Source organism: Microbacterium hanjuni (assembly GCF_043556395.1).
Lineage (GTDB): Bacteria > Actinomycetota > Actinomycetes > Actinomycetales > Microbacteriaceae > Microbacterium.
The window spans coordinates 1-56,184 of sequence record NZ_JBIGIK010000003.1 but is presented as its reverse complement, the minus strand read 5'-3'; the positions used below and the strand labels follow the sequence as shown (position 1 = coordinate 56,184).

The following is a 56,184-nucleotide window of genomic DNA, read 5'->3' as shown; positions in this document are numbered from 1 at the left end:
ACACGGGCTTCACCGGCACGAGCATGCTCACCGTGCCGGGCGGCGAGGTGTCCTTGATAATCTTGACCAACCGTGTGCACCCGTCCAGGGCGTGGCCAGGACTCGGTGACCTGCGTCGTCGCATCGCCGACGTGGCCGCGCGAGCCTAGGAGCCCCGGATGCGCACCGATGTGTTCGTCGCCGTCACGCAGCGGTTGCCGTCGCTGAGCCCCGCCGAGCGCCGTCTCGCGGAGAAGGTGCTCGAAGAGCCTTCGATCGTGGTCTCCTCGACGATCAGCGCGCTCGCCGTGGTCTGCGACACCTCGCAGGCGACCGTCGCCCGATTCTGCAAGACCCTCGGTTTCAGCGGGTACAAGGAGTTCCGCATGGCGATCGCCTCGGCGATCAGCCGCGAAGAGACCTCTCGCGACCAGTTCCGAGTGGCCGACGCCGACATCTCACCCGACGACAGCGCCGTCGAGGTGGTGACGAAGGTGGCGTACCAGGAAGCGCGGGCCATCGAGGAAACCGCCCGCTCCCTCGATCTGGACGCCCTCGACGCCGCGGTAGCAGCTCTCCGCTCCGCGTCGCGGATAGAGATCTTCGGGGTGGCCTCGAGCGGGCTCACGGCGCAGGACCTGCATCTCAAGCTGCACCGCATCGGGCTGAGCTCGTACTGCTGGGTCGACACGCACCTCGCGCTGACCTCAGTGGCCCTCGCGCGCCCCGGCAGCGTCGCGATCGGAATCTCGCATTCCGGGCTCGCGGCGGAGACGAACGAGGTGCTGCAGATCGCGCGTCGCGCCGGCGCGATGACCATCGCGCTGACCAACTTCCCGCACTCGCCCATCGGTGAGACCGCCGAGCTGGTGCTGGCCACCAGCGTGCGCGAGAACCGCTTCCGCTCGGGTGCGATGTCTTCTCGCATCGCCCAGATGGCGCTGGTGGACTTCCTCGTGGTGCGCCTTCTGCAGGGCAGCATCGACACGGCCAACGAACCCTTGCGCGCCACCTACGACGCCGTCCAGAACCATCGTCTGGACTACTGACGCGCGCTGACCCCCGCGCGCCGCGAATCAACACCCCCGTGCTCGAATCAACACCCCGACGCTGCGCCGCAGGGTTGATTCGCGCCGGATCGCAGTGATTCGCTCAGAGCACGTGCGAGTACCAGCGGGTGGCGTTGGAGTTGTCGTTGTAGGGCTCGATCTCGACGTAGCCGGAGCGCGCGTACAGGGCGCCGGCGGCGTCCAGCGTGTGGTGCGTGTCGAGCACCACCTCGGCCGCGCCGAACTCCGCCGCACGCCGCTCGAGGTCGGTCAACAGCATCCGCCCCCACCCGCGGCCGCGGCCGGCGTCGCAGACGTAGAGATGCTTGACCTCGTAGCGCACGCCTTCCGGACCCTCGGGCACCCGGCGGATCCCGCCGCAGCCGACCGGTTCCTCGCCGTCGTACAGCACAACGAAGACACCGTCCGGTTCGGTGAAGGTCGCCGGGTCCGGGAAGGCCGTGCGGTACGTGCCGCCGGGAAAGATCGACGCGCGCAGCGCGAAGTATTCCTGCAACAACCCGTGTGCGTCGGGCTCATCGACGGCGACGGGGCGGATCTCGGTCATGCCTCGAGGCTAGCGCCGTAGGCTGGGGGGATGACGACGCGCGTGACCATCGTGGGCGGTACGGGCAAGCTCGGCAGCGTGATCCGCGACGTCGCGGACGCCGAACCCGGGTTCGAGGTCGTCGCGGTGCTGACCTCCCGCTCGGACCTCGACGAGATGGTGGGCTCCGACTTGGTGGTGGATGCTTCCACCACCGCCGTCTCGATCGACGTGGTCCGAGCCGCGATCGCGCACGGGATCAACCTGCTCGTCGGCACGTCCGGATGGTCGGATGAGCGCATCGCGCAGATCCGCCCGCTGGTGGCCAAGGCCGGCACCGGCGCCGTCTTCATCCCGAACTTCTCGCTGGGCTCGGTCATCGGCAGCGCGCTCGCCGCGGTGGCCGCACCCTTCTTCCCCTCGATCGAGATCGTCGAAGCGCACCGCGACACCAAGGTCGATTCGCCCAGCGGCACCGCGGTGCGAACGGCCGAACTGATCGCCGCCGCGCGCGACAAGGCAGGTCCGGTGGCTTCGCCCCACGCCGACCAGCGGGCCCGCGGCCAGCAGGTCGCGAGCGTGCCGGTGCATTCGCTGCGCCGCCCCGGAGTGATCGCCCGTCAAGAGGTCGTGCTGTCGGGGCCGGGGGAGTCGCTGACCATCGTGCACGACACGATCGATCCGGCCCTCGCCTACGCCCCGGGCATCCGCATCGCACTGGCAGCGGCCCGCGATGCCCGCGGCGTCGTGGTCGGACTCGACAGCTTCATCGACATCGGCGTGCGCACGCCGCGGGAGCGCGCGGTCGCCGCCGTCGAGGACGACGCGGTCACCGGACAGGTCGCCGGAGTCACCCTCCTGTGAAGGCGCGTTCGGGCGTCGCCCTGATGGCGGTGCTGCTGCTGTTGTACATCGGTCTCGCCGGCCAACGCGCCTGGGTGCTGATCACCACGGGGGATCCGGTCGCGATCGCTCTCGGGTGCGCGCTCATCGTGCTGCCCGTGATCGCCGTCTGGGCCCTCGGGCGTGAGCTCTGGTTCGGGGTGCGCGCGCAGCGCCTCGGCGAGAAGCTCGAGGCACAGGGGGAGCTGCCTGCCGACCGCGTCGCGGTGCGCCCGAGCGGACGGGTGCTGCGCGACGATGCCGACGCCGTCTTCCCCGGATACCGCGCGGCCGTCGAGCAGCATCCCGAGGACTGGCGGTCCTGGTACCGCCTGGGACTGGCGTACGACGCGGCCGGCGACCGCCGACGTGCGCGCTCGGCCATCCGCACGGCGATCTCCCGCGAAGCGGCGTCCCGCCAGGGCGGAGACCGCTCGGGCGGCGGGCCCGCCCGCGGCTGAGACCGCTCAGGCGGCGGGCACAGCCGCGGCGACCGCTTCTTCGACGGTCGACTGCTCGAAGCGGAACCCGGTGCGCTCCAGCACCTCCGGCACGACGTAGGCGTTCGTGGTGAGCAGCGCCTCGGTAGCGTCGGAGCCGAGTACGAGCTTGACCGCCCAGATCGGTGCGCGCAGCAGGAAGGGGCGGTGCATCCGCATCGCGAGGGCGAAACCGAGGTCGTTCGCCGTCGCCCGGGTGGGTCCGCTCAGATTCACCGGACCGTCGATGTCGTTGTCGATGACGTGCCGGATCGCCCGCACCTCGTCGACGAGGGAGATCCACGGCCACACCTGCGTGCCGCGACCGATCGGACCCGAGACGCCGAGCTTCGTCAGCAGCATGAGTGGCTTCAGCACGCCCTTCTCGTCCACCACGGGTGCGGTGCGCAGCATCGCGATGCGGGTGTGGGATCCGGCCGTGCGCGCCGCCGCCTCCCATTCCCCGGTGAGGTCGGCGAGGAATCCCTCGCCGCGCGGCGAGGCCTCGGTGAGGCGCACGCCCGGGGCGGAGCCGTAGTAGCCGACGGCTGATCCGCTGACGAAGGCGGGAGCCGCGTCACCCAGCTCGCGCAGGGCGGTCGCGAGAGTGCGCGTGGGAGTGATCCGCGACCACAGCAGCGTGCTCTTGTAGCTGCGCGTCCAGGGGAACCGGCCGATGCTCGCGCCGTTCAGGCACACCACCGCCGAAGCCCCCTCGAGGATGCCGGGCGCCAGGGGCGCAGCATCCGTCAGCCACTGCACCTCGTGCTCGTTCTGCGGGGGACGGCGGACGAGGGTGGTGACCTCGACGCCGTCGGCGCGCAGTGATTCCACGAGCGCCGTGCCGATGAGACCGGAGGCCCCCGCGACGACGACGCGACCGCTGTCAGGCAAGCGTGGCCTCGAGGGTGATGTCGATGCCGGCGAGGGCCTGCGACACGGGGCAGTTGGCCTTGGCGTCCTGGGCGATGCGGTCGAAGGTCTCAGCGTCGATTCCGGGGACCACGGCGTTCACGTTGAGGTGGCTGCCGGTGATTCCGGTGCCCGGCTTGAAGGTGACGGATGCTGTGGCGTCGACCGACGTCGGCGGGGTGCCGTTCTGGGACAGCGCATTGGAGAGCGCCATGCTGAAGCAGGCGGAGTGGGCGGCGGCGAGCAGTTCTTCCGGCGTCGTCACGGAGTTCGAGCCTTCGCTGCGGGCCTTCCAGTTGACGTCGAAGGTGCCGGCCCCCGAGGAGGTCAGGGCGACGGTTCCGGAGCCGTCGAGGAGGCTCCCCTTCCAAGCGGTGCGGGCTTCGCTCGTGACGGTCATGACTGCCTCCTGGGATACGGCACGCCGGTTCATGGCGCGCGGCGCCAGCCTATCCCCGCCCCCTGACGAGCGGGACGGCTCGACAGGTATCGGGGGGAGTGGTAGCGGCGCTCAGGCGGGGCGGACGCGTCCGATGACGCCGCCGCGCTGCAGCAGCAGGTAGAGCTGGCAGCCGAGGCACAGTCCGAAGGCGGCGTTGAGGAATGCCGCGACGAAGGCGAAGGCGGCTGCGATCGGGAGCGCCCAGGGCAGGCCGATCAGGTGCAGCGCGAGTCCGGCGGTGGTCACGAACAGTCCGACACCCTGGGCGAAGCGCGGCGGACGCGGATCCTCGCGTTCGACGGGCGGCGCGAGGCGCGGTTGCACGACCCGGCGGTACAGCACGCTCCACGGCGCGGTGCGCGGGGAGACCACGCCCCAGACGAAGACCAGCGCGATGACCACCAGGAGGAGGAACGCCGGATCGGTGACGCGCTGGGCGAGTGAGACGCTCGGCAGCGCCCAGGCTCCGGCCACGAAGGCGAAATCGCCGTCGGGAAGGTAGGAGCTGCTCCCGAGTCGGGCGGTGGAGAGCCCGGTCAGACCGATGATGACGTCGACCGCGAGCAGGACGGCCGTGATGGCGGCGGCGAACCGCGGTCCGCGCGGATCGATGCCGCGCGGGCGGGCGTCAGACATCGGCCGTGACTCCGCGGAGGCGGGTGAGTTCGAGCTCGACCACTTCGCGGTTGGGCACCCCGCCGATGCGGGACTGAACGGCGCCGCGCCGGTCGAGGATGAGGGTGGTCGGAGTCTGCAGCACGTGGAAGTGCTTCGCGATGTCGGGGCGGTGCGTGAGGTCGACGTCGAGGTGGCGGACGCCGTCGTGGGCCGCCGCGATCGAGGAGAGGCTCCGATGCACGCCCGGGCAGCGCGAGCACAGCTCGGTGCTGAACTGCAGCAGGGTGGCTTCCTCGCCCAGCCCTTCGGCACCGAGGCGCTCGGGCACGACGACCTCGTGGGCGGCGGTGTGGCGCACGCGTCCGGCACGGCGTCGCGCCGCGAATCCCGCACCGAGCGTCACCGCGACGAGCGCGGCGAAGACGAGGAGAGCGGAGGTGAGGGTCACAACAGCCCAGGCTAACCGGTGTATCCGGGGGGCCGCTCCGTTCACGGGAAGATGACACCGCATGACCCGCGCGGTTTCGTCCGGATAAGGTGGCAGGCGTGAGCGACGCCGAGGCCCCCGAGATCCAGTTCCGCAGCGACATGACGGTGGAGCTGGTGCGCTCCAGCGCGAGTGACTCGGACGTGCTGTTCGCCGCCAGGGTGTCGACCCAGGGTGAGCTGACGCTGGATCAGGCACAGGCCGGCACCGAGGCCACGGCGCGCGACCGCGGGCTCATCAACTACCTCATGCGCGACCGGCACGGCTCTCCCTTCGAGCACAACTCGATGACGTTCTACGTGCAGGCGCCGATCTTCGTCTTCCGCGAGTTCATGCGGCACCGCATCGCCTCGTACAACGAAGAGTCCGGTCGTTACCGCGAGCTGCTCCCGGTGTTCTACTTACCGGCCCCCGAGCGCAATCTGCTGCAGGTGGGAAAGCCCGGCGCCTACGAATTCCTCCCCGGCACTCCCGCTCAGCACGCCCTCGTCGACACCGCGACGCGGGACGCCTCGGAGTTCGCCTTCCACGCGTACCAACGGATGCTGGAGGCCGGGGTGGCGCGCGAAGTCGCACGCATCGTGCTGCCGCTCAACATCTACTCCTCGATGTACGTGACGATGAACGCGCGCTCGCTGATGAACTTCCTGTCCCTGCGCACCAAGGTCGAGGGAACGTACTTCCCCTCCTTCCCGCAGCGCGAGATCGAGATGTGCGCCGAGCAGATGGAGGCGATCTGGACCGAGCTCATGCCGCTCACCCACGCCGCCTTCAACGCCAACGGCCGCGTCTCCCCCTGATCGCCCCATGACCAGGACGGCGTTGATCACCGGGGCAAGCTCCGGCCTGGGCGCCGAGTTCGCCCGGCAGCTGGCCGCTCGCGGAATGGACCTCGTGCTGGTCGCGCGGGACCGTTCGGCGCTCGATGCGGTGGCGAACGAGGTGCGCGCGGCCCACGCCGTCGAGGTTGAGGTCCTCGCCGCCGATCTGCTCGACCCCGAGCAGCGCGACACCGTCGTGTCTCGTGCGGCCGATCCGCAGCATCCGATCGACATGCTCGTCGACAACGCCGGCTTCGGGCTGTCGCTCGCTTTCGAGGACACCCCGGTCGAGGACGAAGTGCGTCACCTGGCCCTGCACGTCGAGGTTCCGCTGCGCCTGATGCGCGCGGTGCTGCCGGGCATGCTGGCGCGGGGGAGCGGGCGCATCATCAACGTCGCCTCGGTCGCGGGCTTCGTGCCGCGCGGCACCTATGGCGCGGCGAAGGCGTGGCTGCTCAGTTTCAGCCGGTGGGCGAACGTGCGCTATCGCGGCGACGGGGTCACCGTCACCGCCGTCGCGCCGGGCTTCGTGCACACCAACTTCCACGAGCGTCTCGGGCTGCCGCCGGGCCAGGAGGGTGTTCCGCGCGGGATGTGGCTGAACGCCCCTGACGTCGTGGCGGAGGCGCTGCGTGATGCCGCCCGCGGGCGATCGGTGTCGATCCCCTCGCTGCGGTACAAGGTGCTGGTCGCCCTGTCGCGGGTGCTTCCCGACCGCATCGTGGCGGGCCTGGGCGAGCGCGGCCGCTGACCGCGAATCCATAGCCCCGTGCTTGAATCCATGCCCCAGCGCTGCGCTTCGATGTGGATCGGTGCGTCGAAGCGTTGATTCGAGACGAGCGGATGCTGCAAAAGGCCGCCCGCCGGGCGATCAGCCCGGGCAACCCCGGACCGATAACCTAGAAGTATGACGCACACGGGCAATCCTTTCGGACAGGTGCTCGTCGCGCTCGTCACGCCGATGACGGCCGACGGTGAGGTCGATTGGGCCGCCACCGAGAAGCACATCGAATCCGTCATCTCCGCCGGCGCCGACGGCATCGTGGTCACCGGGACCACCGGCGAGACCTCGACCCTCACCGACGCCGAGAAGCTCCGCCTCGTCGAGGTCGGCAAGGACGTCGCAGCGGGCCGCGCGAAGATCATCACCGGCGGCGGCTCGAACGAGACCGCCCACGCGATCGAGCTCTACCGCGCCAGCGAGAAGGCCGGCGCCGACGGCATCATGATCGTCACGCCGTACTACAACAAGCCCACCCAGGCGGGCATCCTCACGCACTTCCGCCTGGTCGCCGACGCCACCGACCTGCCGGTCATCCTGTACGACATCCCCGGCCGCACCGGTGTGCCCATCAAGTACGAGACGATCCTGCGGCTCGCGAAGCACCCCAACATCCTGGCGATCAAAGACGCCAAGGGCGACTTCAGCGAGGTCAGCCGCGTGCTGAACCAGACCGACCTGATGTACTTCTCCGGCGACGACGCGAACGTGCTGCCCCACCTCGCGATCGGGGCGTCCGGGCTCATCGGGGTGACCGCGAACATCGCGGCCGCCCCCTACCGCACCATCATCGACGCGGTGAACCGGGGCGACCTCGCCACCGCCACCGCCGAGCACCGCCGGCTCGAGCCGCTCGTGCGCGCCGTCATGACGCACGTGCCGGGCACCGTCTCGGCGAAGTACATCCTGCACGGCCTCGGCCGTATCTCCAGCCCCCGCGTGCGCCTGCCGCTCGTGGGACCGGAGGAGTGGGAGGCCGCCGCCATCGAGGACGAGCTCGCTCTGGTCCGCGGGGTCGCGGGTGCCGACTTCTCCAACTTCCGCCCGGACCGCAACGCCGCCGCCGGCGGCGCGCTGCCGAAGGTGCACGGAACCACACGCTGAGCACGACCCGCCTGTCACCGGGCGGCACCATCACGCCGCGCCCTGCGCGGCACCAAGACCGGACTCCGTCACCGCGGCTGTCCTGAGGAGGCCACACATGCCCACCACCGTTTACTCCCCGCCCGCGCTCGCGCCCGGCACACTCCGCGTCTACCCCCTGGGCGGTCTCGGCGAGATCGGGCGCAACATGACCGTGTTCGAATACGAGGGAAAGCTGCTCATCGTCGACTGCGGCGTGCTGTTCCCCGAGGAGCACCAGCCCGGGGTCGACCTGATCCTCCCCGACTTCGAACCGATCAAGGATCGCCTCGACGACATCGTCGCCGTCGTGCTCACCCACGGCCACGAAGACCACATCGGCGCGGTGCCCTACCTCCTCAAGCGCAAGGGCGACATCCCCCTCATCGGCTCGGGCCTGACCCTCGCCCTCGTCGAGGCGAAGCTCAAAGAGCACCGGATCAAGCCCTACACGCTCACGGTGCGCGAAGGCGACCGCGAGCAGGTCGGTCCGTTCAACCTCGAATTCATCGCCGTCAACCACTCCATCCCCGACGCGCTCGCCGTGGCGATCCGCACCCCCGCCGGCCTCGTGCTCGCCACGGGCGACTTCAAGATGGACCAGCTGCCGCTCGACGGCCGCATCACCGACCTCCGCTCCTTCGCGCGCCTCGGCGAGGAGGGCGTCGACCTCTTCCTCGTCGACTCCACCAACGCGGACGTGCCCGGGTTCACCCCCACCGAGCGCAGCATCGGACCGGTGCTCGACCAGGTCATCGCGAAGGCCCCTCGCCGCGTCATCGTCGCAAGCTTCTCCAGTCACGTGCACCGCGTGCAGCAGGTGTTGGATGCTGCGGCCGCCAACGGTCGTCGAGTCGCCCTGCTCGGACGCAGCATGGTGCGCAACATGACGATCGCCGAGGAACTCGGATACCTGCACGTGCCCGAGGGCATCCTCATCGATTACAAGAAGGCCCGCGACCTGCCCGACGACAAGATCGTCTACATGTCGACCGGTTCGCAGGGTGAGCCGATGGCCGTGCTCAGCCGCATGGCGAACCTCGACCACGAGATCGAGCCCGGACCCGGCGACACCGTCATCCTCGCCTCCAGCCTCATCCCCGGCAACGAGAACGCCGTCTACCGCGTCATCGACGGGCTGACCAAGCTCGGCGCGACCGTCGTGCACAAGGGCAACGCCAAGGTGCACGTCTCGGGCCACGCCGCCGCGGGTGAACTCACCTACGTCTACAACATCCTGCAGCCGCGCAACGTGCTGCCCATCCACGGCGAGTACCGCCACCTCACGGCCAACGCTCGGCTGGCCCAGGAGACCGGCGTCCCCGTCGAGCGCACGATCCTCGGCGAGAACGGCACCGTCGTCGACCTCCGCGACGGGGTGGCGACGGTCGTCGGCCAGCTCGACATCGGTTTCGTCTACGTCGACGGCTCGACCGTGGGCGAGATCACCGACGCCGACCTCAAGGACCGCCGGATCCTCGGCGAAGAGGGGTTCATCTCCGTCATCGTCGTCGTGGACTCCGCGACCGGCAAGGTCATCAGCGGTCCCGAGATCCACGCTCGCGGCTTCGCCGAGCAGGACTCGGTGTTCAACGCCGTCAAGCCGAAGATCACCGCCGCCCTCGCGGAGGCTGCGAAGTCGGGTGTCCGCGACCCGCACGCGCTGTCGCAGATCGTCCGCCGCACGATCGGCCGCTGGGTGAACCAGTCGCTGCGTCGTCGTCCGATGATCATCCCGCTCGTCATCGAGGCGTGATCCATAGAGAGGATGCCGGCGCGCCGGCATCCTCTCGTCCCCGAGCGCTCCGGCGGCCCCGTCGCTAGGATGCCGCCATGCCCGCCTTCGTGCTGCGCGCCGCCCGCCCCTCGGATGGCGCCTTCCTCGCCGACATGGTGGTGGAAGCGGCGAACTGGAGCGGCAAGACGGCGCGACCGCGGCACGAAGTGCTGTCGGCCCCGGACTACCAGCGCTACATCACCGGGTGGCAGCGCCCGGGGGATTCGGGCGTGGTCGCCGAGACCGAGGTCGGCCGTGCGGTCGGTGCCGCGTGGTATCGATTGCTCCCGCGGAGTGACCCGGGGTTCGGATACGTCGGTACGGGCGTGCCCGAACTCATCATCGGCGTGCGCCCCGTCTGGCGCGCCCACGGGCTGGGCCGGAGGCTGCTGCGCCATCTCGCCGACGATGCCCGGGAGCGCGGCTACGCCCGGTTGAGCCTCAGCGTCGAGCGCGACAACTTCGCGCGGGTGCTGTACCGCTCGGAGGGCTTCGCGGTGACCCAGAGCGGTCTCGGCCGCGACACCATGGTCAAGCGCCTGCGCTGATCCCCGCGTCGCTCAGGGCAAACGTCGCCGGGGGCGCCTACCGTGGGGGCATGCCCCGCACCACCTCCTCGACCAGCGGCCGTGCGCCCGCGAAAGGGTCCGCTCGCGCCCGGAAACCCGCGCCCGCGCCCGAGCCGAAGCGTTACGTCGGCGAGAGCGACAAGCCTCCGGTCGTCGTGCGCGCGTGGCTCGGACTCGCCCACGCGGTCGGCGGCATGTTCCGCACCTTCGGTCCGGAGACGCTGGAGAAAGACCAGCGCCGTGACGGCTTCCCGTTCCTGCTCGTGGTGCTCGCTGTCGCGGGTGCGGTCGTGGAGTGGTTCCTCATCGGCACCGACGTCGCCGCGGCGATCAGCGCCTACAGCGTCGGCGGCCTCATCGGTCGCGAGGCCTTCGTGTTCCCCGTCCTGCTGCTGCTGTTGGCCGGATGGCTGTTCCGACACCCCTCGTCCGTTCATGACAACGGGCGCATCGGCATCGGCTTCGCCCTCCTGGTCGTCGCCGTGGCCGGTTTCTGCCACGTGCTCGGCGGCCGACCGCAGCCGAGCTCGGGGCTCGCGACCCTCAGCACCGCCGGCGGGCTGTTCGGGTGGATGGTGGGCGAACCGCTCGCCCTAGTGCTCACCCCGATCGGCGCGGGCATCGTGCTCGCCCTCGTGGCGGCGCTGAGCGTGCTGATCCTCACCAAGACTCCGCCGAACCGCATCGGTGCGCGCCTCGGCGACCTGTACGCATGGATGTTCGGCACCGAGCGGGTCGTGACGGCGACGCCGGATGCCGGCGCTCCGGCCCCCGAGACCGGAGATGACGATCCACGGCCCTGGTGGCGGCGCAACAAGGCCGGCCGCGAGGACGACGCCGACGGCACGCTCGGTTCGCAGGACCTCACCGAACTCCTCACCCCCGGTAAGACGGAGGGCGCGTTCGAACAGGTCTTCACCGCTCCCGAACGGCCGCCCGTGCCTCCCCTCCCGGACGCGCTCACGGAGGTGCTCACGCCGCTCTCGCCGATGGCACAGCCCGGCCGCGGGCTGCGCGAAGACACGGCCATGGACGACACCCTCCTCGAGGAGGAGATGCCCGGCATCTCGGGCCTGGGCGGCGACAGTGCCGGCATGCCGCCGGCCGTGGACTACCGCCTCCCCGCCGTCACCGCGCTGTCCGAGGGCACGCCGCCCAAGGCGCGCTCCGCGGCCAATGACGCGGTCGTGAAGGCGCTCGAGAGCGTGCTGGAGCAGTTCTCCGTCGACGCGCGCGTCACGGGCTTCTCGCGCGGCCCGACCGTCACCCAGTACGAGATCACGCTCGGCTCCGGCGTGAAGGTCGAGCGCATCACCGCCCTCACCAACAACATCGCCTACGCCGTCGCATCGAACGAGGTGCGCATCCTCGCGCCCATTCCGGGCAAGAGCGCGATCGGCATCGAGATCCCCAACGCCGACCGCGAGATGGTCACGCTCGGCGATGTGCTGCGCTCGGGGAATGCGGCGGCCTCCACGCATCCCATGACGATCGGTGTCGGCAAGGACGTGGGTGGCGGCTTCGTCGTCGCGAACCTCGCCAAGATGCCTCACCTCCTCGTCGCCGGATCCACCGGCTCCGGTAAGTCGAGCTTCGTGAACTCGATGATCACGAGCCTGTTGATGAGGGCGAAGCCGTCCGAGGTGCGCATGGTGCTCATCGACCCCAAGCGCGTCGAACTGACGTCCTACGCCGGTGTGCCGCACCTGATCACCCCCATCATCACGAACGCCAAGAAGGCCGCCGAGGCGCTCCAGTGGGTCGTGAAGGAAATGGACATGCGCTACGACGACCTCGCGTCGTTCGGCTACCGCCACATCGACGACTTCAACCGTGCGGTGGTGTCGGGTGACGTGAAGCTCCCCGTCGGCAGTGAGCGCGTGCTCAAGCCGTATCCGTACCTCCTCGTCGTGGTCGATGAGCTCGCCGACCTCATGATGGTCGCACCGCGCGACGTCGAGGATTCGATCGTCCGCATCACCCAGCTCGCCCGAGCGAGCGGGATCCACCTCGTCCTCGCCACGCAGCGCCCCTCGGTCGACGTCGTCACCGGCCTCATCAAGGCCAACGTGCCCTCGCGACTGGCGTTCGCCGTGACGAGTGTCACCGACTCCCGCGTCATCCTCGACCAGCCGGGCGCCGACCGGCTCATCGGCCAGGGCGACGCCCTGTTCCTGCCGATGGGCGCGTCGAAGGCCGTCCGCGTGCAGGGCGCCTGGGTGAGCGAGGCCGAGATCGAGAAGGTCGTCGCCCACGTCACGAACCAGGCACGGCCCGAGTACCGCTCGGACGTGGCGGCCACCGCCGAGAAGAAGGAGATCGACGCCGACATCGGCGACGACCTGGAACTCCTCCTCGCCGCGGCGGAGCTCGTGGTGTCCACGCAGTTCGGATCGACCTCCATGCTGCAGCGCAAGCTGCGCGTCGGCTTCGCGAAGGCGGGGCGCCTGATGGACCTCATGGAATCGCGCGAGATCGTCGGGCCCTCCGAGGGGTCGAAGGCGCGCGACGTGCTCGTCACCAACGAACAGCTGCCGGCGGTCATGGCACGCCTTCGCGGCGACGACGTCCCCGACTCGGGCGACCCGGTCGAGGCGCAGTTCGCGGGTCTCGAAGTGGTCGACGCCGACGACGGCGATGAAGACATGTGGCAGCTGACGGGCCGCGAATGATGGCCGTGCCACGCCAGCTGCCGAACGCGATCACGATCGTGCGCATCCTCTGCGCACCGATCTTCCTGTGGATGCTGCTGGCCGACGACGGTGCCGACGGTGCCCTGCGCTGGTGGGCGGCCGTGCTGTTCATCGTGGCCATCGCCACCGACGGCATCGACGGCTACCTCGCGCGCCGGTACGAGATCGTCACCGACCTCGGCAAGCTCCTCGACCCGATCGCCGACAAGGCCCTCACCGGCGTCGCGTTCGTCGGTCTCAGCATCCTGGGCGAACTGCCCTGGTGGATCACGATCGTCGTGCTCATCCGTGAGATCGGCATCACGGTGTACCGCTTCATCGTCGTCAACGACCATGTCCTCGCTGCGGCGTGGATGGGCAAGCTCAAGACGGTGGCCCAGGCGGTCGCGCTCTCCCTCGCCTTGCTGCCCCTGGCGACCCTGACGGATTCCTCGATCGGGCAGAGCGTCATCTGGTGGGCGAACGTGCTGACCATGACGGCAGCCGTGGTGCTGACGATCGCCAGTGGCATCGACTACCTCGCCTCCGAGCTGCGCGCGGCTCGAGCGCGACGGCGTCCATGATCGATCACCTCCCCGACGATTTCGAGGCGACGCTCGTCCGCGATCCTCAGCAGAGCGCGGCCCGTCTCATCGACCGCTTGGCGGAGCTCGGGTGGAGCGTCGGCGTGGCCGAATCCCTCACCGGTGGACTCGTGGTCTCCGCGCTCGTGGCGGTGCCGGGGGCGTCCCGGGTCGTCCGCGGGGGAGTGGTCGCCTACGACTCCGCCATCAAGCGCTCCCTGTTGGGTGTGGATGCTGCCCTGCTCGACGCGCACGGCGCCGTCCACCCCCGGGTTGCCCGTCAGATGGCCAAGGGCGTGCGTGAGGCGCTCGCGATCGACGGCCGTATCGCCGACGTCGGGATCGCGACCACCGGCATCGCCGGACCCGCCTCCCCCGACGGGCAACCGGTCGGTACCGTGCACGTGGCGATCTCCACCCCGCTGGGCACGCGCGTCGACACTCTGGCGCTCTCGGGGGACCGCGATGCCATCCGCCGGGAGGCGGCTCGAATCGCGATCCGCCGCACTCTCGCGGCGCTGTGAAACCCGATGCGCCCCACCGGGAACAGAACGTGTTTCGCGGTCGTTACATTCGGCGATTCCCACCCATTCCCCAGCGCGCGGGATTAGATTGGCCATCGAGGGTGTTGTACCGTTGTCCACCCGGACAGTCGGTGGAATCAGCGTAAGGAGGGCCCTGAGATGATCCTGGTACGTCAAGAGATCGGCGAAGTCCTCCGTGATCTCCGTCAGCAGAAGGGCCGCACCCTCCGTCAGGTGGCAAGCCGCGCGAGTGTCGCGCTGGGCTACCTGAGCGAGGTCGAGCGCGGTCAGAAGGAAGCATCGAGCGAGATCCTCGCGTCGGTCGCCGAGGCGCTCGACGTTCCCATCTCGACCATCATGCGCGAGGTGGGTGACCGGCTCTCCGTTCTGGAGGGTCTGCAGACCTTCCCCGACGTGGTTCCCGACGACCTGGTCGCCTCCATCGAACCCGAGCTCTCGCTGCGCTGAGTCCGAGATCCTCGGACCTCCGTTCCATGCGTCGAAGCGAGTTCGATCGTGCCGTGGCCGACGAGTTCGGCCCCTCCGGTAGTGCGCTGGTCGTCGATCTCGTCTTGAGCCCGCTCGGTCTCACTGCCGCGCAAGCGCTCGCGGCCGGTGTCGCACCGCGCGAAGTATGGCTCGCGCTCTGCGCGGAGATGGACGTCCCGGACTCCCGCCGCTACGGGGTGGGGCGCCTCGAACCGCGAGGGCGCTGAGATGACGCCGCGCTCGGCGGACCCCGAGCGGGGTGCGTCGAATCGCGGCGTGTCGTCGAAGAAGTGTTCGAGTGCCGCGTAGTCTCCTGCACAGCGGGTGTCGAGGAAGCGTCTTTCCTCCTACGAGGACTTCTCCAGAGCAATGTCGGAGGCCCTCCGTAGCGTGGACAGCGTCGAATGACACCCACGCCTTGTCGGGCATCGCCACCGTCGGTGGAGAGCGCGACAGCCTACAGGCGACGGAACGCGAGCATTAGGAGCACGTCATGCCATCACCCGCAGACCGCGAGAAGGCCCTCGAAACGGCACTCGCCCAGATCGACCGGCAGTTCGGAAAGGGCTCGGTCATGCGACTGGGCAGCGACGACCGCGCGCCCGTCGAGGTCATCCCGACCGGCTCCATCGCTCTCGACGTCGCCCTCGGCGTGGGAGGACTCCCGCGCGGCCGTGTCATCGAGATCTACGGCCCGGAATCCTCGGGTAAGACCACGCTCACCCTCCACGCCATCGCGAACGTGCAGCGCGCGGGCGGCATCGCGGCGTTCATCGATGCCGAGCACGCGCTCGACCCCGACTACGCGAAGAAGCTGGGCGTCGACATCGACGCGATGCTCGTGTCGCAGCCCGACACGGGGGAGCAGGCTCTCGAGATCGCCGACATGCTGGTGCGTTCCGGTGCCGTCGACCTCGTCGTGATCGACTCGGTGGCAGCTCTCGTGCCCCGGGCCGAGATCGAGGGTGAGATGGGCGACTCGCACGTCGGCCTGCAAGCACGTCTGATGTCCCAGGCGCTGCGCAAGCTCACCGGTGGTCTCAACACCACCAACACCACGATGATCTTCATCAACCAGCTGCGCGAGAAGATCGGCGTATTCTTCGGCTCGCCCGAGACGACGGCGGGCGGCAAGGCGCTGAAGTTCTACGCCTCGGTGCGCCTCGACATCCGTCGGATCGAGACCCTGAAAGACGGCACGGAGGCGGTCGGAAACCGCACCCGCGTCAAGGTGGTCAAGAACAAGATGGCGCCGCCGTTCAAGCAGGCCGAGTTCGACATCCTCTACGGGATCGGCATCTCGCGCGAGGGCAGCCTGATCGACTTCGGTGTCGAGCACGGCATCGTGAAGAAGTCCGGTGCCTGGTACACCTACGACGGCGAGCAGCTGGGCCAGGGTAAAGAGAATGCCCGCAACTTCCTGCTGAAGAACGTCGACGTCGCGGCTGACATCGAGACCAAGATCAAGAACAAGCTCGGCATCGGTGTGCCTCGTCAGACGGATGCCGCCGTCTCCGACGAGCTCGCTGCGCGTCGCCCCGCCTGACATGGCGGTCACCTTCGACGGGGGCGAGGACGAGCCTCTCGCCCCCGTGATCCCCCTGTTCGACGCCCGCGGGGCGGTGGCGGAGAAGAATCCGCTTCCGCCGCCGCGTGCGCGCACGACCGTGGGCATCGGCCGCGGACTGCCCTCGCACAGCGCGCCGTCTGCTGCTGACGACGAGGGTGGCCATGAGGTCGCCGACGTCGCCGCGGCTGCGGAGAGCACGCTGCTGCGCCGCCTCCGCACCCGCCAGCTCTCGGTCTCCGAGGCGCGTGCCGTGGTGACCGAGGCCGGCCTCGATTCCGGCGCGGCCGAGGCGATGCTCGAGGACTTCGCTCGGCTGGGCTACCTCGACGATGCCGGACTCGCCGATCAGCTGGTCTACGCGGCCGTCACCCGAAAAGGCCAGGGGCGTCAAGTGATCGCGCCGCTGCTCACGAAGCGAGGGATCCCTCGCGACGTGGCTGACGCCGCGTTGGGGGCGCTTCCCGACGACGAGGCTGAGCGCGCGCTCGACTTCGCGCGCACCAAGGCGCGGTCGCTCGGGGCACGCGACCGGGAGACGTCGATGCGCCGGTTGACCGGTCAGCTCGCGCGTCGGGGATACCCGTCGTCGATCTCCCTCGCCGCCGCCCGCCAGGCACTCGACGAGCTCTGATCGACCGGGCGGCACGTCGCCCGGTCGATCACCGAGCCGGCGGTTCCGTTGCCGGTTGGACGTGACGCAGAACCACACGCCCGAGCTCCGAGCGCGATCGCGCCACGAGTTTCGCGCGCGCTTGGTACACGTGGGATTCCACCGTGCGCACCGAGAGGAAGAGCTGGTGCGCGATCTGCCGGTTGCTGAGTCCCTCGGCGACCAGCAGCGCGATCTCGAGCTCCCGGCGGGTGAGGTCGGGGTCAGCGGCCGTGGTCTCCGCGACGCGCGCGTCGGAGGATTCAGGAGGCTCGGCGGTGTTGCTGTGCACACCCCATCCGGTGCTCTGCAGCAGGGCTACCATCCCCTGCTCGCCGCCCACCTCTTCGGTCCCGACGAGCGACGCGGCCATCGCCGTGAGCACGCGGGTCGACGGCACCTCTGACCGCGCAGCGAGGTGCTCCATCTCCGCCAGCACCCCCGTCGAGTCCCCGAGGGCGATGAGCCGGAAAAGGTCCTGGGCGTGCATGGTCGGGGTCCCTGTCGACGCCTCGGAGGCCGACTTGGCGGCGCGGAGCGCCTCCTCCGAGCGCCCGAGCGCGGCCGCGACATAGGTCTCCGCCACCATTCGTGCGTGAGCGAGGGCCGGCATCCCTTCGAGGAGCGCGGGCTCGGTCTCATCGAGCAGCTTCCGCGCCGCCTCGGCTTCATTCGACAGTGCGAGGGAGCGGGTGACGGCGATGCGTGCGAAGGGCACCCAGTCTGCGGCAGCGGGCGGTCGCGCTCGCCGGACGGCGGCGCGGAGTTCGCGGGCGGCTCGGGGAGTGTCCCCCTGCGCGGAGTACGCGGTCGCAAGGATCAATCCGGCCATCGCGCGGGTTTCCAGGTCGCCCTGGCGGGCAGCCGCGTCGATCTCGCCGGGGAGACGTCGGAGCGCCGGGGACAGGTCCGTGCCGGTCATCACGACCGCGATGGTCTCCATGCTGATGGCCCACAGTCGCTCGCCGGTCGTCACCGGGGAGATTCCGCCGCGCTCTCCCGACTGGCGGTGCGCTCGACGGAACCATTCCTGGCCGTCCTCCCAGGCCCCCAGGCACGTCTGACCGAGGCCGGCGAGAACCGCCGCTCTGGTGCGCAGCGGAGCCTCCGAACTCGGGTCGTCGAAGATGGCGCGGGCGAGGGTGACGACGGAGGTCCACCTCATCGCGAGCAGGAGGAACTCGACCCGCAGCAGGGCCATGGTGCCCGCGGCCTCCGGGTCGGCCGCCAGGTCGCCCAGGCGCTGGGTCGTACGAGCGAGCTGATCGGCGTCGGCTGTGCCCGAGAGTGCCGCGATGCGCACGCAGCGCAGCAGCGTCGCGGTATCGAGGGGTCCGGGGGTCAGTTTGTCGATCAACGCGCTCACGTCCACCGCTCGCCCCTGCACCGCTTCGGCGAAGATCTGTTCCACGCGGAGCGGGGTGTTCTCGCCGTCCTGGAGTCCGAGGCGCACGTAGGCCTGCGCCAGCGCCCCATCGCCCTCGTCATCCGCCTGGCGAGCAGCATCCAGGGCGACGCGCACCCGCACGGGCGCGTCGACGTCGGCATAGGCGAGTCCGATCGTGGCGCCCAGCAACCACGCCTCCGCCACGACGACGGCGAGGCACGGACACCACCACTGGCTCGAAGACGCCAGCATCCGCGCTGCCGCCCGCCCGATCGCGCCGTCGATGACAGCGCCGCCGACTTGACGCGCGGCTTCCCGGGCGAGGGCCGCGTTCGCGGTGAGCCGTCGAACGGGGGTGTTGTCGTCGTACACGAGCCGCGCGGCGATGAGCGCGTCCACCTCGGTGGGCGGCAGGAAGCGCACGGCGTCGGCGCGGCCGATACGTGCCACGCGTCCGAGCACGGCGAGGGTCATGCGCTCGCCGGCGGGCAGCTGAGCCACGTGGGCGGCAAGTGCGTGTGAGAGGCGACTGTGCGGCGGGGTGTCGCGGAGGGCATCCAGCGGGTCGACACCCTCGCGGTGCGCCCGGGAGGCTTCCTTCGCCATTTCGCGCAGCAGCATGCGCGAACCGTCGGCGAGCGCCACGATCCCCGCCCGTGTGACGTCGTCCAGCTCGGCCGAGGCGTAGAGGTCGAGCAGGCGGTTCGCGTCCCCGGGGGTGAGTACCAAGAGGTCGACCCGGTCGGCCAGACCACGCAGCCAGAGGTCGATCGCCATCTGCGCCGCATCCGGATCCAGTCCCACGGGACGAGTCGAGCCCTCCCGAGTCACGGTCAAGGCGAACAAGGCCGTGGCTTGACCCGCGTAGACGGCGCGGACGACCGCGGCCACCGACGGCGCGTCGAGCGCCTGAGCGTCGTCGATCAGCACGATCGGCCGTTCGCCCTCGACGGGCCGGCCGGCGAGCAGTTGGGCGGCTCGAGGGTCGGGGCATTCGTCGAGGGCGCCGCCGGAAGCATCGATTGGACCGCCGGGTCGCAGCAGCACGGCCGCCCGGCCGCGTGCGGCGAGGCGGTCGGTGAGTTCGCGCAAGAAGTGCGTCTTTCCGCTGCCGAGAGGGCCAGAGAGCACGATGTTCGTGCCCGCCAGCAGGGCCTCCACCACCTTGCGGAGATCGCGGTCTGCCCCGATGATCACGTCCGATTGCTCGGAATCCATCACGCTCGCCTCCTCCGTCGAACTTCTACCTGGCGAGTAGCGACCAATACCCGCGGTCAGACTACCCAGCGGGTCCTGACGATCCGGGGACATTCAGGCCGCGTGATTACTGGGATTTCGTCACGCTGTCCTGATAGTTACTGACTTCCTATGAGTCAGGCACTGGGGTTGCGCTTCGGTGTACACCGCTCTACTGGTCTTGCACGGGGATGTCCCGATGGACGCGGACCGGAGCCTCCAAGGGGCCTATCGTCCGGAGAGAACCCCGAGGGCGAACCCCAACGTTCACGGGGCGCGTGCCGCCGCCGCATCCCCAAGCGCGCGGCGGCACGCACACTCGGGGGGCGCATCCGAGGAGCGCTCGTAGAATGGGCATCACCATGACGATGCTCTCCAGCGCTCCGACGGCGATCGATGCCTCGCCGGCCGCCCTCGGCGATGACGGTCGGCCGCGCACATACGAGGTGCGCACGTTCGGCTGCCAGATGAATGTCCACGATTCCGAGCGATTGTCGGGATCCCTCGAGAGTGCGGGCTACGTTCCCGCTGAGCTCGGTGTGGACGCCGACGTCATCGTCATCAATACGTGCGCGGTGCGCGACAATGCGGCGGGAAAGCTCTATGGCACCCTCGGGCACCTCAAGTCCCGCAAGGACGTCCACGCGGGCATGCAGATCGCGGTGGGCGGGTGCATGGCTCAGATGGACAAGCAGGCGGTGCTCGACCGCGCGCCGTGGGTCGACGTCGTCTTCGGCACGCACAATATGGGCGCGCTGCCGCGCATGCTCGAGCGGGCCCGCCACAACGGTGACGCCGAACTCGAGATCCTCGAGGCGCTCGAGGTGTTCCCCTCGACCCTGCCCACCAAGCGCGACAGCGTGTCGACCGGCTGGGTGTCGATCTCGGTCGGCTGCAACAACACCTGCACGTTCTGCATCGTGCCGAGCCTGCGCGGCAAAGAGAAAGACCGTCGTCCCGGCGACATCCTGAATGAGATCCGGATGCTGGTCGACGACGGCGCGATCGAGGTCACCCTCCTCGGCCAGAACGTGAACTCGTACGGCGTGGAGTTCGGTGACCGGGAGGCCTTCTCCAAGCTGCTGCGCGCGGCGGGGGAGATCCCGGGGCTCGAGCGCATCCGCTTCACCAGCCCGCATCCGGCCGCTTTCACCGACGACGTCATCGCCGCGATGGCCGAAACCCCCTCCGTGATGCCTCAGCTGCACATGCCGCTGCAATCGGGCAGCGATCGCATCCTCAAGGCCATGCGTCGTTCCTACCGCAGCGAACGGTTCCTCGGCATCCTCGACCGGGTGCGCGAGCGTATGCCGCTGGCCTCGATCACGACCGACATCATCGTGGGTTTCCCCGGCGAGACCGAGGAGGACTTCGAAGAAACCCTGCGCGTGGTCGCGGCCTCCCGGTTCTCGAGCGCGTTCACCTTCCAGTACTCCATCCGTGAGGGCACCCCGGCCGCCACGATGGCCGACCAGGTGCCGAAGGCGGTCGTGCAGGAGCGGTACGAGCGCCTCACCGCCCTGCAGGATCAGATCTCGCTCGAGGAGAGCGAGCTGCAGGTCGGTCGGGAACTGCACGTGCTCGTCGCGGCCGGTGAAGGCAAGAAGGATGCCGCGACCCACCGCCTCACCGGGCGAGCCGAGGACAACCGCCTCGTGCACTTCGAGGTGCCGCCGCACTCGCAGCTGCCGCGCCCCGGTGATGTGGTCTCCGTCGTCGTGACCCGCGCCGCGCCGTACTATCTCGTCGCCGATGCGAAGGACGGGGTGCCGCTGCGCATTCGCCGCACCCGCGCCGGCGACGCCTGGGATCGCGCGCAGGCCGAGTCGTGCGCCGTGCCGACGGCCGATGCGGGCGCCCCGCGTGCCGTGGCGCTCGGACTGCCCACCCTCCGCGTCGGGGTGTGAGCCCGCGCGTCTGGGCTGTCGTCGGGGCGACCGGCACGGGCAAGACGGCGTTCTCGCTGGATCTCGCCCGGGCACTGGCCACGACCGGTCGACCGGCCGAGATCGTCAACGCCGACGCCATGCAGCTGTATCGCGGCATGGACATCGGTACCGCGAAACTCGCTCCCGATGAGCGGCGGGGCATCGCTCATCATCTCTTCGACGTCCTCGACGTCCGTGACGAGGCCGCCGTGTCGTGGTATCAGGATGCTGCGCGTCGGGCGATCAGCGAGATCCACGCGCGCGGAGCTGACGCGATCCTGGTGGGAGGGTCGGGGCTCTACGTGTCGAGCGTCCTGTTCGACTTCCGCTTCCCGCCCCGAGACGATGCGCTGCGTGCCCGTCTCGAGGATGAGCTGACAGCGGTCGGGCCCGGCGTGCTGTTCGCCCGGCTTCGTGAGCTCGACCCCGCGACCGCCGCGCGCGTCGACCCGCACAACGGTCGTCGGATCGTGCGCGCGCTCGAGGTGCTCGGCCAGGGGGAAGCGACGCACGGCGCCGCACTGCCCGACGCGCCGGTGCTCTGGCATCCCGAGACGCACCTCCTCGGAACCCGCATCGAGCGCGGTGAGCTGGTGCCCCTGCTCGACGCGCGGGTGCAGCAGATGTGGCGGGATGGCCTGCTCGGCGAGGTCGCCCGACTGCGGGACGCCGGTCTCGAGCAGGGCGTCACTGCCGCTCGCGCCATCGGCTACGCCCAGGGCCTCGCCCAGGTGCGGGGCGAGATGAGCGAGGCCGAAGCGATCGCCGAGACCCAGGCGCTCACGCGTCGGTATGCGCGGCGGCAGGTGTCCTGGTTCCGCCGGTACGCCGACGTCACGTGGCTCGATGCGCGCCACACCGACGCGGGCGACTTGCTACAGTCCCTCGGATGACGTTCGAGATCCGCCCTTTCGCCCCTGATGACACCACGGCCGTGGTCGAGCTCTGGGAGACGTCGGGCCTCACGCGACCGTGGAACGATCCGCTGAAGGACATCGAACGCAAACGCGCCGTCCAGCCCGAACTCTTCCTCGTCGCGGTCGACGACGCGCGGGTCGTGGGATCGGTGATGGCCGGTTACGACGGACACCGCGGCTGGTTGTACTACCTGGCGAGCGTGCCCGATCGTCGCGGCGAGGGGATCGCCCAAGCACTGGTGTCGGCGGCGGAGACCCGCCTTCTCGCGATGGGGTGCCCGAAAGTGCAGCTCATGGTGCGCCCCGACAACACCGGCGCACGCGGGTTCTACGACGCCATCGGGTACGAACCCTTCGACACCTGGGCCACCGGCAAGCGCCTGATCGCGGACTGATGGCCCGGGACGCTGCGCGGGTGGGCCTCCTAGACTGGACAGCATGTCGCGCACCCTCCCCTTCACGAAGGGCCACGGCACCGGAAACGACTTCGTCGTGGTCGCCGATCCCGACGGCGTCGTCGATCTCAGCGCCGAGCAGGTCGCCGCGCTGTGCGACCGCCACGTCGGCATCGGCGCCGACGGCCTCTTGCGCGTGGTTCGTTCCGCCGCGATCGACGAGGGCGCCGAGGCGGCAGCATCCGGCGTCGAATGGTTCATGGACTACCGCAACGCCGACGGCTCGCCCGCGGAGATGTGCGGCAACGGCACGCGTGTCTTCGCCCGCTACCTCGTCGAGAGCGGCCTCGCCTCGATCGACGATGGCCTGCGGATCGGCACCCGCGCCGGTGTGAAGACGCTGACGCGCAGCGAGCGCGGTTACGAGGTCGATCTGGGCACGTGGCGGATCGAGGAGGGGGAGACGCTCGTTCGCGCACGGGGACTCGACGTCTCGCGCCCGGGGGTCGGCATCGACGTCGGCAACCCGCACGTCGTGGTGGCACTGTCCTCGCACACCGAGCTCGACGCGCTCGACCTCGCGTACCGGCCGATCCTCGACCCCGAACCGCGTGGCGGTGCGAACGTCGAGTTCGTGGTGCCGAGCGACCCGCTGGTGCGTGACGGGGTGGGCGCGCTGCGCATGCGCGTGTTCGAACGCGGCGTGGGCGAGACCCTGTCGTGCGGCACAGGGGTCGCGGCGGCGGCGCTCGCCGTGCGGCACTGGGCAGGGCCGGCAGCCCCGGACCGCTGGCAGGTGGACGTCCCCGGTGGAACGCTCGGTGTGCGCATCACGACCGAGGCCGACGGCGAGCACGTGCTGCTGTCGGGTCCGGCGGTGCTGGTCTACTCCGGCGAGGTCGCCCTGGCCTGACGTCAGACGACGACGTCGATCGCCTCGGTCTGCGGGCTGCCGTGGCGGCGCACTTTCAGCACGCGGTATCCGCGGCCCGTGGCGGCGCGCTGCACCGAGTACCCCCGAGGGAAGGTCGCGGCCAACCACCGCTGCAACGAGTCGGATCCCAGGTTGCGCTGCACGACGAACCAGCCGTCCGAGCGCACGTCGAGGCGGGGGATCCAGTGTTCCAGCATGCCGTGCAGCTCGTTCTTGCCGACCCGGATGGGCGGGTTCGAGCGGATGGTGCGGAACGAGACGTCATCGGGAACATCTTCGGGGTGCACCGCGTTGATGTTGGTCAGGCCCAATGCCTCCGCATTGCGTCTGACCAGGTCAAGTGCTCGATCGTTGACGTCGACCGCCCAGATCGTGGCGCGGGGCGCTTCGATGGCGAGGGACAACGAGATCGGTCCCCAGCCGCACCCCAGGTCGAGGAAGTTGCCACCGGATGGCGGCGGCGGCGTACTCGACAACAGCACAGCCGTACCGGCATCGACGCGGTCGGGACTGAAGACCCCACCGGCGGTCTGCACCTCGACAACACGGCCCGCGAGGGTCACCGGGATACGGCGCAGGTTCTCCGGGCTCGTGGGAGTTCCGGTGAAGTAGTGGTCGCTCCCCATGCCGAGAGCGTAGCGGAGAGCATCCTTCCGAGGGGAGGATGAGAGTTCACGGAAGCCTCGAGCGGCCCCGCCGGGTCGGGCGACAGCATCCCGAAAGGAAAATATGACAGACACCACCATCCCCCACAGCGCGAACGAGTCATCGGTGGACCCGATCGACCGCGTGCTCTCGCGCGCAGAAGCGCGCTCCGGGGTGCGTGTGTTCGGCGCCGCACAGGCGCTCCAGGATGCGACGACCGTGTCCTACGGCGATTCCGACGGCGACCAGTGGGAACGCGAGGATCGAGCGGCGCTACGGCGCGTCGTCGGTCTCTCCACCGAGCTGCAGGACGTCACCGAGGTCGAGTACCGGCAGTTGCGCCTCGAGAACGTCGTGCTCGTCGGTGTGCACGCGCAGGGCGAACAGGAAGATGCCGAGAACTCGCTGCGCGAACTCGCAGCGCTCGCGGAGACAGCGGGCGCGGTCGTGCTCGACGGCATGCTCCAGCGCCGCCCCCACCCCGACCCCGCCACGTACATCGGTAGCGGCAAGGCGCAGGAGCTGCGCGACATCGTCGCCTCGGTCGGCGCCGACACCGTCATCGTCGACACCGAGCTCGCGCCCAGCCAGCGACGCGCCCTGGAAGACGTCGTCAAGGTCAAGGTGATCGACCGCACCACCGTCATCCTCGACATCTTCAGCCAGCACGCGAAGAGCCGCGAGGGCAAGGCGCAGGTCGAACTGGCACAACTCGAGTACCTTCTCCCGCGCCTGCGCGGCTGGGGTGACTCGATGAGCCGCCAGGCCGGTGGCCAGGTCGGTGCCGGCGGCGCCGGTATGGGCTCGCGTGGTCCGGGTGAGACGAAGATCGAACTCGACCGTCGTCGTATCCGCACCAAGATGGCGCAGCTGCGCCGTCAGATTCGCGATTTCGCGCCCGCGCGCGACGCGAAGCGGGCCGAGCGCAAACGCAACACCGTGCCCGCCGTGGCGATCACCGGTTACACCAACGCCGGCAAGTCGAGCCTGCTCAACCGCCTCACGCACGCCGGGGTGCTCGTGGAGAACGCGCTGTTCGCGACGCTCGACACCTCGGTGCGCCGCGCGGAGACGAGCGACGGACGCGGATACACGCTCACCGACACCGTCGGGTTCGTGCGCAACCTGCCGCACCAGCTGGTCGAGGCGTTCCGCTCCACGCTCGAGGAGGTCGGCGAGGCCGACGTCATCGTGCACGTGGTGGACGGTTCGCACCCCGACCCGGCCGCCCAGCTCGCCACCGTGCGCGACGTGATGGGCGATGTCGGGGCTCGCTCGACCCGCGAGATCGTCGTGTTCAACAAGGCCGATCTGCTCGATGACGACACGCGGCTCGTGCTGCGCGGACTCGAATCGACGGCGTTGTTCGTCTCCTCGCGTACCGGCGAGGGCGTCGACGAGCTGCGCTCGATCATCGAGGAGGCGCTCCCGCTGCCGGCCGTCGAGGTGCGCGCGGTCGTTCCGTACGACCGCGGCGATCTGGTGTCGGCAGCTCACGAGACAGGCATCATCGTCGACCAGGAGCACCGCGAGCAGGGCACCTTCCTGCACGCGCACGTCGGAGCGAAGCTGGCCGCGGAGCTCGCACCCTTCGCCGCCTGAGTCGCCACGCGTTGCGCCGTGTGGTCGCCGTCCCTTCCGGATGCCGACCGCACGGCGCTTTCGCGTTTCAGGCGAGCGAGAGCGGCGGTACCCCGGGCGGGGTGAAGCCGAAGACAGCGCCGAGGAACGCGAGTTCGCGTTCGAGGGCGTCGATCACGGTCTCAGCCCGGCGGAAGCCGTGTCCTTCACCCTCGTAGAGCATGTACGCGTGCGCCACGCCCTGGGCGGCGAGAGCGTCACGGATCGCTTCGGCCTGCGCGGGAGGAACGACGGCGTCGTCAGCCCCCTGCAGGATCAGCATCGGCGCGGTGAGCTGCGCGACGTGGGTGAGCGGCGAACGCTCGATGTACACGGCCTCGGCTTCGGGCAGGGGACCGATCAGCCCGTCGAGATAGCGGGCTTCGAAGTCGTGCGTGTCAGCAGCCAGCGCGCGGGCATCGCCCACGCCGTAGCGGGAGATCCCGGCGCCGAAGACGTCGGTGCGCACGAGTGCGCCGAGCACTGTCCAGCCGCCCGCGGAGCCGCCCTCGATCGCGAGGCGAGCCGGATCAGCCCGTCCTTCCGCCGCGAGGCCCGCGGCCACCGCTGCGACATCGTCGACGTCGACGATTCCCCACTGCCCGCGTAGGCGCTCGCGGTAGGCGCGTCCGTACCCGGTGGAGCCGCCGTAGTTCACGTCGAGCACGCCGATTCCCCGGCTCGTGTAGAAGGCGATCTTGGCGGATGCTGCGGGGCCGACGTGCGAGGTCGGACCGCCGTGCACCAGCACGAGGTACGGCGGCAACTCGTCGGCAGGACCGACCATGTCGGGGTGGGTGGGCGGATACGCGAAAGCGTGCACGACGCCGTGCGCGCCGTCGACGTCGACCTTCCGAGCCGCGGGGAACCATTCCGCTCCCACCGCAGCATCCGCCCCGGTCACCTGCTCGACCCTCACCTGCTCGATCGGTGCGGCCGTCCCCGCGGCTGCGAGGTCGACGAGCCAGAGTCCGCTGGAGCCGTCCGGCGTCGACCCGGAGACGAGCACACGCGAGCCGCGGGAGTCTTCGATGACCGCGCCGGCGACGATCGGTACCGGCAACCGCTCGACGCGGTCACCGTCGATGAGCACGATCTCGTCCCCGCCGTCGGTGCGCACTGCGACGATGCGTCCGTCCTCCAGCGGGGTGTACCACCGTGTGCCGAGTACCCACAGCCCACCACCGGTGTCGGCGTCCGCCGGCGCGAGCGCCTGCACGGAGCCGTCCGCACCCGAGCGGTACAGGTTCCAGCGACCCGTGCCGTCGTCGGTGAAGATGACGTCGCCCTCGCCCGTCCACTCCGGCTGGAGGGTGGCGGCGTCCGGAGTGCCGAGCACCCGCCACTCGCTCACGCGGCCGTCGCTCAACGCGCCGACGCGCACCTCGGCATGATCCCACGGCATGTCGGGATGATCCCACGCCACCCATGCGAGGTTCTGTCCGTCGGGGGAGACCGCCGGTTGCGCGACGAAGTCGCTGCCGCCCACCACCGGGACGAGCAGCGCCGGGTCGGTGGCTGCGGAACCGTCGAGCGGGATCCGAACGATATCGCGGCGCGGCACGGGCGAGCCGTCGTGGCGCTCGCGGACGGCGATCAGCATCCCTCCACCGGTCGTGAGGCCGCCGAAGCGCGCGGTGGGGTCCTCGGGAGTCAGCGCCCTCGGGGCACCCCCGGGCTCGAGAGCCCACACCCGCTGGTCGGCCTTCTCGGAGTAGACGAGCTGCCCGTCCGCCTCGGTCCAAGCGCCGCCGCCGTACTCGTGCACGCGCGAGCGAGCACTGTGCGGCGCGGGGAGCACGTCTTCGGCGATGGTGCCGCGGTACCGGCGCACGGTCGTCCGTCCGGCTTCGGCCGGCACGGTCTGGCCCCACCAGACCTCGTCGCCGACGAAGCGGGCACCATCGATCCGCGGCGATGCGGACGCGACGGTCGCGGCGGACAGGGGGGAGGGCCAGGAGCCGTAGGGGAGCGTTGTCGGCATCCCCCCACACTATGGTTCCCCCTCCTCGGTTCCGAGTCGGCGGCGCCGATCCGGAGGTGGAGGGTGGGAGCGACCTCAGACGGCCCGCAGCACCGCCACGATCTTGCCGAGGACGACGGCTTCGTCGCCGAGGATCGGTTCGAACGCGCTGTTGCGGGGCAGCAGCCAGGTGTGGCCGTCGCGACGACGGAAGGTCTTCACGGTCGCCTCGCCGTCGAGCATGGCGGCGACGATCTCGCCGTTCTCGGCGTTGGCCTGGGAGCGCACGACGACCCAGTCGCCGTCGCAGATCGCGGCGTCGATCATCGACTCGCCCGACACCCGGAGCATGAAGAGGTCGCCCTTGCCCACGAGCTGGCGGGGAAGCGGGAAGATCTCGTCGACCTGCTGGTCGGCGGTGATGGGCACGCCGGCGGCGATGCGACCGACGAGCGGCACGAGTGCCGCGTCGCCGACGGAGGGGCCGGTGTCGGCGGGATTCTCGGTCGACGTCCCCGGCAGGTCGATCAGCACCTCCATGGCGCGGGTCTTCCCCGGGTCGCGGCGCAGGTAGCCGCTCAACTCGAGCTGGTTGAGCTGGTGGGTGACGCTGGAGAGGGACTTGAGGCCGACGGCGTCGCCGATCTCGCGCATGCTCGGCGGGTAGCCGTACCGGCTGATCGAGCGCTGGATCACTTCGAGGATCGCCATCTGCTTCTCGCTCAGGCTCTTCCGACGCCGGGTCTGCGGCTTGTCACGGGCGGCGGGCTGCGTCGCGTCGGTCATCTTCCCTACTCCCTCTCACCACCGGAACCGGCGGTCATCTTCGAATGTCGGAGGTCCGTGGTGTGGTCTTCCTGTCGAAACCGTATCCGGATTCCGGCGCCCCGCACGGTTGATTGCCGCGTGTCGCGTTCGATCCATCTCCGATCGGATCGATGTTGACATGTTCGATAAGTAGAAGATAGGTTCGGAAAAGAGATTCGCATCCGGTGCTCCCGGCCGAGGATCGGATGCGAATCTCTCACCCCCAGGAGGAAACCATGACCGCCATCGCACTTCCCACCACCGCCGCCTCGACGCGACTGCGCATCACGGCGCGCGGTCGTCGCGTGCTGGCCGGTCTGGTCGCTCTTCCCCTCGCACTCGCTCTCGGCTTCGCCGCACTTAGCGGCGGCACCGCGCTCGCCTCGCGCGATGCCGGCGCTCCCGCCGGCAGCTTCGAAGAGGTCACCGTCATGTCGGGCGAGACCCTCTGGTCCATCGCGCAGGACGTCGCGCCGAGCTCAGACCCGCGCGACGTGGTCGCGGCGATCGTGCGTCTGAACGCGCTCGACGGCGTCACGGTCTCCGCGGGGGAGCGCCTCGCGATCCCCGCCGAGTACTCCGCCGCCTCCTGACCCGCGCCCCCAGGCGAAGCCGTGGTGCGTAGGAGAGGTGGGCGTGCCCTGACATGAAGTCCGGCGCCGGAGCGTGATGGTTTTCGCGACGCTGGCATCGGGTCTGGCGGGCGACGACCGCAGGCCGTCGCGGGCATGCGTTGCGAAGGCCATCACGCGTAGGCGCCTGCGCGCACATTCCGAGCACGAGACCGGGCAACAGCATCCCCTCTACCATCGGAGAGGTGACCTTCTCACTCGACGACCTGCCCATCCGCGAGGACCTGCGCGGGATGAAGCCCTACGGTGCCCCGCAAGCCGCGCTGCCGGTGGCGCTGAACGTCAACGAGAACACGCATCCCGTTCCTGCCGAGGTCGCCGGTGACATCCTCGATGCGGTCGCGCTCGCCCTGCAGGACGTCAACCGTTATCCCGACCGCGAGTTCACGGGGCTTCGGGAGGCGTTCGCCGGATACCTGGGCCACGGGCTGACCCGCGAGAACATCTGGGCGGGCAACGGCTCGAACGAGGTTCTGCAGCACGTGCTGCAGGCCTTCGCCGGCCCGGGGCGCACCGCCTTCTCCTTCGCTCCGACGTACTCGATGTACCCCTTGCTGACCCGGGGGACCGGGGCGCAGTGGATCGCCGGATCCCGCGACCACGACTACACGGTGACGCCCGAGTCCGCCGCGGCTCAGATCGCGGAGGTGCAGCCCGACGTGGTCTTCCTCTGCGCTCCCAACAACCCCACCGGAACGCCGATGTCGCTCGAGGTGATCGAGGCGGCCTACGAGGCGAGCCCGGGGATCGTGATCGTCGACGAGGCGTACCAGGAGTTCGCCCCGCGTGACACGGCATCCGCCATCACCCTCCTCCCCGGACGAGAACGCCTCGCGGTGTCGCGCACCATGAGCAAGGCCTTCGCGTTCGCCGGGGCCCGGGTCGGCTATCTCGCGGCCGATCCCGCCCTCATCGACGCGTTGCGCCTGGTGCGACTGCCGTACCACCTGAGTGCGCTCACCCAGGCGGCGGCGACCGCGGCTCTCGCGCACGCCGACGTCATGCTGGGCATGGTCGACGAGATCGTCGCGCAGCGCGACCGCATCTCGGCCACCGTGGAGGCGCTGGGCTACCGCGCCCACGAGTCGTGGACGAACTTCGTGCTCTTCGGCGGTGTGGACGACCCCGCCGCGACGTGGCAGGCGCTCTACGACCGCGGCGTGCTGATCCGCGACATCGGCATCCCCCATCACCTGCGGGTCACCGCGGGTACGGAGGCGGAGACGTCCGCGTTCCTCGACGCTCTGGCCTCACTAGAATCGGGAGTATGACCCGTCCTTCCCGTACCGCCTCGCTGAGCCGTGCCACCAGCGAGTCGAGCGTCGAGCTGGCGCTCGACCTGGACGGCTCGGGGACCAGCGCGATCAACACCTCGGTGCCGTTCTTCGACCACCTGCTGACGGCGTTCGCGAAGCACTCGCTCACCGACCTCACGGTGCGCGCGACCGGCGACACCCACATCGACGCGCACCACACCGTGGAGGACGTGTCGATCGTGCTCGGCACGGCCATCCGTCAGGCGCTCGGCGACAAGTCGGGGATCTCCCGCTACGGCGACGCGCTCGTGCCGCTCGACGAGGCTCTCGCCCAAGCCGTCGTCGACATCAGTGGTCGTCCCTACCTGGTGCACTCGGGGGAGCCGGCGGGTTTCGAGCACCACCTCATCGGGGGACACTTCACGGGTTCCCTCGTTCGCCACACCTTCGAGGCGCTCGCCTTCAACGGCGGGTTGACCGTGCACGTCCGTGTTCTGGACGGTCGGGACCCGCACCACATCGCCGAGGCCGAATACAAGGCCTTCGCTCGCGCTTTCCGTCAGGCCAAGGCGTTCGACGACGCCGTCGACGGCATCCCCAGCACCAAGGGTGCGCTGTGAGCAAGCGTCCGCTCGTCGCCGTCCTCGATTACGGCTCGGGCAACGTCCACTCCGCCGTGAAGGCGCTCGACGCCGCGGGGGCCGACGCGCGCCTCACCGATGACCGCTCGCTCGTGCTCGAGGCCGACGGCCTCGTCGTGCCCGGGGTCGGCGCGTTCCAGGCGGTCATGGATGCACTGCGCGCCTCACGCGGCGACGACCTGATCGACCGCCGTCTCGCTGGGGGCCGTCCGGTGCTCGGTATCTGCGTGGGAATGCAGGTGCTGTTCGACCGCGGCGTCGAGCGGGGCGTCGACACCGAGGGCATGGGGCAGTGGCCCGGCGCCGTGACGGCTCTGGACGCCCCCGTCCTCCCGCACATGGGGTGGAACACCGTCGAAGCCGGTGACGGCTCGCGCCTGTTCGAGGGAATCGAGCGCGAGCGCTTCTACTTCGTCCACTCCTACGCCGCGCAGGAGTGGACCCTCGACAATCGCCCGCCCTTCCCGGCGCCGGCGCTGACGTGGTGCTCGTACGGCTCGCCGTTCCTCGCGGCCGTCGAGAACGGTCCGCTGGCGGCGACGCAGTTCCACCCGGAGAAGTCGGGCGACGCCGGGATCCGTCTGTTGGCCAATTGGATCGACGGCCTCGGCAGCGCTACTGTCTAACCTCGTGCCCACCGCGAACGACCGGCGTTCCCGGGCACGAGGAGCCATGAACGATTTCGCTTCCACGCCCGAGCTCATCCTTCTCCCCGCCGTCGACGTCGCCGGCGGTAAGGCGGTTCGGCTCACGCAGGGCGAAGCCGGCACCGAGACGAACTACGGCGATCCCGTCGAAGCGGCGATGGATTTCGCGCGCCAGGGAGCGGCGTGGATCCACCTCGTCGACCTCGACGCGGCATTCGGTCGGGGCAGCAACGTCAACGTGATGCGCAAGGTGATCAAGCAGGTGCGCGGCGTGCAGGTCGAGCTCTCCGGCGGTATCCGCGACGACCGCTCCCTGGAGGCGGCGCTGGACAGCGGTGCCAGCCGGATCAACCTCGGCACGGCGGCCCTGGAGAACCCCGAATGGGCAGCCGACGTGATCGGTCGTTACGGCGACGCGATCGCCGTGGGGCTGGACGTCCGCGGCACGACCCTCGCGGCGCGCGGCTGGACGCAGGACGGCGGCGACCTCTGGACGGTGCTCGAGCGGCTCGAAGACGCCGGCTGCAGCCGCTACGTCGTCACGGACGTGACCAAGGACGGCACCCTGAAGGGTCCGAACCTCGAACTCCTCCGCGAGATCGCTGAGCGCACCCCCAAGCCCGTCGTGGCGTCGGGCGGAGTCTCCAGCCTCGACGACATCGCCGCGTTGCGGGAGCTCGTTCCCCTCGGTGTCGAGGGTGCGATCGTCGGCAAAGCCCTGTACGCGGGTGCCTTCACCCTGGCCGAGGCGCTGGATGTCGCCGGAGGGTGACTCGCCGGCGGCCGACTCGGCCGGCGTCCCGTGGGAGGGGCGGCGCTTCGAGGACAACCGCCACGCCGCGGACGACGGTTCGGCCGACCCGGCGCTGCTCGCCGCGCTGACGGCTGAGGCCGGGGGAGTGCGCGACGCGCAGGCCATCGTGGAGGCCTACCGCCACGCGCGCCTGTTGATCCCTCTCGTGGCCGACAAGGGCGACGAAGGCATCGGTGCGCACGGTCTCGCCGTCGACAAGACCCAGGAGCTCTCCATCGTCACCGTCGCCGCTCCTGACGGTCGTCGCGTGCTCCCCGTCTTCACGTCGGTCGACGCGATGAAGCGATGGGATGCGAAGGCCCGGCCGATCCCCGCCGACGGGGTGCGCACGGCCGTCGCCGCGGCAGGGGATGACACCGAGCTCATCGTCATCGATCCCGGATCCGAGACCGAGTTCGTCTTGCGTCGTCCCGCGGTCTGGGCGATCGGGCAGGGCATCAGCTGGCAGCCCAGCCACACGTCGACCGAAGTGTTCACGGGCCTGCAGCAGAGCGTCGGAGCAGAACTCGCCGTCCTCGATTTCGCGGTCGAGGCGGGGGACCCGGCAGGCCGCCTTCGCGGTCCCGAGCTGATCGTGCATCTCAACCTGATGCAGGGCCTCGAGCAGGAGGAGCTCGACGCCGTGCTCGCGCGTCTCGCGCGCCGCTGGGCCGGGGACGACCGCATCGCGGTGCTCGTGGACTCGCTGACGGTGAAGCTGCACCGCTCGTCCTGACGGCGCCCGCGCCCCTCAGCATCCGCCCACCGAACTCGGACAATCGGCCGAACTCGGTGCGAACTCGGCGCGAACCGCACCGAGTTGCGCCGATTCTCCGATTTCGCGAGAGCACGATCGGCCGAGCGGAGGAGTTTCACAGCTCGAATCTCCTCCGCTCGCCCGAATCTCCTCCACCCACACGGTGAACGCCCCGCACCGCTGCCGCCCGTCTAGGGCCCGGAGCCCGAGGCCCTAGAGCGATCCGTTAGAGACGGAGACCGAGAAGGCCCGACCCCGGGAGGTCAGTTGACCGGCCCCGTCCACTTCTCGCCAGGCCCCTTGCCGATCGGGTCGGGGATGACGGATGCTTCGCGGAACGCGAGCTGCACGGACCGCAGGCCGTCGCGGAGGGAGCGCGCGTGCATGTCGCTGATCTCGGGTGCACCCGCGGTGATGAGGCCGGCGAGGGCGTTGATGAGCTTGCGCGCCTCGTCGAGGTCGGTCTGGTGCGCGGGGTCGTCGGCGAGTCCGACCTTGACGGCGGCGGCGCTCATCAGGTGGACGGCGGTGGTGGTGATCACCTCGACGGCGGGCACGTCGGCGATGTCACGCCCCGCGGCCTCGGCCGATCGTTCGGCGTCATCCTCCCAGCGGGAGAGGCGTTCAGCATCCGTCCCTGAAGCAGTCGTGGAGTCGTCGTTGCCGGGAATCGTGTGCACGTGGTTCTCTCTGCTAGACTTTGGCGGGCTTCGGAGTGTTCTGCTCCGAACGAAAGAGGATCACATCCCACCCGCGCTTGCCGCTCCAGGCTACCGGGTCCACGCACTCCGCTCCGCTTGTCGGGGCTGCCAGGGTGCAAGAGCCGGCGTGTTTCACGTCGAGCTCGGGTGGCGTGTTCTCCTCTTCCGCCCGCGACGCACCGCGTCGTGGTGGTCACCCGCAACGTAAGAGGAGTCCCGCATCAGCGATCCCCGCACCAATGACCGCATTCGCGTTCCCGAGGTCCGCCTCGTGGGTCCCGCGGGTGAGCAGGTCGGCGTCGTCCGCATCGAGGTGGCGCTTCGCCTGGCCCAGGAGGCCGACCTCGATCTCGTCGAGGTAGCCCCCAACTCGAAGCCGCCCGTGGTCAAGATCATGGATTACGGCAAGTTCAAGTACGAGGCTGCGCAGAAGGCCAAGGAAGCGCGTCGCAATCAGGCGAACACCGTCCTCAAAGAGGTCCGGTTCCGACTGAAGATCGAAGCCCACGACTACATAACCAAACTGAAGCGCGCCGAGGGCTTCTTGCAGGCCGGCGACAAGGTCAAAGCCATGATCTTGTTCCGTGGTCGCGAGCAGTCCCGCCCCGAGCAGGGTGTGCGTCTTCTGCGTAAGTTCGCAGAGGACGTCGCCGAGTTCGGCACCGTGGAGTCCAACCCCACGATCGACGGACGCAACATGGTCATGGTCGTCGCCCCCCACAAGAACAAGTCCGAGGTCAAGACCGAGCAGAACGCTCAGCGCGCCGCCAACAAGGAAGCAAGCCGCTCCGGCGTGCGCGACGACACGGACCCCGATACCGAGCCCGCCCCGGCAGTCGCCGAGTAGGCCAGACGCTCCCGCCCGCCGGGAACCACAACGAAGGAAGACAGATGCCGAAGCAGAAGACCCACTCGGGTGCCAAGAAGCGCTTCAAGTTGACCGGCAGCGGAAAGCTGATGAAGCAGCAGGCCGGCATGCGCCACAACCTCGAGGGCAAAGCCTCGAAGCGCACCCGCCGCCTGAACCAGGAGCAGGTCCTGTCAAAGGGCGACGCCAAGGTCGCCAAGAAGCTCCTCGGCCTCTGAGCGCCGACGCACGTTAGGAAACAGAAGAAATGGCTAGAGTCAAGCGGGCGGTAAACGCCCACAAGAAGCGTCGCGTCATCCTCGAGCGCGCGTCCGGTTACCGCGGTCAGCGTTCGCGCCTGTACCGCAAGGCCAAGGAGCAGGTCACCCACTCCCTCGTCTACGCGTACCGTGACCGTCGCAAGCGCAAGGGCGACTTCCGTCGTCTGTGGATCCAGCGCATCAACGCCGCGAGCCGTCAGAACGGTCTCACCTACAACCGCTTCATCCAGGGTCTGGGTCTCGCGGGTGTGCAGGTCGACCGTCGTATGCTCGCCGAGCTGGCCGTCAACGAGCCGGCCGTGTTCGCCTCGCTGGTCGCCACCGCGAAGACCGCTCTGCCGGCCGACGTGAACGCCGCCAAGACCGCGTAACACCGCAGCAGCTGCGAAGGGCGTCCTCCTCCGGGAGGGCGCCCTTCTCGCGTTCCCGGTCGCGTCGGGCGCGGTGCAGCAGTGCGGGACCAATAGGGTGGGACCGTGCTGGAGAATCCGCGTTCGCCCCGCGTGCGCGCCGTCGCCAAACTGGCCAAGCGCAGCGCCCGCCAAGAGACCGGACTGTTCCTCCTCGAAGGCCCGCAGGCGGCCCGCGAAGCACTGATGTATGCGCCGCACATCGTCGAGGAGCTCTACGCGACGCCGACGGCGATGGAGAAGCACGCCGACATCCGCGACGCTGCCCGCGCGGCCGACCTCGAGGTGCAGTACGCGACCGAGTCGGTGCTCGACGCGATGGCAGACACCGTCACCCCGCAGGGGATCGTCGCCGTGGCGCGGCAGATGCCCACCTCGATGCGCGAGGTCTTCGCCGCGAACCCCCGCCTCGTCGCGATCTGCGAGGAGGTGCGCGACCCCGGCAACCTCGGCACGATCATTCGAGCGGCGGATGCTGCGGGCGCCGACGCCGTCGTCCTGACGGGTCGCACGGTCGACCCCTACAACCCCAAGGTGGTGCGGGCGACGACCGGGTCGCTGTTCCACCTCCCGGTGGCAGTGGGAGGCGAGTTGGACACCGCCGTCGAACGCGCCCACGCCGCCGGCATGCGCGTCGTGGCCGCCGACGTCGACGGCACCGACTTCCTGGCCTCCCGGCACCTGCTCGCCGAACCGACCGCGTGGCTGTTCGGAAACGAAGCGCGCGGCCTCGATGAACCCGCTCTCGCGTTCGCCGATCTGGCTCTCCGTCTGCCGATCTACGGTCGTGCCGAATCGCTCAATCTGGCGACCGCTGCGAGTGTCTGTCTGTACGAGACGGCCTTCGCGCAGCGCGCTTCGTCCTGATCCCACGGCGTCTCCCGCTGTTACAGAACGGTTAAGGCTGGCGTCAATCTTTGGTCGCTTGCGCTGCCGACTCATAGGGTGGGGCCATGGCGACCACAGAACCGCGGCCGGCCGGCGACCCGCTTGTCGTCATGAGCGATGTCCAGAAGCACTACGGCGACTTCCAAGCGCTGAAGGACATCAACCTGACGGTGAACCGAGGTGAGGTCGTCGTCGTGATCGGCCCCTCGGGTTCGGGAAAGTCGACTCTCTGCCGCACGATCAACCGGCTCGAGACGATCACCTCGGGCACCATCTCGATCGACGGCGAGGAGCTGCCCAAAGAGGGCAAGGCGCTCGCGCACCTCCGTGCCGACGTGGGCATGGTGTTCCAGTCGTTCAACCTGTTCGCCCACCTCACCATCCTCGAGAACGTCACCCTCGGGCCCATCAAGGTGCGCGGGATGAAGAAGGCGGATGCGGAGCGCGAAGCGCGCGTGCTGCTCGAGCGCGTCGGTATCGACGCGCAGGCCTCGAAGTTCCCCGCCCAGCTCAGTGGCGGTCAGCAGCAGCGCGTCGCGATCGCCCGGGCCCTCGCGATGAAGCCGAAGCTGATGCTCTTCGACGAGCCCACGAGCGCGCTGGACCCCGAGATGATCAACGAGGTCCTCGACGTGATGGTCGGCCTCGCCGGCGACGGCATGACGATGATCGTCGTCACCCACGAGATGGGATTCGCCCGCAAGGCCGCCGACCGGGTCATCTTCATGGCCGACGGGCAGATCGTCGAAGAGGCGGTTCCGGAGCAGTTCTTCACGAACGCGCAGAGTCCCCGAGCGAAGGACTTCCTCTCGAAGCTGATCACGCACTGACCGGAGGATGCGGGCGCCTCCCCCTGAACGTCGGACCTGCACGACAGGTCCGCGAACCCACAGCACCCACACCAAGGAGATCTCATGCGAAAGACACGACTGCTTGTCGGCTTCAGCCTCGCGGCCGTCGCCGTGCTCGGCCTCACGGCCTGCAACAGCGGCTCGCCGACCAGCCCCGGCGGCGCCGCCGGGACCGATCCCGAGAGTGACGAGGCTCTCTGGTCGGTCGCGAGCGAGGTCGATCTGGCCGACAGCCCCACCTACGACCGCATGGTCGAGCGCGACGGTGTCATCGTCGGCGTGAAGAACGACCAGCCCGGACTCGGGTACGAAGACGCCGCAACGGGCGAGCGCACCGGTTTCGACATCGACATCGCGCGCTGGATCGCCGCCTCGCTCGGCTTCGACGAGGACCAGATCACCTACCAGACGATCCCGTCCGCCAACCGCGAGCAGGCGATCGTGAACGGCGACATCGACTACTACGTCGGCACGTACTCGATCACCGACAAGCGCAAGGAGCAGATCGACTTCGCCGGTCCGTACTTCGTCACCGGCCAGGGCCTGCTGGTCGCGGCCGACGACGACTCGATCAACGGTCCCGACGACCTCGCCGGCAAGACCGTCTGCTCGGTCACCGGGTCGACGCCTCTGCAGCGCATCCGCGACGAGTACAGCCCCGGCAACACGGTCGAGTACGACACGTACTCGCAGTGCGTCGAGCAGCTCAAGGGCGGTCAGGTCGACGCCATCACGACCGACGAGGCGATCCTCGCCGGCTACGTGGCGCTCGAGCCCGACGCCCTGAAGATCGCCGGGGACCCCTTCAGCGAGGAGCGCTACGGCGTCGGAATCGAGAAGGGCGACGCGGCGCTCAAGGAGTACATCAACACCCTGTTCACCGACGGCGGTGACGTCTGGACGGCGCTGTTCGAGCAGCACCTCGCTCCGGCCGGCATCGAGGGCGAACAGCCCGCAGTAGACGAGTGATCCGCGTGGGGGCGGCCGGACGGCCGCCCCCACGTTCTTCGACGAATTCTTCAGGGAGGCGGGGCCGTGGGCATCATCACCGACAACACCGATATCTGGTGGGACGGGCTGGTCGGCACGCTCACCCTGTTCTTCGGTGGCGGTCTCCTGGCACTCGTGCTGGGGATCATCGTGGGCGCGATGCGGGTGTCACCCGTGCCGATCGCCCGCGCGATGGGCACGCTCTACGTCAACACCATCCGCAACACCCCGCTGACCCTCGTCTTCTTCGGTTTCGCCTTCGCGCTTCCCCCGTTGCTGCAGCTGCGCATCGACCCGGTCATCCTGGGCGTCGCCGCACTCGGCATCTACACCGCGACCTACGTCGCCGAGACCATCCGCTCGGGCATCAACACGGTCCCGGTCGGCCAGGCCGAGGCCGCTCGAGCCCTCGGTCTCACGTTCGGGCAGGTGATGGGCTCGGTCGTGATGCCGCAGGCGTTCCGCTCGGTCATCCCCCCGATGATGAGCGTCTTCATCGCGCTGCTGAAGAACACCACGGTCGCGGCGGGCTTCAGTGTCATCAACCTCGGATCGGTGCGCAGCTACCTCAGCGAGCGCGGCGAGAACCAACTGCTCGTGATCGTCTGGATCGCCGTCGTCTTCGTGGCGATGGTGCTGTTGCTCTCGTGGCTGCAGCGCAGTCTTGAGAACCGTTGGAGGGTGTCGCGATGACTTCCGTTCTGTACGACGTCCCCGGACCCCGCGCGATGGCGCGCAACCGCATCCTGGGTGTGCTGACGGTCGTGGTCGTCCTGGCCATCATCGGGTTCTTCGTGTGGCGCCTCGCCGCCACCGGCCAGTTCACCGCGCAGAAGTGGTCGGCCTTCACCTATACGAACGTGTGGATCAGCATCGGCAACGCGGCCCTCGCGACGGTGTCGGCGTTCGCCGCGGCCGCCGTGGGCGCCCTCGCCCTCGGCTTCGTCCTGGCGATCGGCCGCATGTCGGATCACGCGTGGGTGCGCCGGCCCTTCATCGCCATCGTCGAGGTGCTGCGCGCGGTCCCCGTGCTCGTCTTCATGTTCCTGCTCTACTACGGCCTGCCGGTGGCGGGCATCAAGATGGAGCCGTACTGGGCCGTCGTCATCGCCCTCATCGTCTACAACGGCTCGGTGCTCGCCGAGGTGATCCGCGCGGGCGTCGAATCGCTGCCGCGCGGCCAGCACGAAGCGGGGTACGCGCTCGGGCTGCGCAAGGCAGGGGTCATGCGCCTCATCCTGCTGCCGCAGGCACTGCGAGCGATGCTGCCCGTCATCATCGCGCAGCTCGTGGTGACGCTCAAGGACACCGCGCTCGGCTACATCATCACGTACGAGGAACTGCTCTTCTACGCCCGCTACATCGGTGGCCAGGTCACCTACGGTTCGCCGATCGTTCCGGCCACCATCATCGTCGCGATCATCTACATCGGTCTGTGCCTGCTGCTCTCCCACGTCGCGACGACGGTGGAGAAGCGACTGCGCAGCTCGGCCAAGGTCGGGGTCGTCGCCGGGGCCAACCAGCCCACGCAAGAGGTCACCGACACCGAGCTGATCCTCGCCCAGCGTTCCGGCAAGTTCGACAGCAGCACGGGCAACACCGGCGGCGGCGGGATCTGAGCCACCGTCGGGTGGGTTGCAGCATCCACCCCTCGGTAGACTCGACTCTCGTGTCCGACGCTCCCGAGATCACCCCCGAAGCGGTCGCCGCCGCCGTCGATGCGGCGCTGGCCGCCATCGCCGCCGCCGGTTCCACCGCCGAGCTCAAGTCCGCCCGTGCGGCGCACGCCGGCGAGGCCTCCGCGCTTGCCCGCCTGAACGCGGGGCTGCGACAGGTCGCCCCCGACAAGAAGGCGGAATTCGGCAAGCTCGTGGGCCAGGCCCGCGGGCGAGTGAACCAGGCGCTGGGCGCCCGGGAGAGCGAGCTCGCCGAGGCCGAGACGGCCGCGCAGCTCGAGGCGGAGCGCGTGGACATCACCGCCCTCCCGCAGCGCGCGCGCGTCGGTGCACGGCATCCGATCTCCCTCCTGCAGGAGCAGGTGTCGGACATCTTCGTCGGCATGGGGTGGGAGATCGCGGAGGGCCCAGAACTCGAGCACGAGTGGTTCAACTTCGACGCCCTCAACTTCGACGTCGATCACCCGGCGCGCCAGATGCAGGACACATTCTTCGTCGATCCGGTCGCGCGTCACCTCGTGATGCGCACGCACACCTCACCCGTGCAGGTGCGCTCGATGCTCGAGCGCGAGCTGCCGATCTACGTCCTGTGTCCGGGCCGGGTGTACCGCACCGACGAGTTCGACGCGACCCACCTGCCCGTCTTCACCCAGTTCGAAGGTCTCGTGATCGACAAGGGCATCACGATGGCGAACCTCAAGGGCACGCTCGACCACGCCGCGCGCACGCTGTTCGGTCCCGAGGCGAAGACCCGCTTCCGGGCGAACTTCTTCCCCTTCACCGAGCCGAGCGCAGAGCTCGACCTCTGGCACCCCACCTTCAAGGGCGGCGCGCGCTGGATCGAATGGGGCGGATGCGGGATGGTCAACCCGAACGTGCTGCGCGCCGCGGGCATCGACCCGGAGGTCTATTCCGGGTTCGCCTTCGGCATGGGGATCGAGCGGACCCTGATGTTCCGCAGCGACGTGCAGGACATGCGCGACATGGCCGAGGGCGATGTGCGCTTCAGCGAGCAGTTCGGAATGGTGGTCTGATGCGCGTCCCGCTCTCCTGGTTGCGTGAGTTCGTCGACGTCCCCGTCGATGCCACGCCCGAAGACGTCCTCGCAGCACTCGTTCGTGTCGGGTTCGAAGAGGAGGACGTCCACCGCTTCGACCTGCAGGGCCCGATCGTGGTGGGCCGCGTCCTCGAATTCGTCGAGGAGTCCCAGACCAACGGCAAGACGATCCGGTGGTGCCAGGTCGACGTGGGTGAGGACGAGCCGCGAGGAATCGTCTGCGGCGCGGGCAACTTCTTCGCCGGAGACGAGGTCGTCGTCACCCTGCCCGGCTCGGTGCTGCCCGGTCCGTTCCCGATCGCTGCGCGCAAGACCTACGGACATGTCTCGGACGGCATGATCGCCTCTGCGAAAGAGCTCGGACTCGGCACCGAGCACTCCGGCATCCTGCGGCTGGCGGAGCTCGGCATCGAGGCCCCCACCGGCACCGACGCGATCGCCCTGCTGGGTCTGGACGATGTCGCCGTCGAGATCAACGTGACCCCCGACCGCGGCTACGCGCTGTCGCTGCGCGGTGTCGCGCGCGAATACGCGCACGCCACGGGCGCCGCTTTCCGCGACCCGGGCCTTCGCGAGTGGGACGAGATCCAGCCCGGCACGGGCTTCTCGGTGACCGTCGACGACCGTGCGCCGATCCGCGGGCGCCAGGGGGCGTCGGAGTTCGTCGTGCGCGTCGTCCGCGACGTCGACGGCACGCGCCCGACGCCGCCCTGGATGATCGCGCGCCTCGCCCTCGCAGGCATCCGCTCCTTGGGCGTGCTGATCGACATCACCAACTACGTGATGCTCGAACTCGGCGAGCCGATCCACGGCTACGACCTCGACAAGCTCAGCGGCGGCATCACGGTGCGCCGTGCCGCGGCGGGGGAGAAGCTCGAGACGCTCGACGGAAACGTGCGATCGCTGCACGAGGAAGACCTGCTCATCACCGACGAGTCCGGCCCCATCGGTCTCGCCGGCGTGATGGGCGGGGGAACGACCGAGATGACCGACGCCACGCGCAACGTGCTCGTCGAGGCCGCGATCTTCGACACCGTCTCGATCGCGCGCTCGGCCCGTCGGCACAAGCTTCCTTCCGAAGCATCCCGTCGCTTCGAGCGGGGCGTCGACCCCCTGATCCCCTTCGTCGCGGCCCGCCGGGTCGCCGACCTGATGGTCGAGTACGCGGGCGGATCACTCACCACCGAGGGCGGTGCCCTCTACGCCGAGGTCACGATCGACGCCCTGAACCTGCCGAAGGGCTTCGTCTCGCAGCTGATCGGCGTCGATTACTCCGACACCCAGGTGTCGGGGGCGTTGGAGACGATCGGATGCGAGGTCGCCGACGCGGGTGATCAGTGGTCGGTCATCCCGCCGTCGTGGCGTCCGGATCTCACCGACAAGTGGACGCTGGCCGAGGAGGTCGCCCGCATCGAGGGCTACGACCTGATCCCCTCGATCCTGCCGATCCCGCCCGCCGGACGCGGGCTCACGGCCGCCCAGCAGGGCAGGCGACGGGTCGCGAACGCGCTCGCCGCTGCCGGTTTCGTGGAGACGCCGTCCTTCCCCTTCACCACGGAGGAGCAGAACGACCTCTGGGCCTCGGCCACGGGCGAGCACCTGCCGAGCATCAAGCTCGCCAACCCGCTCGACGGTCAGGCGCCGTTCCTGCGCCGCTCGCTCATCCCGGCGCTGCTGCGGGCGGCCCACCGCAACGTCTCGCGCGGGTTCACGGATCTGGCGATCTTCGAAACGGGCGCGGTGTTCCTGCCCGAGCCAGGTGTCGAGTACGGCACCGCGACCGTGCCGCCGCTGGGGCAACGCCCCGACGATGCCACCCTCGCGGCGCTGAACGCCTCGATCCCGCCGCAGAGCCGCCATGTCGCGGTACTGCTGACGGGCTCGCTCGTCGACAAGCAGCCGGGGCAAGCGGCCCTGGTCGCCGACCTCGCCGACGCCGTCGACGCGGTGCGGGTCATCGCCGTGGCCGCCGGCGTCGAGGTGGCGGTCGCCCAGGGTGTGCGCGTCGCCCTGCACCCCGGCCGCGCCGGCACCGTGTCGGTCGACGATGTCGAGGTGGGCTACGTCGGTGAGGTGTTGCCGGCCGTGTCGGCCGGCGCCGACCTCCCCGGCCGTGTGCTCGTGGCGGAACTCGACCTCGATCTGCTGCTGTCGCTCAGCAGCGAACGGGTGGTCGCGGCCTCGCTCTCCGGCTTCCCCGCCGCGACGCAGGACGTCTCGCTCGTCGTGGGCGTCGAGGTTTCGGCCGGCGACCTGCGTGCGGCGCTCGCGGAAGGGGCGGGGGAGCTGCTCGAATCCGTCCGCATCGTCGACGACTACCGCGGCACCGGGGTGGCGGACGGCAGCAAGAGCCTGACGTTCGCGCTGCGCTTCCGTGCCCCCGACCGCACCTTGACGGCTGCCGAGGCCACGCAGGCGCGGCTCGCGGGCGTCGCCGTCGCCGCCGAGCGCTTCGGCGCCACGCTGCGCGAATAGCATCCGTCACGCTTCGTCTCGGTCGCTGCGCTCGCTCGCTCAGCGACCGGTACGCAGGGTCCCCGGTCCCTGAGCGAGCTCGGCGGGCGGGCCGGTCCCTGAGCGAGCGCAGCGAGACGAAGGGCCCCGGGCCCGCAGCATCCGTCAATCAATCCGTTGGTGCGCGATCAATGCCGGGATGCGGTACCGAAGCATGGACTCGTGCATCTTCCTGTGGACTCAGCGAGCGCAGCGAGACGAAGGGGCCCCGGGTGCGTGGGCCTGCGCGCTTCGTCTCGGTCGCTGCGCTCCCTCGCTCAGCGACCGGTACGCAGGGTCTCCGGTCCCTGAGCGAGCGAAGCGAGACGAAGGGTCTCGGATCGTAGCGTGCGGCGCGCGCGGTGACGATTTGCGGATGCTGTGTCGTCACGGCTATCGTCGGGCCATGCTTCCGGCCGCCCCCCTCTCGCTCGTGCAGAGCGTCGTGGGTGCGCGCCGACGCGGCCGCCGACTCTAGGCGACCCCGCAGAACCGCGCGTGCGCGGTCGCGAGCGTCGCCGTCTCCGGCCCGTGACCCCAGACAATAAGGTGGAAGCCATGACCTATTCGGTCGCCGTCTCCGGCGCCTCCGGCTATGCCGGAGGTGAGATCCTGCGCCTCCTCGCCGCGCATCCCGACATCGAGATCCGCACCGTGACGGCTCATTCGAACGCGGGTCAGCGCCTCATCGAGCAGCAGCCGCACCTGCGCTCGCTGGCGCATCTGACCCTGCAGGACACGACGCCCGAGGTGCTCGCCGGTCACGACATCGTCGTGCTCGCCCTGCCGCACGGGCAGTCGGGGCAGTACACCGATGCGCTCGCCGACACCCCGCTGGTCATCGACGCCGGCGCCGATCACCGGCTCACCTCCACCGCGGAGTGGGACCGCTTCTACGGCGGCGACTTCCACGAGGCGTGGACGTACGGCGTTCCCGAGCTCCCCCTGGCCGGGGGCGGCAAACAGCGCGACGTCCTCGCCGGCGCGACCCGCATCGCAGCTCCGGGGTGCAACGCCTCGACGGTCGCGCTGAGCCTCGCACCGGGCGTGGCCGCCGGCGTCATCGACCCCTCCGACATCGTCACGGTGTTGGCGGTCGGTCCCTCGGGCGCGGGCAAGAGCCTCAAGACCCACCTGCTCGCGAGCGAGGTGCTCGGTTCGGCCAATCCCTACGCGGTCGGCGGTTCGCATCGCCACATCCCCGAGATCCGCCAGTCGCTCGTCGGCGCAGGCGCGTCCGCTCCGGTGCGCATCTCGTTCACCCCGGTCATCGTGCCGATGGCCCGCGGCATCCTCGCGACTTCGAGCGCGCCGATCGTGGTGGGGGCATCGGACGAGCAGATCCGCGCCGCGTGGCAGCACGCCTACGGCGACGAGACGTTCGTGCAGCTCCTCGACGAAGGTCACTTCCCCCGCACCGCCGACGTGCTCGGCGCGAACACTGCGCTCCTCGGCCTCGCGATCGACCGGGACGCGAACCGCGTCGTCGTCGTCGCGGCGCTCGACAACCTCGTCAAGGGAACCGCCGGGGCCGCCGTCCAATCCATGAACCTCGCGCTGGGCCTGCCCGAAGGCCGGGCCCTGACCGTGAACGGAGTCGCCCCGTGAGTGTCACCGCCCCCGCCGGATTCGAAGCCGCCGGCGTCGTCGCCGGCCTCAAATCCACCGGCAAGCCCGATGTCGCCGTGGTCGTCAACCGCGGCCCCCTCAAGGTCGGCACCGCGGTGTTCACCTCGAACCGCGCGAAGGCCAACCCCATCCTGTGGTCAGAGCAGGCGGTCGGCGACGGTGTCGTGGAGGCGGTCGTGCTGAACAGCGGCGGCGCGAACTGCTTCACCGGCAGCTTCGGATTCCAGACCACCCATCTGACCGCCGAGCGGGCGGGTGAGCTGCTGGGGGTCAGTGCCGGCGACGTGCTGATCTGCTCCACCGGGCTCATCGGCACGGGCGACGAGGTCTTCCGCGCCAAGGTGCTCGACGGCACGCACCTAGCGATCGCCGCCCTCACCCCCGACGGCGGCGCCGACGCTGCCGCGGCGATCATGACGACCGACACCGTGGCGAAGACCAGCGTCGTCACGCGGGACGGGTGGACGATCGGGGCGATGGCCAAGGGAGCCGGGATGCTGGCGCCGGGCCTTGCCACGATGCTCGTCGTGATCACCACAGACGCCGTCCTCGACGCGCAGGCCGCCGACGGCCACCTCAGGGCGGCGACCCGGGTGAGCTTCGACCGGCTCGACTCGGACGGCTGCATGTCCACGAACGACCAGGTCACGCTGCTGGTCAGCGGAGCATCGGGCATCGAGCCCGATGCCGAGGCGTTCCGCGCGGCGCTGACCGAGGTGTGCACCGACTTGACCTTGCAGCTGCAGGCCGATGCCGAGGGCGCGAGCCACAGCATCCGGATCCAGGTCGTGGGAGCCGTGACCGAGGACGACGCGGTGGAGGTGGCCCGCTCGGTCGCCCGCAACAACCTCTTCAAAGCCGCGATCTTCGGTAACGACCCCAACTGGGGGCGCGTGCTCGCCGCGATCGGCACGACGCAGGCGCCCTTCGACCCTTACGTCGTCGACGTCACCATGAACGGCGTGCGGGTGTGCTCGAACGGCGGGCCCGACCGGCCGCGCGAAGACGTCGACCTCACCCCGCGCGCCACGCAGGTGCTCATCGATCTCAAGGCCGGCGAGGAGTCCGCCATCATCTACACCAACGACCTGACCTACGACTACGTCCACGAGAACAGCGCGTACTCCTCGTGACCGACGTCGATCTTCAGGACACCGACCCCGCCGAGGCGAGCAGCAGAGCGGCCACGCTCATCGAATCGCTGCCGTGGCTGCGCCGGTACCGCGACCAGATCGTCGTGGTGAAGTACGGCGGCAACGCCATGGTCAGCGACGAGCTGCAGGATGCTTTCGCCGCCGACATCGCCTACCTCCGGTACGTGGGGGTCAAACCGGTGGTCGTGCACGGCGGCGGGCCCCAGATCTCCTCGATGCTCGATCGCCTTGCGATCCCGAGCGAGTTCAAGGGCGGCTACCGCGTCACCTCCACCGAGGCGATCAGCGTCGTGCGCATGGTGCTCACCGGCCAGATCAACCCGCAGCTCGTCGCGAAGATCAACGCCCACGGTCCGCTCGCGACCGGGCTCAGCGGCGAAGACGCGGGGTTGTTCGAAGGACGGCGGCGCGGCGTGACCGTCGACGGCGTCGACCATGATCTCGGTCGTGTCGGAGACGTCGTCGCGGTGGATCCTCGCCCGATCATGGACCACCTCGACGCGGGACGCATCCCGGTGGTGTCGAGCATCGCGCCTGACGTCGACCAGCCGGGCCACTCGCTGAATGTGAACGCGGATGCTGCGGCCGCCGCTCTCGCCGTCGCGCTCGGCGCGACGAAGCTCGTCGTCCTCACCGATGTCGCCGGTCTCTACGCCGACTGGCCCAACCGGTCATCCCTCGTGTCCCACCTGACGTCCACCGAACTGCGTGCACTGATGCCGCGACTGGAGTCGGGGATGATCCCCAAGATGCAGGCGTGCTTGGACGCGGTCGAAGGCGGAGTTCCCACCGCGGCGATCGTCGACGGACGGGTGCCGCACTCGGTACTCGTGGAACTGTTCACCAGTAAAGGAATCGGTACGGAGGTCGTCGCATGACACACGCAGCGAACACATGGCAGGACAACGCGGGGCGCGACCTGGTGCGCAGCTTCGGCGACCGCATGGCGCTGTTCGTCCGCGGCGAGGGCGCGTACCTGTGGGATGACACCGACCGTCGCTACCTCGACTTCCTCGCGGGGATCGCGGTCGATTCGCTCGGCCACGCCCACCCGGTCTTCGTCGACGCGGTCTCGCGTCAGGCGGCCACCCTCGCGCACGTGTCGAACTACTTCGCCACCCCGCCCCAGCTCGCCCTCGCCGCGACGCTGAAGCGACTCGCCGGCACGGGCGAGGCCGGTCGCGTGTACTTCGCCAACTCCGGAGCAGAAGCGAACGAGGCGGCCTTCAAGCTCGCCCGGCTGCACGGCGGTTCGTCCCGCCCCCGCATCCTCGCGCTGCGGGGGGCGTTCCACGGCCGCACGATGGGCACGCTCGCGCTCACCGGCAAGCCGGCCCTGCAGGCCGACTTCCTCCCCATGGTCCCGGGGGTCGAGCACATCGACGCCACGATCGAGGCCCTGGAAGCCGCGCTCGATGACGGGGTGGCCGCACTGTTCGTGGAGCCGATCCAGGGCGAGGCCGGTGTCATCGAACTGCCCGAGGGCTACCTGGCCCGAGCGCGCGAGCTCACCGAAGCCGCCGGTGCTCTGCTCATCGTGGATGAGATCCAGACCGGCGCCGGGCGCACGGGGGAGTGGTTCGCGTTCCAGGGCGCCGGCATCGTGCCGGACGCCATCACGGTGGCCAAGGGGATGGGCGGCGGATTCCCCATCGGCGCCCTGGTGACCTTCGGTGCCGCGAGCGATCTGTTCTTCCCCGGCACGCACGGCTCGACCTTCGGCGGTAACGCCCTCGCGACGGCCGTCGCCGGGGCGGTGCTGGCCGAGATCGAAAGTGCGGACCTCGTGCGCAACGCCGCCGTACGCGGAGAGCAGCTGCGCGCGGCCATCGCGGGGATCGGTTCCCCCCTGGTGTCGGGCACCCGGGGAGCGGGGCTCCTCCTGGGCGTCGCCCTCAGTCACCCCGTGGCCAAGGCCGTCGTCGCCGCCGCTCAAGAGCACGGTCTCATCATCAACGCCGCGAACGACACCACCATCCGCCTCGCGCCCCCGCTGATCATCGGCGACGCCGAGATCGCCGAGTTCACCGAGCTGTTCGCCGCGTCCCTCGCCACGGTCGCCGATGCGCTGCTGCTCGAGGCGGCGGGCTCGGAGGCGCCGGTCTCGGCAGCGCCGACATCTCCCGCCACCCAGGAAGTGACCGCATGACCCGCCACCTGTTGCGCGACGACGACCTCGCCCCGTCCGAGCAGGCGCACATCCTCGATCTCGCCCTCGAGCTGAAGCGCGACCGCTGGGCGGTCAAGCCGCTCGCCGGCCCGCAGACGGTCGCCGTCATCTTCGACAAGTCCTCCACCCGCACCCGGGTGTCGTTCGCGGTCGGTATCGCCGACCTCGGCGGCTCCCCGTTGATCATCTCGACGGCGAACAGCCAGCTCGGCGGCAAGGAGACCCCCTCCGACACCGCCCGGGTGCTCGAGCGCCAGGTCGCGGCGATCGTGTGGCGCACCTACGCGCAGTCGGGCCTCGAGGAGATGGCTCGGGGCACGCGGGTGCCGGTCGTCAACGCCCTGAGCGACGACTTCCACCCCTGCCAGCTGCTGGCCGACCTGCTGACGATCCGCGAGCACAAGGGCGATCTCGAGGGCCTGACGCTGTCGTTCTTCGGCGACGGTCGCAGCAACATGGCCCACTCCTACGCACTGGCGGGCGTGACCGCGGGGATGCACGTGCGCATCGCCTCGCCGGAGGATTACGCGCCGCGGGAAGACGTCGTCGCCGACGCCGACGCGATCGCCTCGCAGACCGGCGGCTCGGTGACGTTGTACACCGACCCGCTCGAAGCGGCAGCCGGCGCCGACGTGGTCGTGACCGACACGTGGGTGTCGATGGGGAAGGAAGAGGAGAAGCTCGCACGCTTGCGCGATCTGGGAGCGTACAAGGTCACGAGCGATCTCATGCGTCTGGCCGATCCCGAGGCGATCTTCATCCACTGCCTGCCCGCCGACCGCGGTTACGAGGTGGATGCCGCCGTGATCGACGGTCCGCAGAGCGTGGTGTGGGACGAGGCCGAGAACCGGCTGCACGCGCAGAAAGCGCTGCTGGTGTGGCTGCTGCAGCAGGAGTGACCGGCTGGGCGCGCTCGCGGTGGGCGCGCCTGAACGGACCGGGGCGACTGGGCGGAATCGATCTCGCTCGCGGTCTCGCGGTGGTCGGGATGCTGGCCGCACACCTTCTCGTGATCGAACCTCTCGTGGCCGGCCGACCCGACACCTGGCTCGACATCGTCAACGGGCGTTCGTCGATCCTGTTCGCCACCCTGGCGGGGGTGTCGCTCGCGATCGTCACCGGGGGGCGGACACCGTTGCGTGGTGGAGCGCGCGTGCGCGCCTCCGGGCGGATCGCCGTTCGCGCGGGGCTCCTCTGGATCATCGGGCTGCTGCTGATCAGCACCGGGGTGCCGGTCTACGTGATCCTTCCGGCCTACGCGATCCTCTTCCTGCTGGCGCTGCCCTTCGTCGGGCTGCGCGCGCGAACGCTGTTCTTCATCGCCGTCGGACTCGCTCTCGTGATGCCGTTCGTGCAGGTCGGGCTCGACGACCTGCCGATCTGGTCGGGCGTGCTCGGTGAGGCGCTTTCGGCCGCGATCGGCTGGGCCTACCCGTTCCCGACGTGGATCGCCTTCGTCCTCACCGGCATGGCACTCGGCCGGCTCGACCTGCGATCGCTCAGCGTGCAGGGCATCCTGCTGTGCGCGGGGGCCGCCGTGACGACCGTGACGTACTCGATCGCCGTGATCAGCGGCTCGAGCGCGGTGGCCGAGCAGCAGGGATTCTTCGCCGCGGTGTGGACAGCGCGCGCTCACTCCACCGGTCTGCTCGAAGTCATCGGTTCCGGGGCCTTCGCCGTCACCGTGATCGCGGCCTGCCTGCTGCTGTGCCGCACCGCCCTGCGGTGGGTCGTGCTCCCGCTCCGCGCCGTCGGTTCGATGCCGCTCACGGCGTACACGGCGCAACTCCTCGTGTGGGCCGTGGTGTCAGCATCCGTTCTCGGCACGACGCGGGCGCTGACGCCGTTCCGAGAACTCGAGCCCTTCGGGCCCATCACGGTGGGGATCATCGTCGGGTGCACCGCGTGGGCGCTGCTGGTCGGACGCGGGCCGTTGGAGGCCGCCATCGACACGGCAGCGCGCTGGATGGTGCGTGAGCCCGGCAGGCCGGTGGCCGAATCGACGCCCCCTGCGCGTGGCTAGGCTGGAGCGCATGAGCACCACGAGCGGCCACGGCACCAACGACGGAGCGCTCTGGGGGGCACGGTTCGCGGGCGGACCCTCGCCCGAGTTGGCGGCGCTCAGCCGTTCCACCCATTTCGATTGGGATCTCGCCGCCTACGACATCGCCGGTTCTCACGCGCACGCGAACGCGCTCGCCGCGGCGGGGTATCTCGACGCCGCGGAGGTCGCCGCGATGCACGCGGGGCTCGACGAGCTCTCCCGCCGGGTAGCCGACGGATCGCTCGTGGCGACCGACACCGACGAGGACGTCCACGGTGCGCTCGAAGGAGCCCTCATCGAGGTCGTGGGCCCGGCGCTGGGCGGCAAGCTCCGGGCGGGCCGCAGTCGCAACGATCAGATCGCTACCCTCGTGCGGCTGTACCTGCTGGATCACGCGCGGATCATCGCGCGCGACATCCTGCGCCTGATCGACGCGTTGGTCTCGCAAGCGGAAGCCCACGACGGCGCGATCATGCCGGGGCGCACCCACCTGCAGCACGCTCAGCCCGTTCTTCTCGCCCACCATCTGCAGGCGCACGCCTGGCCGCTCGTGCGCGACCTCGAGCGGCTCGCGGACTGGTCGGTGCGCGCTTCGGTCTCGCCCTACGGCGGGGGAGCGCTCGCCGGGTCGACGCTCGGGCTCGACCCACAGCTCGTCGCCGACGAACTCGGCCTGTCGCGCCCGGCCGAGAATTCGATCGACGGCACGAGCGCCCGCGACGTGGTGGCGGAATTCGCGTTCGTCGGCGCGATGATCGGCGTCGATGTCTCTCGGCTGTCCGAGGAGATCATCCTGTGGAACACGCGGGAGTTCTCCTTCGTCACCCTCGACGACGCCTTCTCGACCGGGTCCAGCATCATGCCGCAGAAGAAGAACCCCGATATCGCCGAACTGGCGAGAGGCAAATCGGGCCGATTGATCGGCAACCTCACGGGACTGCTGGCCACCTTGAAGGGCCTGCCGCTCGCGTACAACCGCGACCTGCAGGAGGACAAGGAGCCGGTGTTCGACACGGTCCGCACTCTCGAGGTGGTGCTACCCGCCTTCACCGGCATGATCGCCACCCTTCGCTTCAATACCGAGCGGATGGCCGAATCGGCCCCGCAGGCGTTCTCCCTCGCGACGGACGTGGCGGAGTGGCTCGTCACGCAGGGGGTGCCGTTCCGCGATGCCCACGAGGTCTCGGGTGCTCTGGTGCGAGCGTGCGAGGAGCGCGGTATCGGGCTGGAGGATGCTGACGACGCCCTTCTTGCGAGCGTGTCTGCGTTGCTCGAGCCGGCCGTCCGCGAGGTGCTCTCGATCGAAGGGTCGGTGGCTCGGCGGACCGGCGTGGGGGGGACGGCGCCCGCCGCCGTCGCGGAGCAGCGTCGTCAGCTCATCGCGCGCGCCCAGGGTGTGGCTCGATCCTTGGGTGTTTGAGCTCGCTTATCTTTCCCAGAGATAAGCCCAGAACTTATATTTTCGAAGAATAAGCAGTACGCTGACGGGATGACCACCGTGGTGATCGCCGACATCGTCGGTTCCCGCCGGCTCCCCGACCGGGAGTCCGCACAGCGGGCGCTCGACGACACGATCGCTCGCGCCGAGAGGGATCACCCGCTCGCTCTGCAGCCGCTCCGCCCCACGGTCGGCGACGAGCAGCAGGGCGTATATCCCTCGCTCGACGCTGCGCTGGCGTCGGTCCTCCTCCTGCAGCTCGCGCTCCCCGACGGTGTCGAATGCCGCTTCGGCATCGGCGTCGGCTCAGTGCACCTGATCGAATCCGTCGGCAGGGAGATCCCCGAGGGGCCGGGCTGGTGGGCGGCGCGCACGGCGATCGACATCGTCCACGCCAAGCAGCAACGCGCGGTCCCCTCGGCTCGGACGTGGGTTGTCGCAGCCCCCGAGGAGAATGACGCCATGCACTCCGCCGTCTCGCTCGCCAATGCGTACCTCCTCGCTCGCGACCATGTCGTCGGCGCCATGAACGAACGGGCACGGCGGTTGACGTACGGCCGATGCCAGGGCGTCACCCAACGAGCCCTCGCCGAGAGCGAGGGGATCAGCCAGCCCGCTGTGTCGCAGGCACTCACCGGCTCGGGCGCACCCGCTGTGGTGGAGGGCTTCACCCTGCTCATCGCGAAAGGACGCTCGTGATCGCGGTCGGACTCATCCTCGGCGCCATCGGCCTGGCCGACGCCTTCCGGCCCCTCCTGGCTCCGCGTCGCCAATGGATCGTCCTCGCCGCGATCGCGGTCGTCGTGTTCGTCGTGGGCCTCGTCGCGGGTTCTCCCGCAGCCGCCGTCCTGGCCCTGGTGTGCGCGGCATTGTGGGTGTGGCTCGTGCCCCTGGGCGGGCGCAGTCGCGCGGGGTTCTGGCCGGCGGTCGGACTGGCGGTCGTCTGCGCCCTGTGCCTCGCCCTCGGTAGCGGTGAGCCGACGGCGGGCGTGCTCTCCTCGACCTGGCGGCTGCATTCCCCGGTCGGCCCGGTCTCGCTGGATCAGAGCATCCTGGTGCTCGGAATCGTGGTGTTCCTGCTGGAATCGGCCAACGCGGTCGTGCGGGTCGCGCTCGCCGAGGAGGGAGTGGAGACCCCGGCCGATCCCGATCCCGATCCCGGAATCGCGGAGTCACCGTCCTCCCTCAAAGGCGGTCGCCTCATCGGCCCGATCGAGCGCGTCATCGTGCTCTCCCTCACTCTGGCCACCGCGTATCCCCTCCTCGCGGCTTTCATCGCCGCGAAGGGCATCGTGCGCTTTCCCGAGATCTCCCGCGACAGCGGTACCGGCAACCGGGCGGAGTACTTCCTCATCGGCAGTCTCGTCAGCTGGCTGCAAGCTCTCGCGGGCGCGTTCATGATCTGGTGGGCGTTCGCCGGTTTCGGCCGATGAGAGGGCCGGTCCGGCGATTGATACGCTCGAACACGTGTCTTCTCCTGCTCTGCCCGTGACCACGCCGGCGATCGATCCGACGTTCGCGAACGTGTGGGACGAGATCGTCTGGCGGGGACTCGTCCACGTGTCCACCGACGAAGCAGCTCTGCGGGAGGCCCTCGCCGGCCCCCCGGTGGTCTTCTACTGCGGGTTCGACCCGACGGCGCCGAGCCTGCATCTGGGCAATCTCGTGCAGTTGCTGACGATGAGGCGCCTGCAGCTCGCCGGCCATCGGCCGCTCGGGCTGGTCGGAGGATCGACCGGACTCATCGGCGACCCGCGCCCCACGGCGGAACGCACGCTGAACTCGAAGGAGACGGTCGCGGACTGGGTGCAACGCCTGCGCGAGCAGGTCACGCGCTACCTCAGCTTCGAGGGGGACAACGCCGCTCGGATGGTGAACAACCTCGACTGGACGGCGCCGCTCAGCGCAATCGACTTCCTGCGCGACATCGGCAAGCACTACCGGGTCGGCACGATGATGAAGAAGGAAGCGGTGAGCGCCCGTCTCAACTCGGACGCCGGCATCAGCTACACCGAGTTCAGCTACCAGATCCTGCAGGGGCTCGACTTCCTCGAGCTGTACCGCGAGTACGGCTGCGTCCTGCAGACCGGGGGAAGCGACCAGTGGGGAAACCTCACGAGCGGCACGGATCTGATCCGCCGCGTCGAAGGAGTGTCGGTCCACGCGATCGGCACACCCCTGATCACGAACTCCGACGGCACCAAGTTCGGAAAGAGCGAGGGTAACGCGGTCTGGATCGATGCCGAACTCACCAGTCCCTACGCGTTCTACCAGTTCTGGCTCAACACCGACGATGACGACGTCGTCGAGCGGCTGAAGGTGTTCACCTTCCTCGGACGCGAAGAGATCGACGCCTACGCCCGACTCGTCGAGACCGAGCCGTTCCGCCGCGCGGCCCAGAAGCGTCTGGCCGCCGAGGTCTCGATCATCGTGCACGGCCCCGAAGCCACGGCGGGCGTCATCGCAGCATCCGAGGCCCTCTTCGGGCAGGGGGATCTGCAGACATTGGATGCCGGCACCCTGCGATCGGCCCTCGACGAGCTGCCGCACGCCACCGTGTCGGCGGGAACGTCGGTGGTGCAGGCCCTCGTGGACACGGGGCTGGTCGCGAGCCTGGGCGAGGCGCGTCGGGCGATCGGCCAGGGGGGCGTGTCGCTGGACGGCGGCAAAGTGACCGCGGATGATGCTGTCGTCGAGGGCTCGCTGCCCGGCGGGGTGTCGGTGCTGCGCCGCGGGAAGAAGACCCTCGCGGGTCTGTTCCTCGCCGGCTGAGCCGCGCATGCCGTTCACGCCGAGCCACGCCGTCGTCGCTCTCGCCTTCACCCGCACACCGCTGGTGCCGGCGGCGATCGCGGTCGGGGCGATGGCGCCCGACCTGCCGCTCTTCGTGCGGGTCGTCGTACCGGGTTACGACATCACGCACGACCTGGCGTGGCTCCCGGTGACCGTGCTGCTCGCCCTCGCACTCTTGCTGCTCTGGCGCTGCGTCCTCCGACCGGCCACGCGGGCACTTGTGCCGCGGTGGTGGGCGGCGCGCCTTCCATCCGGGTGGGACGCCGGGGCGCGCGCGGCATTCCGGGAGACCTTCGCGCGACGTGGGGAGCCCGCTCGCCCCTCCGCCGGGGGAGTGGGGCTGCTGATTCTGGCGCTCGCCCTCGGTGTTCTGACGCATGTGGTGTGGGACACCTTCACCCACGAGGGCCGGTGGGGGGTCGCCGTGATGCCCGTGCTGGGGGAGCCGTGGGGACCGGTGTCCGGAATCACATGGCTCCAGCACACCTCGAGCGTCGTCGGTCTCCTCGTGCTCGGGATCTGGGCCCTGCGATGGTGCGCCGAGCGCCGGCCCAGTGCGACCGTTCCGCGGGCAGCGCCGCTCCTCCGCTGGGGGTGGTGGGCGGCTCTTCCCCTTCTCCTCCTCGGAGCGTGGCTCGGGGGGCTCGCCGCCTTCGGACCCCTGACGGCGGACTTCACCGTGGCCCACCTGGCCTACCGGGTGCTGCCGGTGGCGTGCGCTGTCTGGGCGGGCCTGACGATCGTCGTAGCGCTCGTCGCGACGCGGGGGACAACTGCTCGACACGCCCGGGATGCGGCGTCCTTTGACGAGACGGCGAACCCGGCGTAAATTTCTATCTGTTCGCCCCACAGGGAAGCGGAGAGGCCGAAAGCCTCGCCCCACCCTCACGTGGAGAACATCATCTCGAACATCGCACCATTGCGTGCGTGCGGCTCCGGTCGTCGTTCGAGGGACCTCCCGGCCCTCCAGCCGTTTGTCAGTTCCTTCCTTCACCGGAAAAGTTGTGTTTGACATGTTGGGGTGGTGGGGATAAGGTAGTGAAGTTGCCCTGCGGAAGGCTGTGAAGCTGGACGTGGGAGCATCCGATCCTTGAGAACTCAACAGCGTGCACTTGTCAAAATGCCAAAAAACCTCGCAACCAATCCTTTGGGTTGGTTGGTGAGATTCTTTTGAGATTAAACGGATTTGTCAGTAATGACATCCGATCGTCAGTTCAAACTCGCTGCGTTACCTATTCCGGTTTCGTATGC

The 56,184-nt window shown here is 69.5% G+C and carries 58 protein-coding genes (1 of these 58 only partly in view); 48 read left to right on the top strand and 10 right to left on the bottom strand.

Translation table 11 applies throughout. The features are described 5' to 3' along the window. Together ACFXP5_RS12510 and ACFXP5_RS12505 are read left to right on the top strand one after the other, a co-directional pair. Window positions 1–149 carry the 3' end of a serine hydrolase domain-containing protein gene (locus ACFXP5_RS12510; protein WP_394544863.1) on the top strand. It extends 964 nt beyond the left edge of the window, so 149 of the gene's 1,113 nt are visible here — the last part of the coding sequence; its start codon lies off the left edge, out of view; its stop codon occupies window positions 147–149. 9 nt (window positions 150–158) lie between these two features. Continuing rightward, window positions 159–1,028, top strand: coding sequence for a MurR/RpiR family transcriptional regulator (locus tag ACFXP5_RS12505; RefSeq protein ID WP_394544862.1), 870 nt, complete (start codon window positions 159–161; stop codon window positions 1,026–1,028). Between the two features lie 103 nt (window positions 1,029–1,131). Here the strand turns inward: ACFXP5_RS12505 and ACFXP5_RS12500 are convergent, their stop codons facing one another. After that, window positions 1,132–1,596, bottom strand: a complete 465-nt coding sequence (locus ACFXP5_RS12500) for a GNAT family N-acetyltransferase (RefSeq protein ID WP_394544861.1) — start codon at window positions 1,594–1,596, stop codon at window positions 1,132–1,134. 30 nt (window positions 1,597–1,626) lie between these two features. Here ACFXP5_RS12500 and dapB point away from each other — a divergent pair, with 30 nt between their 5' ends. After that, the gene (gene dapB, locus ACFXP5_RS12495) at window positions 1,627–2,439 is read left to right on the top strand and encodes a 4-hydroxy-tetrahydrodipicolinate reductase (RefSeq protein ID WP_394544860.1); all 813 of its coding nucleotides are present in this window, start codon (window positions 1,627–1,629) and stop codon (window positions 2,437–2,439) included. Beyond that, window positions 2,436–2,918, top strand: a complete 483-nt coding sequence (locus ACFXP5_RS12490) for a tetratricopeptide repeat protein (protein WP_394544859.1) — start codon at window positions 2,436–2,438, stop codon at window positions 2,916–2,918. Before dapB ends, ACFXP5_RS12490 begins: the two co-directional genes overlap by 4 nt. 6 nt (window positions 2,919–2,924) lie before the next feature. On the opposite strand, the gene ACFXP5_RS12485 is transcribed toward ACFXP5_RS12490, so the two are convergent. From ACFXP5_RS12485 to ACFXP5_RS12470, 4 genes are all read right to left on the bottom strand, one after another. Beyond that, a complete protein-coding gene (locus ACFXP5_RS12485) occupies window positions 2,925–3,830 on the bottom strand; it encodes a TIGR01777 family oxidoreductase (RefSeq protein WP_394544858.1) in 906 nt (301 codons plus the stop codon). Next, window positions 3,823–4,248, bottom strand: a complete 426-nt coding sequence (locus tag ACFXP5_RS12480) for an OsmC family peroxiredoxin (RefSeq protein WP_394528737.1) — start codon at window positions 4,246–4,248, stop codon at window positions 3,823–3,825. Before ACFXP5_RS12480 ends, ACFXP5_RS12485 begins: the two co-directional genes overlap by 8 nt. A gap of 111 nt (window positions 4,249–4,359) precedes the next feature. Next, entirely contained in the window at window positions 4,360–4,926 is a 567-nt protein-coding gene (locus ACFXP5_RS12475; protein ID WP_394544857.1) for a DUF4395 domain-containing protein, read from the bottom strand. After that, window positions 4,919–5,356, bottom strand: coding sequence for a TlpA family protein disulfide reductase (locus ACFXP5_RS12470; RefSeq protein WP_394528735.1), 438 nt, complete (start codon window positions 5,354–5,356; stop codon window positions 4,919–4,921). Before ACFXP5_RS12470 ends, ACFXP5_RS12475 begins: the two co-directional genes overlap by 8 nt. A 140-nt stretch (window positions 5,357–5,496) precedes the next feature. Between ACFXP5_RS12470 and thyX the strand changes: the two genes are divergently transcribed. From thyX to ACFXP5_RS12410, 12 genes are all read left to right on the top strand, one after another. Further along, on the top strand, window positions 5,497–6,195 hold the full coding sequence (gene thyX / locus ACFXP5_RS12465; protein WP_394545411.1) for an FAD-dependent thymidylate synthase: 699 nt from the start codon (window positions 5,497–5,499) through the stop codon (window positions 6,193–6,195). A gap of 7 nt (window positions 6,196–6,202) precedes the next feature. Next, on the top strand, window positions 6,203–6,967 hold the full coding sequence (locus ACFXP5_RS12460) for an SDR family NAD(P)-dependent oxidoreductase (RefSeq protein ID WP_394528734.1): 765 nt from the start codon (window positions 6,203–6,205) through the stop codon (window positions 6,965–6,967). A gap of 156 nt (window positions 6,968–7,123) precedes the next feature. After that, window positions 7,124–8,101, top strand: a complete 978-nt coding sequence (gene dapA / locus ACFXP5_RS12455; protein WP_394528733.1) for a 4-hydroxy-tetrahydrodipicolinate synthase — start codon at window positions 7,124–7,126, stop codon at window positions 8,099–8,101. A 97-nt stretch (window positions 8,102–8,198) separates the two neighbouring features. Beyond that, complete coding sequence (locus tag ACFXP5_RS12450; protein ID WP_394528732.1) at window positions 8,199–9,875, top strand: ribonuclease J; 1,677 nt, start codon at window positions 8,199–8,201, stop codon at window positions 9,873–9,875. 77 nt (window positions 9,876–9,952) lie between these two features. After that, on the top strand, window positions 9,953–10,444 hold the full coding sequence (locus tag ACFXP5_RS12445; RefSeq protein WP_394544856.1) for a GNAT family N-acetyltransferase: 492 nt from the start codon (window positions 9,953–9,955) through the stop codon (window positions 10,442–10,444). 50 nt (window positions 10,445–10,494) lie between these two features. Beyond that, window positions 10,495–13,137: an FtsK/SpoIIIE family DNA translocase gene (locus tag ACFXP5_RS12440; protein WP_394544855.1), complete on the top strand. Its 2,643-nt coding sequence runs from the start codon at window positions 10,495–10,497 to the stop codon at window positions 13,135–13,137. Next, entirely contained in the window at window positions 13,137–13,721 is a 585-nt protein-coding gene (gene pgsA / locus ACFXP5_RS12435) for a CDP-diacylglycerol--glycerol-3-phosphate 3-phosphatidyltransferase (protein WP_394545409.1), read from the top strand. Before ACFXP5_RS12440 ends, pgsA begins: the two co-directional genes overlap by 1 nt. Next, window positions 13,718–14,245: a CinA family protein gene (locus ACFXP5_RS12430; protein WP_394528728.1), complete on the top strand. Its 528-nt coding sequence runs from the start codon at window positions 13,718–13,720 to the stop codon at window positions 14,243–14,245. Before pgsA ends, ACFXP5_RS12430 begins: the two co-directional genes overlap by 4 nt. Window positions 14,246–14,404: 159 nt before the next feature. Beyond that, entirely contained in the window at window positions 14,405–14,713 is a 309-nt protein-coding gene (locus ACFXP5_RS12425) for a helix-turn-helix domain-containing protein (RefSeq protein WP_394528727.1), read from the top strand. A 26-nt stretch (window positions 14,714–14,739) separates the two neighbouring features. Further along, window positions 14,740–14,961: a DUF3046 domain-containing protein gene (locus tag ACFXP5_RS12420; RefSeq protein ID WP_394528726.1), complete on the top strand. Its 222-nt coding sequence runs from the start codon at window positions 14,740–14,742 to the stop codon at window positions 14,959–14,961. Between the two features lie 266 nt (window positions 14,962–15,227). Then, complete coding sequence (gene recA / locus ACFXP5_RS12415; RefSeq protein ID WP_394528725.1) at window positions 15,228–16,280, top strand: recombinase RecA; 1,053 nt, start codon at window positions 15,228–15,230, stop codon at window positions 16,278–16,280. Next, a complete protein-coding gene (locus ACFXP5_RS12410) occupies window positions 16,237–16,935 on the top strand; it encodes a regulatory protein RecX (RefSeq protein ID WP_394544854.1) in 699 nt (232 codons plus the stop codon). The genes recA and ACFXP5_RS12410 overlap by 44 nt, the downstream gene beginning before the upstream one ends. 28 nt (window positions 16,936–16,963) lie before the next feature. Here the strand turns inward: ACFXP5_RS12410 and ACFXP5_RS12405 are convergent, their stop codons facing one another. Then, entirely contained in the window at window positions 16,964–19,558 is a 2,595-nt protein-coding gene (locus tag ACFXP5_RS12405; protein WP_394545407.1) for a LuxR C-terminal-related transcriptional regulator, read from the bottom strand. Between the two features lie 380 nt (window positions 19,559–19,938). Here ACFXP5_RS12405 and miaB point away from each other — a divergent pair, with 380 nt between their 5' ends. From miaB to dapF, 4 genes are read left to right on the top strand one after another with little or no spacing between them, the layout of a single operon-like run. Next, window positions 19,939–21,483: a tRNA (N6-isopentenyl adenosine(37)-C2)-methylthiotransferase MiaB gene (gene miaB / locus ACFXP5_RS12400; protein WP_394544853.1), complete on the top strand. Its 1,545-nt coding sequence runs from the start codon at window positions 19,939–19,941 to the stop codon at window positions 21,481–21,483. Continuing rightward, window positions 21,480–22,397, top strand: coding sequence for a tRNA (adenosine(37)-N6)-dimethylallyltransferase MiaA (miaA, locus tag ACFXP5_RS12395; RefSeq protein WP_394544852.1), 918 nt, complete (start codon window positions 21,480–21,482; stop codon window positions 22,395–22,397). Before miaB ends, miaA begins: the two co-directional genes overlap by 4 nt. After that, window positions 22,394–22,816, top strand: coding sequence for a GNAT family acetyltransferase (locus ACFXP5_RS12390; protein WP_394544851.1), 423 nt, complete (start codon window positions 22,394–22,396; stop codon window positions 22,814–22,816). The genes miaA and ACFXP5_RS12390 overlap by 4 nt, the downstream gene beginning before the upstream one ends. A 43-nt stretch (window positions 22,817–22,859) precedes the next feature. Next, window positions 22,860–23,729, top strand: coding sequence for a diaminopimelate epimerase (gene dapF / locus ACFXP5_RS12385; RefSeq protein WP_394544850.1), 870 nt, complete (start codon window positions 22,860–22,862; stop codon window positions 23,727–23,729). Between the two features lie 2 nt (window positions 23,730–23,731). Here dapF and ACFXP5_RS12380 read toward each other — a convergent pair whose 3' ends face one another. Beyond that, the gene (locus ACFXP5_RS12380; RefSeq protein WP_394528718.1) at window positions 23,732–24,376 is read right to left on the bottom strand and encodes a class I SAM-dependent methyltransferase; all 645 of its coding nucleotides are present in this window, start codon (window positions 24,374–24,376) and stop codon (window positions 23,732–23,734) included. A gap of 103 nt (window positions 24,377–24,479) precedes the next feature. On the opposite strand from ACFXP5_RS12380, the gene hflX reads away from it, so the two are divergent. Next, window positions 24,480–25,997, top strand: coding sequence for a GTPase HflX (gene hflX / locus ACFXP5_RS12375; RefSeq protein ID WP_394544849.1), 1,518 nt, complete (start codon window positions 24,480–24,482; stop codon window positions 25,995–25,997). A 67-nt stretch (window positions 25,998–26,064) separates the two neighbouring features. Here the strand turns inward: hflX and ACFXP5_RS12370 are convergent, their stop codons facing one another. Continuing rightward, window positions 26,065–27,999, bottom strand: coding sequence for a S9 family peptidase (locus ACFXP5_RS12370; RefSeq protein ID WP_394544848.1), 1,935 nt, complete (start codon window positions 27,997–27,999; stop codon window positions 26,065–26,067). Between the two features lie 75 nt (window positions 28,000–28,074). After that, a complete protein-coding gene (gene lexA, locus ACFXP5_RS12365; protein ID WP_394544847.1) occupies window positions 28,075–28,764 on the bottom strand; it encodes a transcriptional repressor LexA in 690 nt (229 codons plus the stop codon). Window positions 28,765–29,021: 257 nt separating this feature from the next. Here lexA and ACFXP5_RS12360 point away from each other — a divergent pair, with 257 nt between their 5' ends. The 6 genes from ACFXP5_RS12360 (at window position 29,022) to ACFXP5_RS12335 (ending at window position 33,490) form a co-directional block, all read left to right on the top strand. Next, window positions 29,022–29,378, top strand: coding sequence for a LysM peptidoglycan-binding domain-containing protein (locus ACFXP5_RS12360; protein WP_394528714.1), 357 nt, complete (start codon window positions 29,022–29,024; stop codon window positions 29,376–29,378). A gap of 224 nt (window positions 29,379–29,602) precedes the next feature. Further along, a complete protein-coding gene (locus ACFXP5_RS12355) occupies window positions 29,603–30,688 on the top strand; it encodes a histidinol-phosphate transaminase (protein WP_394544846.1) in 1,086 nt (361 codons plus the stop codon). Further along, window positions 30,685–31,293, top strand: a complete 609-nt coding sequence (gene hisB, locus ACFXP5_RS12350) for an imidazoleglycerol-phosphate dehydratase HisB (protein ID WP_394544845.1) — start codon at window positions 30,685–30,687, stop codon at window positions 31,291–31,293. Before ACFXP5_RS12355 ends, hisB begins: the two co-directional genes overlap by 4 nt. Continuing rightward, complete coding sequence (gene hisH, locus ACFXP5_RS12345) at window positions 31,290–31,940, top strand: imidazole glycerol phosphate synthase subunit HisH (protein WP_394544844.1); 651 nt, start codon at window positions 31,290–31,292, stop codon at window positions 31,938–31,940. The genes hisB and hisH overlap by 4 nt, the downstream gene beginning before the upstream one ends. A 46-nt stretch (window positions 31,941–31,986) precedes the next feature. Beyond that, window positions 31,987–32,733: a bifunctional 1-(5-phosphoribosyl)-5-((5-phosphoribosylamino)methylideneamino)imidazole-4-carboxamide isomerase/phosphoribosylanthranilate isomerase PriA gene (gene priA, locus ACFXP5_RS12340; RefSeq protein WP_394528710.1), complete on the top strand. Its 747-nt coding sequence runs from the start codon at window positions 31,987–31,989 to the stop codon at window positions 32,731–32,733. After that, window positions 32,717–33,490 (top strand): SseB family protein, encoded by a 774-nt coding sequence (locus ACFXP5_RS12335; protein ID WP_394544843.1) that lies wholly within the window; start codon window positions 32,717–32,719, stop codon window positions 33,488–33,490. Before priA ends, ACFXP5_RS12335 begins: the two co-directional genes overlap by 17 nt. Window positions 33,491–33,774: 284 nt before the next feature. Here ACFXP5_RS12335 and ACFXP5_RS12330 read toward each other — a convergent pair whose 3' ends face one another. Next, complete coding sequence (locus ACFXP5_RS12330) at window positions 33,775–34,191, bottom strand: DUF1844 domain-containing protein (RefSeq protein WP_394528708.1); 417 nt, start codon at window positions 34,189–34,191, stop codon at window positions 33,775–33,777. 241 nt (window positions 34,192–34,432) lie between these two features. Between ACFXP5_RS12330 and infC the strand changes: the two genes are divergently transcribed. From infC to ACFXP5_RS12225, 21 genes are all read left to right on the top strand, one after another. After that, on the top strand, window positions 34,433–35,059 hold the full coding sequence (infC, locus tag ACFXP5_RS12325; protein WP_394528950.1) for a translation initiation factor IF-3: 627 nt from the start codon (window positions 34,433–34,435) through the stop codon (window positions 35,057–35,059). A gap of 44 nt (window positions 35,060–35,103) precedes the next feature. Further along, window positions 35,104–35,298 carry a 50S ribosomal protein L35 gene (gene rpmI, locus ACFXP5_RS12320; protein WP_394528707.1) on the top strand — a complete coding sequence of 65 codons (195 nt, stop codon included), beginning with the start codon at window positions 35,104–35,106 and terminating at the stop codon, window positions 35,296–35,298. Window positions 35,299–35,327: 29 nt separating this feature from the next. After that, the gene (rplT, locus tag ACFXP5_RS12315; RefSeq protein ID WP_394528706.1) at window positions 35,328–35,711 is read left to right on the top strand and encodes a 50S ribosomal protein L20; all 384 of its coding nucleotides are present in this window, start codon (window positions 35,328–35,330) and stop codon (window positions 35,709–35,711) included. Window positions 35,712–35,816: 105 nt separating this feature from the next. Continuing rightward, entirely contained in the window at window positions 35,817–36,617 is an 801-nt protein-coding gene (locus ACFXP5_RS12310) for a TrmH family RNA methyltransferase (protein ID WP_394528705.1), read from the top strand. Between the two features lie 86 nt (window positions 36,618–36,703). Next, window positions 36,704–37,468: an amino acid ABC transporter ATP-binding protein gene (locus tag ACFXP5_RS12305; RefSeq protein ID WP_394528704.1), complete on the top strand. Its 765-nt coding sequence runs from the start codon at window positions 36,704–36,706 to the stop codon at window positions 37,466–37,468. 84 nt (window positions 37,469–37,552) lie between these two features. Further along, entirely contained in the window at window positions 37,553–38,458 is a 906-nt protein-coding gene (locus tag ACFXP5_RS12300; RefSeq protein ID WP_394528703.1) for a glutamate ABC transporter substrate-binding protein, read from the top strand. Between the two features lie 66 nt (window positions 38,459–38,524). Then, a complete protein-coding gene (locus ACFXP5_RS12295) occupies window positions 38,525–39,172 on the top strand; it encodes an amino acid ABC transporter permease (RefSeq protein ID WP_394544842.1) in 648 nt (215 codons plus the stop codon). After that, window positions 39,169–40,098 carry an amino acid ABC transporter permease gene (locus ACFXP5_RS12290; protein ID WP_394544841.1) on the top strand — a complete coding sequence of 310 codons (930 nt, stop codon included), beginning with the start codon at window positions 39,169–39,171 and terminating at the stop codon, window positions 40,096–40,098. The genes ACFXP5_RS12295 and ACFXP5_RS12290 overlap by 4 nt, the downstream gene beginning before the upstream one ends. Window positions 40,099–40,148: 50 nt before the next feature. Further along, entirely contained in the window at window positions 40,149–41,189 is a 1,041-nt protein-coding gene (pheS, locus tag ACFXP5_RS12285) for a phenylalanine--tRNA ligase subunit alpha (protein WP_394544840.1), read from the top strand. Then, window positions 41,189–43,687, top strand: a complete 2,499-nt coding sequence (gene pheT / locus ACFXP5_RS12280) for a phenylalanine--tRNA ligase subunit beta (protein WP_394544839.1) — start codon at window positions 41,189–41,191, stop codon at window positions 43,685–43,687. The genes pheS and pheT overlap by 1 nt, the downstream gene beginning before the upstream one ends. A 576-nt stretch (window positions 43,688–44,263) precedes the next feature. Further along, on the top strand, window positions 44,264–45,313 hold the full coding sequence (gene argC / locus ACFXP5_RS12275; RefSeq protein ID WP_394544838.1) for an N-acetyl-gamma-glutamyl-phosphate reductase: 1,050 nt from the start codon (window positions 44,264–44,266) through the stop codon (window positions 45,311–45,313). Further along, window positions 45,310–46,467: a bifunctional glutamate N-acetyltransferase/amino-acid acetyltransferase ArgJ gene (gene argJ, locus ACFXP5_RS12270; protein WP_394528697.1), complete on the top strand. Its 1,158-nt coding sequence runs from the start codon at window positions 45,310–45,312 to the stop codon at window positions 46,465–46,467. Before argC ends, argJ begins: the two co-directional genes overlap by 4 nt. After that, on the top strand, window positions 46,464–47,366 hold the full coding sequence (gene argB, locus ACFXP5_RS12265; RefSeq protein WP_394544837.1) for an acetylglutamate kinase: 903 nt from the start codon (window positions 46,464–46,466) through the stop codon (window positions 47,364–47,366). The genes argJ and argB overlap by 4 nt, the downstream gene beginning before the upstream one ends. Beyond that, on the top strand, window positions 47,363–48,637 hold the full coding sequence (locus ACFXP5_RS12260) for an acetylornithine transaminase (protein ID WP_394544836.1): 1,275 nt from the start codon (window positions 47,363–47,365) through the stop codon (window positions 48,635–48,637). The genes argB and ACFXP5_RS12260 overlap by 4 nt, the downstream gene beginning before the upstream one ends. Continuing rightward, the gene (gene argF, locus ACFXP5_RS12255) at window positions 48,634–49,557 is read left to right on the top strand and encodes an ornithine carbamoyltransferase (RefSeq protein ID WP_394528694.1); all 924 of its coding nucleotides are present in this window, start codon (window positions 48,634–48,636) and stop codon (window positions 49,555–49,557) included. The genes ACFXP5_RS12260 and argF overlap by 4 nt, the downstream gene beginning before the upstream one ends. Beyond that, a complete protein-coding gene (locus ACFXP5_RS12250) occupies window positions 49,536–50,681 on the top strand; it encodes a heparan-alpha-glucosaminide N-acetyltransferase domain-containing protein (protein WP_394544835.1) in 1,146 nt (381 codons plus the stop codon). The genes argF and ACFXP5_RS12250 overlap by 22 nt, the downstream gene beginning before the upstream one ends. Before the next feature lie 10 nt (window positions 50,682–50,691). Next, window positions 50,692–52,122, top strand: coding sequence for an argininosuccinate lyase (gene argH / locus ACFXP5_RS12245; protein ID WP_394528692.1), 1,431 nt, complete (start codon window positions 50,692–50,694; stop codon window positions 52,120–52,122). 69 nt (window positions 52,123–52,191) lie between these two features. Continuing rightward, on the top strand, window positions 52,192–52,839 hold the full coding sequence (locus tag ACFXP5_RS12240) for a SatD family protein (RefSeq protein WP_394544834.1): 648 nt from the start codon (window positions 52,192–52,194) through the stop codon (window positions 52,837–52,839). After that, window positions 52,836–53,573: a hypothetical protein gene (locus tag ACFXP5_RS12235; RefSeq protein WP_394544833.1), complete on the top strand. Its 738-nt coding sequence runs from the start codon at window positions 52,836–52,838 to the stop codon at window positions 53,571–53,573. The genes ACFXP5_RS12240 and ACFXP5_RS12235 overlap by 4 nt, the downstream gene beginning before the upstream one ends. Window positions 53,574–53,607: 34 nt before the next feature. Then, on the top strand, window positions 53,608–54,912 hold the full coding sequence (tyrS, locus tag ACFXP5_RS12230) for a tyrosine--tRNA ligase (protein WP_394544832.1): 1,305 nt from the start codon (window positions 53,608–53,610) through the stop codon (window positions 54,910–54,912). Between the two features lie 7 nt (window positions 54,913–54,919). Continuing rightward, window positions 54,920–55,762: a DUF4184 family protein gene (locus tag ACFXP5_RS12225; protein ID WP_394544831.1), complete on the top strand. Its 843-nt coding sequence runs from the start codon at window positions 54,920–54,922 to the stop codon at window positions 55,760–55,762. The last annotated feature ends 422 nt before the right edge of the window (window positions 55,763–56,184 follow it).

Bases quoted from the DNA above. Each gene is read 5' to 3' on its own strand.
- ACFXP5_RS12505 (WP_394544862.1), top strand. From the start codon at position 159: ATGCGCACCGATGTGTTCGTCGCCGTCACGCAGCGGTTGCCGTCGCTG.
- ACFXP5_RS12500 (WP_394544861.1), bottom strand. From the start codon at position 1,596: ATGACCGAGATCCGCCCCGTCGCCGTCGATGAGCCCGACGCACACGGG.
- dapB (WP_394544860.1), top strand. From the start codon at position 1,627: ATGACGACGCGCGTGACCATCGTGGGCGGTACGGGCAAGCTCGGCAGC.
- ACFXP5_RS12480 (WP_394528737.1), bottom strand. From the start codon at position 4,248: ATGACCGTCACGAGCGAAGCCCGCACCGCTTGGAAGGGGAGCCTCCTC.
- ACFXP5_RS12475 (WP_394544857.1), bottom strand. From the start codon at position 4,926: ATGTCTGACGCCCGCCCGCGCGGCATCGATCCGCGCGGACCGCGGTTC.
- thyX (WP_394545411.1), top strand. From the start codon at position 5,497: ATGACGGTGGAGCTGGTGCGCTCCAGCGCGAGTGACTCGGACGTGCTG.
- ACFXP5_RS12460 (WP_394528734.1), top strand. From the start codon at position 6,203: ATGACCAGGACGGCGTTGATCACCGGGGCAAGCTCCGGCCTGGGCGCC.
- dapA (WP_394528733.1), top strand. From the start codon at position 7,124: ATGACGCACACGGGCAATCCTTTCGGACAGGTGCTCGTCGCGCTCGTC.
- ACFXP5_RS12450 (WP_394528732.1), top strand. From the start codon at position 8,199: ATGCCCACCACCGTTTACTCCCCGCCCGCGCTCGCGCCCGGCACACTC.
- ACFXP5_RS12445 (WP_394544856.1), top strand. From the start codon at position 9,953: ATGCCCGCCTTCGTGCTGCGCGCCGCCCGCCCCTCGGATGGCGCCTTC.
- ACFXP5_RS12440 (WP_394544855.1), top strand. From the start codon at position 10,495: ATGCCCCGCACCACCTCCTCGACCAGCGGCCGTGCGCCCGCGAAAGGG.
- pgsA (WP_394545409.1), top strand. From the start codon at position 13,137: ATGGCCGTGCCACGCCAGCTGCCGAACGCGATCACGATCGTGCGCATC.
- ACFXP5_RS12430 (WP_394528728.1), top strand. From the start codon at position 13,718: ATGATCGATCACCTCCCCGACGATTTCGAGGCGACGCTCGTCCGCGAT.
- ACFXP5_RS12425 (WP_394528727.1), top strand. From the start codon at position 14,405: ATGATCCTGGTACGTCAAGAGATCGGCGAAGTCCTCCGTGATCTCCGT.
- ACFXP5_RS12420 (WP_394528726.1), top strand. From the start codon at position 14,740: ATGCGTCGAAGCGAGTTCGATCGTGCCGTGGCCGACGAGTTCGGCCCC.
- recA (WP_394528725.1), top strand. From the start codon at position 15,228: ATGCCATCACCCGCAGACCGCGAGAAGGCCCTCGAAACGGCACTCGCC.
- ACFXP5_RS12410 (WP_394544854.1), top strand. From the start codon at position 16,237: ATGCCGCCGTCTCCGACGAGCTCGCTGCGCGTCGCCCCGCCTGACATG.
- ACFXP5_RS12405 (WP_394545407.1), bottom strand. From the start codon at position 19,558: ATGGATTCCGAGCAATCGGACGTGATCATCGGGGCAGACCGCGATCTC.
- miaB (WP_394544853.1), top strand. From the start codon at position 19,939: ATGACGATGCTCTCCAGCGCTCCGACGGCGATCGATGCCTCGCCGGCC.
- ACFXP5_RS12390 (WP_394544851.1), top strand. From the start codon at position 22,394: ATGACGTTCGAGATCCGCCCTTTCGCCCCTGATGACACCACGGCCGTG.
- dapF (WP_394544850.1), top strand. From the start codon at position 22,860: ATGTCGCGCACCCTCCCCTTCACGAAGGGCCACGGCACCGGAAACGAC.
- ACFXP5_RS12380 (WP_394528718.1), bottom strand. From the start codon at position 24,376: ATGGGGAGCGACCACTACTTCACCGGAACTCCCACGAGCCCGGAGAAC.
- hflX (WP_394544849.1), top strand. From the start codon at position 24,480: ATGACAGACACCACCATCCCCCACAGCGCGAACGAGTCATCGGTGGAC.
- ACFXP5_RS12370 (WP_394544848.1), bottom strand. From the start codon at position 27,999: ATGCCGACAACGCTCCCCTACGGCTCCTGGCCCTCCCCCCTGTCCGCC.
- lexA (WP_394544847.1), bottom strand. From the start codon at position 28,764: ATGACCGACGCGACGCAGCCCGCCGCCCGTGACAAGCCGCAGACCCGG.
- ACFXP5_RS12360 (WP_394528714.1), top strand. From the start codon at position 29,022: ATGACCGCCATCGCACTTCCCACCACCGCCGCCTCGACGCGACTGCGC.
- hisB (WP_394544845.1), top strand. From the start codon at position 30,685: ATGACCCGTCCTTCCCGTACCGCCTCGCTGAGCCGTGCCACCAGCGAG.
- priA (WP_394528710.1), top strand. From the start codon at position 31,987: ATGAACGATTTCGCTTCCACGCCCGAGCTCATCCTTCTCCCCGCCGTC.
- ACFXP5_RS12335 (WP_394544843.1), top strand. From the start codon at position 32,717: ATGTCGCCGGAGGGTGACTCGCCGGCGGCCGACTCGGCCGGCGTCCCG.
- rpmI (WP_394528707.1), top strand. From the start codon at position 35,104: ATGCCGAAGCAGAAGACCCACTCGGGTGCCAAGAAGCGCTTCAAGTTG.
- rplT (WP_394528706.1), top strand. From the start codon at position 35,328: ATGGCTAGAGTCAAGCGGGCGGTAAACGCCCACAAGAAGCGTCGCGTC.
- ACFXP5_RS12305 (WP_394528704.1), top strand. From the start codon at position 36,704: ATGGCGACCACAGAACCGCGGCCGGCCGGCGACCCGCTTGTCGTCATG.
- ACFXP5_RS12300 (WP_394528703.1), top strand. From the start codon at position 37,553: ATGCGAAAGACACGACTGCTTGTCGGCTTCAGCCTCGCGGCCGTCGCC.
- ACFXP5_RS12290 (WP_394544841.1), top strand. From the start codon at position 39,169: ATGACTTCCGTTCTGTACGACGTCCCCGGACCCCGCGCGATGGCGCGC.
- pheT (WP_394544839.1), top strand. From the start codon at position 41,189: ATGCGCGTCCCGCTCTCCTGGTTGCGTGAGTTCGTCGACGTCCCCGTC.
- argC (WP_394544838.1), top strand. From the start codon at position 44,264: ATGACCTATTCGGTCGCCGTCTCCGGCGCCTCCGGCTATGCCGGAGGT.
- ACFXP5_RS12260 (WP_394544836.1), top strand. From the start codon at position 47,363: ATGACACACGCAGCGAACACATGGCAGGACAACGCGGGGCGCGACCTG.
- argF (WP_394528694.1), top strand. From the start codon at position 48,634: ATGACCCGCCACCTGTTGCGCGACGACGACCTCGCCCCGTCCGAGCAG.
- argH (WP_394528692.1), top strand. From the start codon at position 50,692: ATGAGCACCACGAGCGGCCACGGCACCAACGACGGAGCGCTCTGGGGG.
- ACFXP5_RS12240 (WP_394544834.1), top strand. From the start codon at position 52,192: ATGACCACCGTGGTGATCGCCGACATCGTCGGTTCCCGCCGGCTCCCC.
- ACFXP5_RS12225 (WP_394544831.1), top strand. From the start codon at position 54,920: ATGCCGTTCACGCCGAGCCACGCCGTCGTCGCTCTCGCCTTCACCCGC.